We start from the raw sequence: 57,671 nt of genomic DNA, 5'->3' as shown, positions 1-57,671 counted from the left end.
CCTTGGGCTCGTCGAATTGTATATCGTGCACATCCTCGAACAGATGACGAAAGCGGACCGGCAAATCGGGGATGCGAAAGAGTCGATGTTCGAAGGGTTCGCGACCGTCGACTTGGAGTGCATCATGTCCCTGACCAATCATGAGATTTTCCATTTGAACGTGGCGTGGGAGCGTGTGCTCGGGTTTCCGCTCGAAGAACTCGAGAACATGGACTTCACGAGCCTGATTCATCCCGATGACGTCGAGAAGACGAATGAAGCGTTCGCCTTGCTCGAAGAAGGGAAGGATATCTTCCGTTTCGTCAACCGATACCGGACCATCGATGGAGACTATCGATCAATCGAGTGGCATTCAAAAGTCCAAGGCAACTATATTTACGCCGTCGCCAAAGACGTGACGGAACGCGTCCAACTCGAGGAAGAACTCGCCGAGCGGGACCGATTGCTCACGAAGCTGTCCGATCAAGTGCCCGGTGCCATCTATCAGTTCGAGCGGCGCCCGGACGGCAGCTTCCACTTCCCATTCTTTAGCCGAGGATTCGAGGTGCTGACCGGTATCACGTTCGAGGAGATGAAACAAGACCCGGGTCTCGTGTTCTCAAAAATCCATCCCGAAGATTATCCGAACGTGATGGCGAGCATTGAGACGTCGTACGAGAACTTGACGATTTGGGATGCGGAGTTTCGTGTCCTGACGCCCGACGGCCGGACGACGTGGATTTTAGGATCGTCGCGTCCAGAGAAGCTTGATGAAGGGCATGTCCTTTGGCACGGCTATATCGGTGACGTGACCGAGAAGAAGAAATACGAGATGGAAATCGAGTATTTGAGTTATCACGACCAGTTGACCGGGGTGAAGAATCGCCGTTACTTCGATGAGGCGCTCATCACGTACGACGAGCCGGACTATTATCCGCTCGCCTTGATCGTCGTCGACGTCAACGGGTTGAAGCTGACGAACGACGCGTTCGGTCATCTCGTCGGGGATCGCTTGTTGATCGAGGCGACGTTGACGCTCAAACGTGAGATTCGAGGAAAGGATACGGTCGCTCGAATCGGTGGGGATGAGTTTGTCATCATCATGCCGAATACGTCACTTGAAGAGGCGAACCGCTTGTCCGATCGCCTGAGCCAACTGTTCCTCGCCAAATCGATCGAAGGGCTGCCGATTTCGGCATCGTTCGGGGAAGCGGTAAAGGAAGATGACGCGCTCTCCATCGCGGAAGTGTTCAATTTGGCCGAGGACCGGATGTATCACCATAAAGTGTCTGAAAAACAAAGTCGGAGGCATTACTCGATTCAGCTCATCATGCGAACGCTTTATGAGAAAATCCCGCGAGAGGAAGCACATTCGCAACGCGTCGCCGAGCTGTCGCGGCAACTCGGACAGGCGATGGGCTTCACGAGTGCCGATGTGAACGAACTCGTCACGGCGGCGACACTGCATGATATCGGCAAGGTCGCGATCAGCAATGAGATTTTAGACAAGCCGGGCACGTTGACCGAGTCCGAATGGCGTGAAATCAAACGTCATCCCGAAGTGAGCTACAACATCTTGAGCACGGTGCCGGAGTATGGGCCACTGTCCGAAATCGTGCTCGCCCACCATGAACGATGGGACGGGAACGGTTATCCGAAAGGGATCAGCGGAGAGCAGATCCCGCTCGCGTCACGCATCATCTCGATTGCGGACACGTTCGACGTCATGATGACGGGACGCCCGTATCGGAAAGCGAAGACGCTCGACGAGGCGCTCGCGGTCATCGCAGAAGAAGCAGGCCGGCAGTTCGACCCGGAACTCGTCGAGGTGTTTTTCAAGAAAGTCGTGCCGACGTTACAGAGGTGATTGAAGCATTATAAAAAGGAGAGCCCGCGATGGCTCTCCTTTTTATGTGAGCGGCCGTTTCTTCAACGCCCAGGCGCTGAGGAGAAAGACAGCGAGCGCCATCCCGAGCATGATGAGGACGGATTGAAGTGGGAAATGGTCCTCGTACATTTGGGCGACCCCGTAATTGAACCAGTACGTCGGCAAGAAGCGTCCGACGACCTGGAGCGTATCAGGCAGCCATGTCAGACTGATGAAGGCGCCGCCGGTGATGGCAGCGGCCATCGTGATGGACGTCTGCCAAATATTCGCCTTCTCCCGGTTCGTCGCCAGGATGGCGATGAGCGACCCGATGGCGAGACAGACGAACAAATAGACGATGAACAACAGCGTGAGGACGGGTAGGTGCGCGAGTACGTCCTGTCGATAGAGGACAGCGCTGAAGGCGAGCAACATGAGCACGTAGAGCAGTCCGACCGCGCAAAACGACACGAACAGCGAACCGATGTAACGCCGGGGCGTGACCGGGGCCGCAAATAGGCGTGAATAAATCTTCTCGTCCCGATCGTCGGCGACGAACAACGGAATGAACTGAAGGAACGCCGACATCATGACGAACGACAAGAGGCCGAGGAACGCCTGCGTCCGCGCCGTCGTCGCCACGCTCTGTTGGAACGGCTCGCTCGAGAGGGTATAGCCGTTTTCCGTCTCACGTTCGGCGAGCTCGGTGAACCGTTCCTCGTCAAACTCACTTGCGATCAATAGTTGTCGCTCACGGGACAAGTGTGAATTGAGCGCTTGTTCAATCAACGCGGCATCACTCCCTTCGGTCGCACTGAACGACAATCGCGGCGTCTCGCCATCCAAGAGCGCCTCGCTGAATCCGTCCGGAATCACTAAGACGATGTCTTGTCCTTGTAGCAACGCCTCGTCGGTCTCATCCGTCTCAAGCGGTGTCACCGCTCCGAACCGTCCCGCCTCTTCAATCACGCGACCGGCGAGTGTTCCGCCGTCGCGGTCGAGAACACCAATCGAGGCGTTCAAGGTCGACGTCGAACTGAGGAACGACAGGATGAGGGCGAACCCGAACACGGAGACGAACGTGAACACCCACAGCCCTTTTTTCCGAAGCATACGCTTGGCGACATGTCTAAATAGCACCACGGCGGTTCACCCCTTTCCATAGCAGCAGGCTGATCCCGGCAAAGACGAACAGATGGATGGCGAGCCAACCGAGACTTTGCCAAAACACGGACGTGTCTCCGCCGCGCAAGAGCACCTGAAGCATCCCTTCCCGCATGAAAATCGGCATGAAAACGTACTTAGCCCACGGCACGACGCTCAGCGTCACTTGGTCGAAACCAGGGACATAGCCGCCAGAGAGAATCATGATGATGGCCACGAACCCGTTGACAATCGCGTCTTTCGTCGCGCGCGAGATACGGGGTAAGCTTGAGATGAAGAACCCGAACGCGGTGCCGTATAAAGCGAGGGCGAGCCAAGAGACGAACAATAGACTGAAGTGAACGTAGTCGAGCGAGAAGCTGCGATACACGAAGTGACTGAACCAAAACACGAGCACAAGTTGCAGGAAGATGAGCGTGTATCGGCTCAAGCTGCGGGCCAGGCGATATTCGATTCGTTTGACGGGAGCGGCTTGGATCCGAAGATAGCTCCCCGTCATCGGTTGCTCCTCACTGAGCATGCCCGTGATGTAGAACGCACCGAACAGCGCTGTCATGATGGAAATCGTGACGGTGAAATATTCGAGTGACGTCGGGGTCCGACCCGACAAGTCGACGCTCTCACTGTCGATGAACGTCGTGGGCTCGAACGGGGCGGAAACACCTGCCTCAGCGAGCATAATCTGCTGATTGGCGACGTCCGTATATTGCCGGAGAATGGCCTCGATGACGTCAAATTCGATTGTCGACGGTTCCTCGTAAAGCAGACGGACGTCGGGACCGTCCAAATGGAGGATGACGTCGGCGTCGCCATCGTTCACGCCGGTTTCCGCAGCGGCGATACTATCGTATGGGACGAGATTGATGAATGCTTTGATGTCGTCGTCGGCGAGGAACGTCTCGAGCGGCACCCGGTAATCATCCGTCGACTGTTCGACGTAGGCGACGTCTGTGACCGGGAGCGAGAAGTTGCTATTGAAGATGGCCGACAGCATCGTCCCGAGCCCGAAGATAAGAATGATTGGGAAGATGAGCATCCAAAACAAGGTCGAGCGGTCCCGCAGTTGCTGTTTGACATCATATTTGATGAACGTCCATAGTTTCATCGTCATCACTCCCTAAGTGTCTTACCGGTCAGCGCCAGGAAGACGGTATTCAAGGACGGACGGTCGACCGTGATTGAGGTGAAACGGACCCGCTCGTCATGGAGGACGTCGAGCAGCGGGGCGAGCGGGGTGTCTTTCTCGAGTGACACGTCGAGGAACGGTTCCTCGTAATCGACTTTCTTCACCCGCTCGAGTGATTCGAGTCGTTCCAAGAGGCCCGGAGTGAGGGCGTCGACTTTGATGCGGGCCGTCTCGAGCGTCATGACTTGATCTTTCAGCTCATCTTGCGTGCCCTCGGCGATAATTCGTCCCTCATCGACGATGGCGACACGGTCGCAGAGCATCTCGACTTCCTCCATATAGTGGGACGTATAGATGATCGTCGCCCCACGTCGATTCAACTCGCGGATATTCTCGAGGATGGTGTTGCGTGACTGCGGGTCGATGGCGACGGTCGGTTCATCCATAAAGATAAGTTCTGGTTCATGCACGATGCCGCAGGCGATGTTGAGACGACGAAGGAGCCCCCCGGACAGTTCCGGCGGACGTTTCTTTTGGTGCGCGGTGAGTTCGACGAAGTCGAGGGCGGCCACGGTCTTTTGTTTGGCCTCGGCCGGTTTGAACCCGTACAGCTCGGCGAAAAATTGAATGTTCTCGAACACCGTCAGCTGGTCGTACACGGAGACGTGCTGCGGCACGATGCCGACGCGCCGTTTGATCGTCAGTTCGTCCTTCGGCATCGCGTGGTCGAAGATTTTGATTGAACCGCTGTCGGCCGGATATAGGTTGAGCATGACCGAGATGGCGGTCGTCTTTCCGGCCCCGTTCGGTCCGAGCAAGCCGAACAGTTCACCGGCCTCGACGTGAAGTGAAAAGTCGTTCAAGGCAATTGTCTCACAGAACCGTTTCGTGACATGGTCGAGCGCGATGATAGACACGTGGACGCAACTCCTTTCAAATCAGGAACGTGAAAAAGCATACAATGTTTTGTTCCCGTTTGCAGGAACTTCCGAACCCAATGACGAATGAATTATAATAGTCGAATTATTCAGACAATTAATGGAAGTTGAAGTGAGGGATCGCGATGAAAGGGTGGCAGTTCAACAAAGAAGAATCGAGCGAGAAGTTTCCAGATGAGATGGCGTGGGCGTTGTTTTGTACGGTCGAGCCGAAACGGATGGACACGACACTCCCGTTTTATTACGACGAGTCGGTGTTCCGTTTCTCGAACGGGGCAGAGTCGTTCTACTTCAAAATCTCACCAAGTTATCACGAGTTCGAGGTGAACGTGAAAGACGCGACGGGGGAGTTGCTGTATTATCAGCTCCTCCGCACGGTCGGGAAAGTCGAGGTGCTCGAAGATCGGCGCGACCACGGCGAGCTATTGATCGTCATGAACGAGGATCGTAACCGCACGGTGACGACGATCGAGCTGACCGTCCGACCGCGTTTCCGGGTGCTCGTCAAAGAGCACTATGTTTGACTTTTTCTCACAGTGGTACATGAATTAGACATGATATCACGAGGAGGAGATTCACATGAAAGACGGACTTAACAAAAAAGTTGATGGCTTAATCGATAAGGCGGCAGGCAAAGCGAAAGAAGCGGTCGGCAAAGCGTCGGACAATCAATCGCTCAAACGTGAAGGACAAAAAGACCAAGTGAAAGGGACGGCCAAAGAGAAGACGGGCCAGGCCCAACAAAACCTTGAAAGCCTGAAAGACGAACGCCGCTAAAAAAACCGGGAAATCGCGATCAATGCGACTTCCCGGTTTTTCATTTCGTCAAAAAGACTTGGACGTGAATCGTCGACCCTTGTGCGTTCTTGGCGGCGCCGACACCAAGGTGGGTGAAGTTTCCGTTCAAGATGTTGGCGCGATGACCTGTCGAGTTCATCCAGGCACTGACGGCTTGCGTGGGGTCGCTCGACCCCATGTAGATGTTTTCACCCCAACCGCGATAGCTGACGTTATAGGCGTCGAGCGTATTCCCTGGGCTTCCGTTCTCACGGAGCTGGTGGGAGAACTGTCCCGTCCGTGCCATCTCGTCGGCCCGGACCTGGGCGACGCGGTTCGCCTCGCTCGACGCGGAGAGCGCTGACAAACCGGCCGCCTGGCGCTCTTCATTCGTCTCACCCAAGACGCCGCTCGCCGGTGCTTTGAACGTGATGTGCTTCGCCAAAATATAACCCGTCTTCGTCCCGACGCGCACTTTGTACCAACGTGTCGTGCCCGTGTATCGATACGAAATCGTCTCAAGCTTCATCCCTTGGCGCAGGAAAACGACGTTCGGCGAGGTCGTGAGCGGACGTGACTTCAAGTAGACGCTCGACGGGGCGACGTACGTTGTCTTCGTGAACGCGACTTCGGCTGTCGATAGCTTGACGTATGCGGCCGGAACGTATGCGTAGCCCGTACCCCATTGAATCTTGTACCATCGTGCCCCGTTCGTCGTGAATGACGTCCGGACCATCATCGTGCCATTCCGAACAAGTTTACCTACACTTGTCGCTGAGCTTGATGGTGTTTTCCGGATGTTGATTTGACTGATCCCCGTGACGTAAGCTTTCGTATTGACGGCCGTCTCACGATAAGACGCCTCGACCGACGTCGGATTGACGGTGAGCGGAGTCGGCGGAGTAAATGTGAACGCGGTCGCCAGGGCGGCAGCGAGCAAGACTGAGGCAGATTTTTTCAAATTGGGAAGCTCCTTTTTCGATCATATAACCATATAATATATTGAATAGGGCAAGAGTGGTTATTACCATTTGATTACAAAAAGAGGCAGACTCAAGTGATCCTACCTGCTCCTTATTTATACAACAAATACTCTTTCCGAATCGGCAAGAACGCATCGCGCTCGGCATCGACTTTCGTCATGATCGCCTCGAGCGACTCCCCGGCGAGGATCATATCTTTCACGTAGGCGTTCCCGGTCAGCTTCGTGATGAAGTCATTAGCGAGGAACTCGAACTCGTCTGGATACAGGTCGTGTGCCGTCTTGACCATGGCAATGCCGGTCTTGACCGCTTCGAACTTCGTCGGCTCTGTGACGTACACTTCGACGCCGTGCGACAGTTTGCCCGCGTTCTTCGAGAACGTTGGCGTGAACGAGGCAGCGCGGAACGTGACGCCCGGAAGTTCGAGTCCGTTCAACGTCTTGGCATAGTCATGCGCCTTCACGTACGGGGCGCCAATCAATTGGAACGGCTTCGTCGTGCCGCGTCCTTCCGACAGGTTCGTCCCTTCGAACAGACCGGTCGCCGGATAGACGTTGACCGTGTCCGTCGTCGGCATGTTCGGTGACGGCATGACGAACGGGAGTCCCGTATCCTCGTACAGCATCGAGCGCTTCCAACCCTTCATCTTGACGACTTCGAGGTCGGCTTGAATCTGATACTCCGAATTGAACAAGCGTGCGAGCTCACCGACGGTCATGCCATGCTTGAGCGGAATCGGATAGAGACCGATGAAGCTCGAATAGGCCGGGTCGAGTACAGGACCTTCGACGCGGAGGCCACCTTGCGGGTTCGGCCGGTCGAGGACGACGAACGGGATGTCATTCTCGGCTGCGGCTTCCATCGCATACGCCATCGTATAGATGTACGTATAGAAGCGCGTGCCGACGTCCTGAATGTCGAAGACGAGCACGTCGACGTCTTTGAGCATCTCGGCCGTCGGTTTTTTCGTCGCCCCATACAGACTATAGACGGGGAGTCCCGTCACTTCGTCGATATATGAACTGATTGTCGATCCGGCTTGCGCATCACCGCGGACACCGTGTTCTGGTCCGTACAGTGCCGTCAATTCGAAATCATCGGAGTTATGGAACAAGTCGACGATGCTCGTCATGTTAGCATCGATTCCGGTCGGATTCGTAATCAGTCCGACTCGTTTACCGGCCAAGATTTCAGGATTGGCCATCAACCGGTCGACCCCGAGCTCGACTTTCGATTTCTTCGGCTCTGACTTGGCATCGGCATCGAGCAACATGACAGATGACGTGACGAGCGTGAGGGCGGAGAGGCCGCCAATCCATTTCTTCATAACTATTCCTCCTTTATGAATGTAAGCGCTTTACTACTTATTGGAAAGTGTACCATTCTGTATTTTTAATTCAATATAAAGTTAATAAAATAGGAAATTTTATTTCTGAATTTGATTCGTTGTACCTAAAAAGCCACCGGATTTTTCCGATGGCTGGACGATTATCGTACGGCAAGTGCTTTCCATCCCGTCGCGCCCATGACAGAGCTGACTTGGCTTTTCGGGATGACGAGGCGACCGCGGTACGGGTCGTTGATGTAGAGGTTATTCTTGTCATAGCCCGTCGCGAGCATGACATGATAATTGACGAAACCGGTGAATTTTTTGTTCGAAGCGGTGTACCAATTGAAGTGACCGTATGGCTGTTTGAAGTCGACGCTCGCCCAGACGATGACCGGGTTGCCGAGTGAGAGTTCACGCTCAATTGAAGCTAATCCTTGGCCGGACAAGTCTTTCACAGGCCGGTATTTGCTCGAGAAGTTAATCATGCCTTTCGGATAAATCCCGTAGTTGCGATATTTGCTGAGCTTGCCTTTCGGATCGCCCGTGAACATGACGTTCGGGTCGACCCAGCGGTAGAGCCGATTCTCGTAGCGGGCGTTCCACATGCTTTTCGGCATCTCCCGATACAGCGTCTCGGCGCTGACGACGCGTCCTTTTTTCTCGAGTGCCATCTTGAGTGAGAAGAACTCGCAGCCGGAAGGATAGCCCATAGCAAATTGACGATAGAGCGGCACGCTCATCTTATAAGTGGAGAGCGGGTTGCTATAGGCGCCCCGGGCATCGAACGCGGCGTTGCCGATGCGTTTGTTCTTATACATGACGCCCGACGGATTGAAGAAATACCATTTGCTGTTTATTACTTGCCAATCTGTCTTCTTCGTCAAGGTCGGTGCAAAATATTCGTATTGCGTCGTATACTTCCAACCAGTCTCGCGGACGCCGGTCGAGTGGAAGTAGTAATAGCGAGTCCCGACTTTGTGTTTTCCTTGCAAACGATAGCCGTAGACGGGATGGAACCCGTACACTTTGCCGTCAATCGTCTGCAGACCGTAGCGACGTTTTCCGTCCGTCCCGAAATAGTAATAGCGAGAGGCGACTTTTTGGACGCCGGCCAACCGATAGCCGTACGTCTCATGGAAACCGTAAACGGTCGTCCCAATCTTTTTCAGCCCGTGCTGGCGTACACCGCTTGTACCGAAGTAGTAGTGGCGCGTGCCGATTTGTTGCCAGCCGGTCGCGACCTGTCCGTCTTTCAAGAGCAAGTATTTCTTGCCGTTAATCGTGTACATGCCCGACCGGATCGTTCCGTTTTCGAATATGTAATGCTTCACGCCGTTGACGGTTTGCCAACCGCTCAACCGTTTCCCTTCAAGAGAGAACAAGTAGCGTTTCCCGTCCACGGTCAAAAAGCCGGTCGCCATGACGCCGTTCGATTTGAAGTAATAGAGACCATCCGTGAGTTGTTGCCAGCCTTTCAGCTGCTTCCCGTCGGCGGCGAACAAGTAGGTCGCCCCGTCAATCGAATAGCGCCCGGTGACGAGCACGCCGTCCGTTTCAAAATAATATGTAGCGCCATCGATCGCTTGCCAACCGACGGCCATCGTCCCATCTGCTGCAAAATAATAGGTCTTGTTGTCAATCACTTCCCAGCCGGTCAGCACCGTGCCGTCTTCTGTCATATAGACCGTTCCCGTTGCGGTCGTTTGAAACCCGGCCGCGGCATGGACGTGGTCGTTACTGAGGATGATGCTCATACTGACGGCCAAACCGGCCACTACGTGACTCCACTTCATAGGCGTTCCTCCACAATCGAATTGAAAAATTGGTATTATTTTGTAAATTAAGTATACATGAGAAAAGCCGCCTTGACTCGACGGCTAAAGGACTATTTTGAGAAGGTGCTACATCAGGACGAACGGCTGATGAACAACAACCGTTTCGAGGCGACGAAGAGCGTCACGCCAATCAACAAGACACTACTGATGATCGGCCAAACGAGTAAACCCTCGCCCATGAGCACTTCGGCCGATAACGAGCCGAGCCGCCACGGCATCCAGTCCCACTCGAGCCACCCAATTAGGAGCGACATGATGAAGTGGAGGGCGAGCGTGATCACGAGGGCGACGAGGCCGCTCTCGAGCAACGCCGCGAACAAGAAGAAAATCGATAGCTGGACGACGAAATGGAGCATGAGCAGCCCGGTCGCGATCAAGAAATCGGTGACGTCGAACGAATCGAACAAGACGATTGTATAGTAGGCGGCGCTCAATTGGGCGAGGCCGATGGCGACGACGGCGAGTAGCGAATAATGTCCCCATTTGCTGAGCACGATGCGCGTGCCTGGAATCTTGAGCGACTTGAGCCAGGCGAGCGTGCCGAGCGACCGTTCGTGACTGAACGTATGCATGGCGGATAACAGCACGACGAGCAGGCCGATTTGTCGCAACTGTTCGCTCGCCGACATGAGCACTTCTTCTGGTGACGGGGTCGGAATTTCGATGACCGCCCCGTCCGGCAAGTTGCCGCCCGAGGCCAAGATGTCCGGGAGGAAATAAAGCGTGAGCGGTTGCATCGCCGCAAGCAACATCAAGGCGATTGGTACCCAGATGAGTCGCTTATTGCGCCATGACTCTTTCCATTCTTGTTTGAAGATGGCCAGTTTCATCAGGCGTTCACCTCCAAAAAGAGTGACTCGAGCGATGGATGCCCGACATGGAGCGATTGGAGTCTTAGACCGCGCTCCAGCAGCAGCTGCAGCAACGCTCGTTCCGTCACGTCTTTCGCGTCCGTCTCCAGTTCCCATGTCGTCCCGGAGCGGGTGACGTGGCTGACACCCGGGAGCGTTCGCCACTCATCCTCCGTCACGACGTCATTGAACAGACGGACTTGAATCGAGGACTTCGAGCCGAGTAAATCGGTCACGGTCCCTTCCATGAGCAGGCGACCTTGTCGGAGCAGGAGTACCCAGTCGCTCGCTTCCTCGGCATCGGGGAGCACGTGCGTCGAATAGAGAATCATCCGCTCTCGTTTCAAATCGCTTAAGAGGTCGAGTACTTCCCGGCGGCCGCGCGGGTCGAGCGCCGAGACGGGTTCATCGAGCAGTAACAGCTCCGGGTCATGCACGAGCGCCTGGGCGATGCCGAGCCGTTGCCGCATGCCGCCGGACAAGTGTGCCGCCGGTCGATCGACGGGCTCGAGTCCGACCCGTTTCAACAAATGGACCGGGTCGACATTCGTGACGCCGGTCAACTCGGCCGCATAGCGAATCGTCTCGACCGGTGTGAGCGATGGATAGAGCGCCGGTCGCTGTGGCAGATAGCCGATACGGATGGCGTCATGCCCGACGATCTGTCCGGACGTCGGTGTCGTCACGCGGGCAATCATATTGAGCAGTGTCGTCTTGCCGGCCCCGTTCTCACCGAGGAGCGAGGTACAACCGGGGCGGAGTGAGAAGCTGACGTCGTCGAGCGCGGTGAACGTGCCGAATCGTTTCGTCAGTTGAGTGACGTTCATCGCTTCGTCCGTCCCCATAGGAAGTAGACAATCGGCCCGAGAATGTTGATGAATAGGATGACGAGGAGCCATACCCATTTCGGTCCATTCGTTTCTTGCCGTTTGAGCAAATCAATCAAGGCGACGACGAGCAAGATGAGTTGCAACACGAGCAACGGCAAGAGGATGAGCAATAAATTTGAGTCATTGGCAATATCCAATTATGTTCCTCCTTCATAAATGAGTTCACTGTTCCATTCCACACATAGGACCTATTTCCTGTATGGAACAGAAAAAATCCCTTTCTCGGCTGAGAAAGGGTGACGATCATTTGACGATGATGACCGGGGCGAGAGCGCGTTTAGCAAGCTTATGGCTGACGCTGCCAAGCACGAACTCTTGGAACGTGTTCAGTCCGCGTGAACCGACGACGACGTACTCGTACGGCTGATGGTTCGCGTATTTGACGAGTTCGACGTCGGGTTCGCCGCGAAGTTCGATATATTCATATTCGAGCCCGGCCGCGACCACTTGGTCGAACAGGGGTTGTAACATCAATTTTCGCTTCGCTTCGAGATCGAGTTTTCCGGTCGAGTTGAGCGCGGCTTCTTTCGATTCTTTGGCGCTGACGACATGGACGATGTCGATCGATGCGTCTGATGCCTTGGCGAGCTGGATCGCTTTCTCAAGCGCTCGCTTCGAGTGGGCAGATCCGTCTGCCGCTAAAAATACCTTTCCCATAAAAACGTCCTCCTCTTTCACACAATCTACTTTTAGTATATGCGATTTTGTAGAGCCATGGATAAAAAAATGGGAGTGAACGCGATTGTCCACTCCTGTAGAGACCAAATCAATGGCCAGCGTTTGCTTCTTGTTGTTTCAAGTGAAGCGCGAGCGTATTGAGCAGTTTCTCTGAATCTTTGTTCAAGTTTAATAGTTCCGGCTCGATCCCGACTTCGCGATACTTGAAGACGACTTTATCGATGGCACCGATGGCCGAGTCGTCCCAAAGATGGGTGTTCGAGAAGTCGATCGTGACGTGTTTGACACCGGCTTCGGCGTCTTCGGTCACATCGAACTGATTGACGAACTCAGACGTCGAGGCGAAGAAGAGCTGACCGTTCACGATGTAACGAGCACGATCGGCGTCTACACTGCGATCGAGTTCGACTTTCGAGATTTTTGCGGCGAAGAGAATCGCTGCCGTCAAGATCCCGGCGAAGACACCGAGTGACAAGTCGTGGGTGACAACCGTGACGAGCACCGTCACGAGCATGACGACCGTATCTGATTTTTGAGCGGTGCGCATCGCCTTAAGCGAGCCCCAGTCAAACGTCGCGTACGAGACGAAGAACATGACACCGACGAGGGCGCCGACCGGGATGAGCATCAATACATCGCTCATCGTCATGATCATGATAAATAACGCGAGTCCGGCGACGAACGTCGACAGTCGGCCGCGAGCACCGGACGAGACGTTGATGACCGATTGACCGATCATCGCACACCCTGGCATCCCGCCGAAGAGACCGGCGATGATGTTGGCGATACCTTGTCCTTTTGATTCTCGGTTCTTGTTCGAATCCGTGCCCGTCATGTCATCGACGATTTGTGCCGTCAACAGCGATTCGATCAATCCGACGAAGGCGAGGGAGATCGAGTAGGGGAGGATGATCATCAACGTCTCAAACGTCAACGGGACGTTCGGGAATAAAAATTCCGGGAGCGTTGCTGAAATCGTACCCATGTCGCTAATGTTTTTCGTCTCGAGCCCGAGCGTGACCGCCAGAATCGTCATGACGACGATGGCGACGAGCGGTGCCGGGATGACTTTGTTGATGCGTGGGAACAAGAAGATGATGGCGAGCGATCCAATGACGAGCGCCCAGATAATCCAGCTCTCACCTTCAAAGTTCGTCAACTGTGCCTGGAAAATCAAAATCGCGAGCGCGTTGACGAAGCCGACCATGACGGCGCGCGGGATGAACTTCATCAAGCGGGCGATGCCGAAATAGCCGAGCGCAATTTGAATGATTCCGGCGAGAATCCCCGCGGCGAGTAAATATTGTAACCCGTAGTCGGCGACGAGCGAGACGATGACGAGCGCCATCGCCCCGGTCGCAGCCGAAATCATGGCCGGACGACCACCGGCAATCGAGATGACCATCGCGATGATGAATGACGCATATAACCCGACCATCGGATCGACTCCAGCGATGAGCGAGAACGCAATCGCCTCAGGGATGAGGGCGAGTGCGACGACGAAGCCGGCTAGGACGTCGGCCCGGACGTTGCCGAGCCAATCTTGTTTGATCGTATTCAATTTTTCCAAAAGAACACACCTCTCTATATATTTTTGACTTTGATCTCCGAGTCTCACGAAGATCAAACGCCGCATTATATGAAAGAAGTCGTTCGACCGACACATGTTTTCACAACGTGTTTCATCATACCGAACTTTTTATGAGAAGACAATTGCTCCGCATGAGAAACTATGGTATTTTCATAACGTAAAGGTTATATAACGGATTTGTTATACAGAGAAGGAGAATGACGATGCATACGGTAGATGATTTAAGTAAAGTGCTCAAAGTGCTCGCCGACCCGACCCGTTTGACGATGCTCAAGCAAATGCAGGCAGGGGAGCAGTGTGCCTGCAGTTTTGTCGACTGTTTTGACATTTCGCAACCGGCAATCAGCCGCCACTTGAAGATGATGCGGCAAGCAGGGCTCCTGTTAGAGCGCCGCGACAAGCAATGGATTCACTATCGGTTGAATGAGACGAGCCCGTTCTATGCGATCGTCGTCGAGTTGCTCGACAACATCGAGACGGTCGAGGCGAATTGTGACTGCGAAACGGACTGTGCGATTTGAGGAGGGAAGACGTTGAACATCACGAATGAAGCGATTGATGTCATGAAGGAAACAACGATAGAAGGAACAATCGGTTCGGTTCGAATCCGTACGGAAGCTGGATGCTGCGGACCGACGCTCGGTCTTGTCATCGCTACGCCAGAACGGACGGACATGATCACACACGTGGAGGGGCTTACTTTCGCCTTAGCAGCAGATGCCATTGATTTGGCGAAATGCGTCACGATTGACATCGAATCGACGGAGAATGAGGCAAGGCTCGTCTTACGTGGATTGAAACTGACTTGCTAAACAAATAGAGAACTATTGGAGGAACTCATTGTGCAGTGGATTGCTAGTTTGATTTTTTTGGTGACGCTCTTCCTCATCATCAAGCAACCGAAAGGCCTCGGCATCGGTTACTCGGCGATGGGGATGGCGGTCATCGCCTTACTCACCGGGGTCGTCAATTTGGACGACGTCGGTACCGTTTGGGGCATCATTTGGAACGCGACGTTCACATTTATCGCCATCATCATCATCTCGCTCATCTTGGACGAGATCGGATTTTTTGAATGGGCTGCCTTACATATGGCCCGCATCGCCAAAGGCGGCGGCGTGAAGCTGTTCGTCTATATCACGTTGCTCGGTGCGCTCGTCGCGGCGTTGTTCGCCAATGACGGAGCGGCGCTCATCTTGACACCAATCGTGCTCGCGATGGTGCGGGCGCTCAAGCTTCCGGACGCGGTCGTGTTAGCATACGTCATGGCGTCCGGGTTCATCGCCGATACAGCGAGTCTGCCGTTCGTCGTCTCGAACCTTGTCAACATCGTCTCGGCCGACTTCTTCGGCATCGGTTTCGCCGAATATGCGGCGCGGATGGTGTTCGTCAACGTATTCGCCGTAGCCGGAAGTTTGCTCGTCTTGTATTTGTATTTCAAAAAGGACATTCCGAAGCAATACGATTTATCGAAACTCGTCGAGCCGGCCTCGGTCATCAAAGACCATAAAATGTTCCGTTTGTCATGGGTCGTGCTCGCACTTCTCGTCATCGGATACTTCACGAGTGACGTCATCGGCATCCCGGTCTCGCTCGTCGCAGGCGTCATCTCGTTGTTCTTCCTCATCATGGCGAACCGTTCACCGGCCGTGCCGACCAGGTCCGTCCTACGCGGGGCGCCTTGGGCGATCGTCTTCTTCTCGCTCGGGATGTATATCGTCGTCTACGGTCTGCAAAACGCGGGACTGACGCAAGTGCTCGCCAACTTCATCGACTGGTTCGCCGTGAACGCCTTCAGCGCCACGTTCGGGATGGGCTTCTTGGCCGCCATCTTGTCATCGGTCATGAACAATATGCCGACCGTCATGATCGACGCGCTCGCCATCGATTTGACGAATACGACCGGTCAGATTCGGGAAGCGCTCATCTATGCGAACGTCATCGGTTCCGACCTTGGTCCGAAGATTACACCAATCGGGTCACTCGCGACGTTGCTTTGGCTCCATGTGCTCCGTACGAAAGGGCTTAAAATCGGTTGGGGTCAATACTTTAAAGTCGGAATCATCTTGACGATCCCGACGCTCGCCATCACGTTGCTCGGACTATATATCAGCCTACTACTTTAGTGAACTACTCACCACTTGCTTGCTTCGCAACCTGAAGTGGGAGCTTCTTGGGAAGACCGTGCTTCGACCAGCCACGGTTATTTGCCAAGCTCGTCGGGCAGTCCCTGCCCTGAGGTGTTCCGGTCGGCGAGACGCAGCAGGTTGAGGCTCGCGTTGACGTCGCGGTCGTGGTGTGCGCCGCATGCGCTGCATGTCCACTCGCGGATATGCAGGTCCTTCTTGCCGCCGTTCTCGCCGCAGCTCGAACAGACCTGGGTCGAGGCGAACCACGGGTCGGCATTGATCAGTGTCCGTCCATAGAACCTGCATTTATATTCGAGTTGCCGGACGAACTCGCCCCACCCGGCGTCCCCGATCGACTTTGCCAGGCGGCGGTCCTGCATCATCTCCCTCGTTCGGAGCGTCTCGACCACGACGACTTGGTTCTCGTCGACGATGCGTCGCGACAGCTTGTGGAGGAAGTCGTGCCGGCGGTTCCTGACCTGCTCGTGCTTCTTCGCGAGGATGAGCCTGGCCTTTTCGCGGTTCCTGCTGCCGGGCTTCTTGCGGGCGAGGGCGCGCTGCGCTTGTTTGAGCCGCGCCTCGGCCTTTCGCAGGTTGCGCGGGTTCGCAATCTTCTCCGTGACGAGATTGTCGTTCGTCATGGTGGCGAAGTGTTCCAACCCGAGGTCGATGCCGACCTTGTGCTCGGCCGGGATCCATGGCTCGTCGTCCTGCTCGACGAGGAGCGACACGAAGAACTTGCCCGTCCTCGTCATCGACACGGTCGCGGAGCGGATCTCGCCGTCGAAGTCGCGGTGCTGTGTGAACCGGATGAACCCGACCTTCGGCAGACGGACTTTTCCCGCCTCGATGCGGACCGTGCCGTGCTGGTTGTTCGTCGTGTAGGAGGCGCGCGATTTTCGTTTGGACTTGAACACCGGGAAGCCGGCCGTCCCGTCGAAGAACCTCGCGAACGCCGTGTCGAGGTGTAGCTTCGCGTTCGCGAGCGCGAGGCTGTCCGCCTCGCAAAGGAACGGGAACAGCGGCTTGTAGGAGGCCGGCGTCGGCGGCTTCCGCCTCGGCCCGCCGCTCGCCTTCGCCTCCTCGTGGATGGCGATGCGGTCCTCGAGCAGCTTGTTGTAGACGAAGCGGGCGCAGCCGATCGTCTTGACTAGGAACTCGGCCTGTGCCGGCGTCGGGTGGAGCCGGTATTTGTAGCCCTTCAGCATGTCCGTCCCTCCTTTTCCCGGTGTCAGAATGATGCTCGTCCCATTCCGATACCCGCGGAGGGGGCAAGGAAATCTGACGGAATCACGAACTTTTGTTCGTCGTTTCGTCACAGCGGTGGCCGAAGGTGTAAGGGACGGGCGATTCATCTCCCACCTACGCTGGGCTTCGCCCCAGACGCTTAGAGGAGGGAGAATTCTCGCCTAAATCAGTTAAGGAGTGTTTTTTATGAAATTGGTCATCATCGGTTCAGTCGCCGCCGGTACGTCGGTCGCGGCAAAAGCACGTCGTAACAATGAAGACGCACAGATTACGATTTACGATCGCGATTACGATATCTCGTACTCAGGTTGCGGCATCCCGTATTACGTCGGCGGCGAAGTCGAGTCACGCGACGATTTGACGCCTCGTGACGCGGCGTTCTTCAAAAAACGTTATCAACTTGACGTCATGACACGACATAACGTGACGGCAATCGATGCCGACGCAAAGACGGTCACGGTCGAGAACCTTGAGACGGGTGAATCGTTCACGGACAGCTATGATTCGTTAGTCCTCGCGACAGGTGCCTCGAGCATCATCCCGCCGATTCCGGGTGTCGATTCGGACAACGTGTTCCCAATCCGTAACATTCAGAATGCGGAAGCGACACGTAACTTCGTCGATGCGACGAACCCGAAACATGCAACGATCATCGGCGCCGGATTCATCGGTCTTGAGATGGCCGAGCAGCTCAAACTACGTGGCGTCGATGTCACCGTCATCGAGCGTTTCCCACAAGTGATGCCGCCGCTCGATAAGGACATGGCCTGCCGCGTCGAGGATCACCTCGAGAAGAACGGCATTGAACTCATGCTCGGTGAGACGGTGACGGAACTGGTCGGTGATGGTCACGTCGAACGCGTCGTCACGGAGAGCGGCAAGACGGTCGAAACGGACCTCGTCATTCTCTCCGTCGGTGTCCGTCCGAACACGGAACTGGCGAAGTCGATTGGTGTCACAATCGGGGAGACGGGCGCGATCGCCATCAACGAGCGCATGGAGACGAACGTGAAGAACGTCTATGCGGCTGGCGATGTCGCCGAAAGCTTCTCGCTCGTCACAGGCAAGCCGATTTGGCGTCCGCTCGGGTCGACGGCGAACAAGATGGGGCGCGCCCTCGGTGATTTAATCACAGGAGGCGACCTGGAACACCGTGGCATCCTCGGGACGGGCATTTTCAAAGTGTTCGGTCTCGCTGTCGCGCAGACCGGTCTGTCAGAACGGGAAGCTCGTGAACTTGGCTACGATATCGAAGTGCTTCATAACACGAAGCCGGACAAACCGGGTTATATGGGTGGGAAGGACATGACGATTAAAGCGATCGGTGACCGGGCGACACGCCAACTGCTCGGCGTTCAAATCGTCGGCTTCGAAGGTGTCGACAAGCGCATCGACGTGTTCGTCACGGCCATCACGTTCAAGGCGAAAGTCGATGACTTGTTCCATCTCGACCTCGCGTACGCCCCGCCGTTCTCGACGACGAAAGATCCGGTCATGTACACAGGCATGGCACTCGCGAACAGTATGAACCAATCGGCGCGTCTCATCACGCCGGGCGAGCTGCAGAAACGGATTGATGCAGGGGAGGACATGCAAATCATCGATACGCGCAAAGCCTCGCAGTTCGAGAAAGCGTGCGTCGACTGTGCCGTGAACGTACCGCTCGGCAATTTGCGCGAAGCCGCCAAGGACATGGACAAAGACAAGCCGACCGTCGTGTACTGCAACGGTGGGGTGACGGGGAACGCAGCGCAAAACGTGCTCCGTAACCTCGGATTCACTGACGTCTACAACTTGTCGGGTGGGAACAAAAACTATCAGTTGTTCAAGAAATATGGGAATTAATATGCGGCGGCCTGCATCATCAGGTCGCCTTTTTTGTGCCGTTTTGTCATCGCCTTCCAAAGTCACTCTCGAGATAGGAGTACTTCCCTATTGTTTAGAAAAAGATTGTATTTCGAAAAGGAAACGTTTACAATTTTTGTGTAAGCGTTTTCCTGAAATTATGCTACAAGGAGGGACCCACATGGTCAACAAACGATGGAAACAGGCATGGGCAGTTGTGCTAACGTTTGCACTAGTGTTCTCAATGTTTCCGATGTCATCGTCCGCTCTCGAGAAAGACAAGTCGACACTCGTCGTCGTGCACTATCAAGAGGCACCGGACAATCAAATGGATTGGAACTTATGGCTTTGGGCGAATAACCCAGATTATTTCCCGAACAAACCGTTCGCCTTCAATGGCGAAGACGACTTCGGAAAGGTGGCGGCCTACGAATTCCCGGTCGATGCACCAGAAAAGCTCGGTCTCATCGTCCGAACGGACAACTGGGAGAAAGATAAAGGGTCGGAGAACGACCGCTTCATCACGAGCGATATGATTAAAGACGGCGTTGCCGAAGTGTGGATCAAGTCAGGGGACTCGAAGATCTATACGTCGAACCCGGACGGGGAGACGGCAGCAACGGACGTGGATATGAAAGTTCATTACTTCCGTTACGACAATACATACACGGACTGGGGTCTTTGGACATGGCCAGACGGTGGAGACGGTCAAAGCATCAACTTTGATGAAACGGACGCATTCGGCGGTGTCGCGAACGTGAAGTTCGCCAACCCGGACGCGAAGAAGCTCATCGGACTCGTCACGAAAAAAGGCGAATGGGCCGAAAAAGATGGGCCAGACCGGTTCGCACTCAGCACGGCGAAAGAGATTTGGCTCGTCGAAGGAGATTCGACGATTTACTACTCAGAACCTGAAATCGATCGCTCACCGAAAATCATCTCATTCGAGGCGGACACGTTCCGCCAAGCGGAACTCACGCTCAACCGCGTCATCGATGACAAGTTCTTGAGCGAATTGACGGTCGAAGGCGCAACGGTCGAATCTCTCGAGAAGTCAGGCGACAAGTCGGTCACGGTCCGCTTCAAGGCCGACATCGACTTGGCGGCGGTCATCACGGCGAAGCACCCGACGTTCGGAGACAAAGTGCTCCAAGCGGGCGACGTGCTCCGGTCACCGGAGTTCGATGCGAAGTACGCCTATGACGGCAAGCTCGGTGTGACGTACAAACACTCAAAATCACAATTCGTCCTCTGGGCCCCGACGGCACAAGACGTGAAACTCGAACTATGGAACATGCCGAAAACGCGTCCAGCTTCGGATAAAGATTTGAAGAAGACGATTTCGATGAAGCGTGGCGAACGCGGGACATGGGTCGCGGACGTCCGCGGCGACTTGGACGGCATCGGTTACACGTACAACGTCAAGCACGCATCAGGCAGCGTCCGCGCGGTCGATCCGTACGCGACGGCGGTCGGTGTGAACGGGGACCAAGGGGTCGTCGTCGACTTGAACGAGACGAAACCGAAACGTTGGAACTCGATGAAGCCGAAATTGGCGAAACGAACAGATGCGATCATCTATGAGACGCACGTCCGCGACTTGTCGATTTTCGACGTCACGTCAGACAAGTACGACTCAGGCATCAAAAACAAAGGCAAATATCTCGGCGTCGTCGAGCCAGGCACACGCCTTCTCGTCAACGGCAAGAAAACGGCCACGAAGACGGGTCTCGACCATATAAAAGACCTTGGTGTCACGCATGTCCAGTTCATTCCGGTGTATGACTATAACACGGCTTCGGTCGATGAGACGAAACCGGATGCTTCGTACAACTGGGGCTATGACCCGAAAAACTATAACGCACCGGAAGGCTCGTATTCGACGAATCCGTATGACGCCAAAGTCCGGATTCGCGAGATGAAGCAAATGATTCAAGGGCTCCATGACAATAATTTGCGCGCCGTCATGGACGTCGTCTACAACCACATGTTCGATGCGCAGGCTTCGAACTTGCATAAGATCGTTCCAGGTTACTACTACCGTTACACAGCGGGCGGCGACTTCGCGAACGGAACAGGCGTCGGCAACGACACCGCGTCGGAACGCAAGATGATGCAGAAGCTCATCGTCGACTCGGTCGTCTATTGGGCGCAAGAGTACCATTGGGACGGGTTCCGTTTCGACCTCATGGGCATCCATGACGTCAAGACGATGAACCAAGTCCGTTCGGCGTTGAACAAAGTGGATCCTTCCATCCTCGTCTTCGGCGAAGGTTGGGACCTCAGCACGCCGCTCGACCCGGCGAAGAAAGCGAACCAGAAGAACGCATACAAGATGCCGGGCGTCGCGCACTTCAACGACAACATCCGCGACGGCTTGAAAGGCAGTGTCTTCATCGATTCGGACAACGGCTTCATCAATGGTAAAGCCGGCCTTGAGAACCGCATCAAGACAGGCATCGTCGGCGAAATCGATTACAGCGCCGACATTAAAGGCTTCACGAAAGAACCGACACAAGCAATCACGTACGTCGAGGCGCACGACAACCACACGCTCTGGGACAAGCTCGAACTCACGAACGCGAAAACGTCGGAAGCGACACGTACGAAAATGCACCGTCTCGCGTCAAGCATCCTCTTGACGAGCCAAGGGACAACGTTCATCCATGCCGGTCAAGAGTTCATGCGGACGAAAGAAGGCGACCACAACTCGTATAAATCGCCGGACCGCATCAACCAAATGGATTGGAAACGGGCTGCTGACCGCAAGGCGGACGTCCAGTACATGAAGGGCTTGATCGAAATGCGTAAAGACAACCCAGGTCTTCGCATGACAAAAGCAACAGACGTGAAGAAAAACTTGAAATTTTATAAAGCCGAAGCGAACGTCATCAGCTACTCGATCGATGACAAAGCGCCAGGCCAGAAGAAAGACTTGTTTGTCACGCACAACGCGAACGGTAAGACGGTCAAAGTGAAATTGCCGAGCGGGCAATGGAACCTCATCGTCGATGGGAAACAAGCGGGCACGAAGGCGATCAAACGCGTCTCGGGCACGGTCGATGTACCGGCCTACAGCTCGGTCGTCGTGAAACAACGTTAAGTAGTTCACCAGAGGTCAAACGACCTCTGGTTTTTTTTATATGTCCATCCGGTTCAATGTGCGATTCCGAAAAATCATTCCCATGCTTGTTAAATCGAACAGCCCGCACATCGTCCTGCTTTTTTATCGCGTCCGGGTAGAAAACGGGTGTGGTTTCCCTTAAGATGGGAGGGACAGAACGAAAGAGGAGATACATGAGATGGAGATTCAGGCAGCCCGACACTTTTTCTCACAACTAAAAGGCGATCAGACGGACCGGCTCGATGAGATTGCGAAAGAAATCGACCGTACGGGAACGTATACGCTCACGACCGACGAGTTGACCGAGGGCGCGAAACTCGCCTGGCGGAACTCAAACCGATGCATCGGCCGTCTGTTTTGGCAGACGCTCACCGTCCGGGATGCCCGCGGCGCGGAGACGTTCGACGATGTGTTCGAAGCACTCATCGACCACTTGCGTTACGCGACGAACGGCGGGAAAATCCGCTCGACGATGACGGTGCTCCCGAACGAGTTCCGTCTCTTGAACACGCAACTCATCCGGTATGCGGCATATGAGACAGAAGACGGCATCATCGGCGATCCACTGTCTTTGACGATGACGCGTCAGGCCGAACGGCTCGGTTGGAGCGGGACCAGGACTGCGTTTGACATCTTGCCGCTCCTGATCACGGATGGGAGTGACGTTCGGCTCTATGAATTGCCGGACGATGCGGTACTCGAGGTCGACATTCAGCACGAGGCGTACGACTTGTTCGGCGGACGGCCGATTAAATGGCACGCTGTTCCAGCCATCGCCGACATGGAACTGGAAATTGGTGGGCTGCGCTTCACCTCGGTCCCGTTCAACGGCTGGTATATGGAGACCGAGATTGGGGCGCGCAACTTGGCCGATACGGACCGTTATGACCTGTTGCCGCTCGTCGGCGCATCGCTCGGGCTCGACACGTCGAAAGAGCGGACGCTTTGGCGCGACCGGGCCCTCGTCGAATTGAACGTCGCCGTCTTGCAGTCGTTCGAACGGGCCGGCGTGACGATTGTCGACCACCATACGGCGGCGAAACAGTTCAAACGGTTCGAGAAGAACGAGCAGGACGCCGGGCGCGACGTGACCGGGCAATGGAGCTGGCTCATCCCACCGCTGTCTCCGGCCGCGACGCACGTGTTCCACCGCCACTATGATGACAAAATTGTGACGCCGAACTTGTTCGCGCGCTCGGGTTGTCCGTTTTCGGCGTTTCAAGCGAAGGCAAAAGAGGAATCTAAAGCCTAGAACCGAAACGAGAGGATGATGAACGTGGCAGTCCCAATTTGGAAACGTGCCGTCGCCAGTCAAATCGACCAACTCATTTTTCAAACACCAGCGAAACTTGTCGAGAAGACGATTCGGAAGAAGTTGTTTCCTGGAAAAGAAGTGAAACGTTACTATTTACCGACGCTCGTGACGATGGCCGGGGAAGTATACTTCCTGCTTAATAAAAATGGCCAAACAATCGGCGACCAGGTCGTCGGGATTAAAGTCGTCAGTCAAGACGGGCGCTCGCTCTCGCTCGAACAAGTCGTGAAGCGGACGCTATATAAAGACGTCGTCTATCCCGCCACGCTCGGTCTGCCGCTGTTAAAAGCGCTGCAACAGATCAAGTCGGGCAAGAACATGGAATTGCCGCATGATGAGTTTGCTCATACGAAACTGATTTCGACACGATGAGTCGAAGCCGAAGACAGCGCGACGACGAGTCGGGCTGTCTTTTTTCGTGCGAATGAGTCGGAAAGGAACGAATCCGGAAAATAAGGTATAATGAGAAAGGAAAAAATTGAACGACCATTGGAGGATTTTTGTTATGACCAAAATCGCATGGATTACCGATAGTATGGCCAATTTCTCGAAGGAAGAGGCGGCCCGTCTCGGTGTCGATATCGTCCCGATTCAACTGATTGTCGACGGCAGCGGCTATAGCGAAGTCGACTTGTCGCTCGAAGACTTGCACCGCTATATGATCGACCAAAAGAAAGAGGCGAAGACGTCACAGCCGATTTTCGGCGACTTCATCGCCCGCTATGAACGTTTGAAAGAAGAAGGATATGATTGCGCCATCGCCGTCCATTGCTCGAACGGCTTGAGTTCGACCGTGAAGAACTCGAGTGCAGCGGCCGAAGCGGCCGGCTTCAAAGTATATACGGTCGATTCGCACGCAGCGCTCGAGGCGCAGCAAGAACTCGTCCGTCTCGGTCTTGCCGCCGAAGCTGAAGGCAAGTCGGTCGAAGAGATTGTCGCCTTGCTCGAAGCGTGGCGCGATAAGAAGAACTTCTTCATGATTATCGGCAACATGGAAACGATGCGCCGCGGCGGCCGCGTCTCGTCAGGCGAGATGTTCCTCGCCAACATCCTCAACATCAAACCGATTATCACGCTCGATGAGACGGGGAAAGTCATCCCGTTCAAAAAAGCACGCTCGCTTAAAAAAGCATACGCCGAGATGGTGACCGAGCTCGAACGTCGCCACGCCGCGAACGGCATCCACAACAACCGCGTCTTCGTCCAAACGGCGCTCGCGCCGGAGATGCAAGACAATATCGTCGCGCTCATCCAAGCAAAATTGCCTGACATTGAAATCGTCAAGACGCGTTTCTGTCCGTCGATCGCGGTTCACGCAGGGTTTGAGACGGTCGGGATTCTCTGGCTCAACGCGTAACCGTAAAGGAGGGAGTTTGATGGAAGCTGTCACCACACTCACGGCGCTACAAGACCGGATTGCGGACTCGGACCAATTGCTCGTCTACGTCTCGCATCCGACCTGTAGCGTCTGCCACTCGCTCAAACCGCAAGTCGAAGAGATGTTGACGGAGTTCCCCGATATCGAGGCGATTGCCGTCGATTCGGATGAGGTACCGGAAATTGCCGGCGCCTACTCGATTTTCACCGTCCCGGTCGTCCTGTTTTTCCTCGACGGCAGAGAGACGCTCCGCCGGGCCCGGTTCGTCCCCATCGGCGAGCTGACCCATCAACTCGAGCGTCTCCAAGAGATGCGCGGTTGAATCCACAGACACTCGTCTGTGGATTTTTTTGGTTGTTTGCGTCGAGGACAGGGAATCAGGGGAGTAGCTGCGTCACTTGTTCGAATGAAGAAATGAGGAAACGCTGATGGAAATCATACGCCACTCCGAATGGGCGGACACGAAGCTCACGCTCCATCTCGTCTCGCAAATTCTTGGGAAAATAAAACTCGGCCTCGCCCCGCAAGAACCGCAATGGGCCCACGTCACGTTACCGCTCACCGTGAATGGATTTTCGACGGGACCGCTTTGGAGCGGGGAGACGTTGTTCGAGATTGACGTCGACGTCGCGGCTGGAATCATTACGGTGCACGTCGAGTCGAATCGAGCGATGTTTCCGCTTGAGGACGGAAAATCGCTCAAAACGTATTACATGGAAATCATCGGTACGCTTCAAGCGTCCGGCATCCGCCTTACCCTCAATCCGAAGACGCAGGAAATGCGAGAACTCAGATACTTGGACCGGGATGTGGCGCCGCTCGCTTACGATGCCGATGCCGCGCTGAAAGGGGTGCGGCTGTTCCAATATGCCGCGCGGGAACAAGCGAGGTTTCTCGCCCCGCTCCGATGCCGGAAAGTGAAACCGGCTTTGTTTTGGGGCACTTTCGACGTGTCGTCGATGATCGTCTACGGGAAGTTCGAGCCGTTCCCGGAAGACAAACTGATTGAGAAGACGGCGTTCGATGAGCACATGATCGAGTTCGGGTTTTGGCTCGGGGATGCGTCCGTCGACGTGCCGATGTTCTTTATCTTGCCGTATCCGTTTCAATACTCCGAGCTCGCCTCGGACCGGATTCAACCAGCGGACGCCTACTATGACGCCAACATGAGCGAATGTTTCTTGTCGCTCGAGAAGGTCGATCGGTCAAGTGACATCCAAGCGTTCTTCCGGACATCGTTAGACCTGTTGAGTGAACAGCTCGGTTGGGAAGGGTGCGCGCATTATTTCTTGCCGCTCGATATGCCGCCGCAACCAAAATAAGGGCCCACAGACGAAAGTCTGTGAGCCCTTGTTTTTATTCTGCTGCGACTTGTGGCACGAGGTAAATCAAGCCGAACGGGTTATGAAGCAAGTTGTCGATGGACGTCCGCTCGTCTTCACCCATCTCGACCGTGAACGTTTTGCCGTCCTCGAACGTGAAGCTGTCCCCGTCCCCGAACATCGATCCACCCGAAATGAGGTGGAAGTTGAACGAATGGACGACGTGAATCGCGTCTTCAATTTCGAGCGTGGCCGGTACGGCGACGTCGGCGTGACCGAACGCTTTCATGCCCCACGAGACATAGGCGTCTTCTTCTTCCGTGATGGCTGTGAGAAGCGAGTAGTCGAGGGCGAGGTCTTCTTCTTTCGACTCTTGCCATTCGTCTTTCGAGTAGGCGACCCCAGCCGTCTCGACCATGACGCCGAGTCCGCCGGCGTTCAAGATGGCATTGGCCGCACGGCGGGCCGCCGCGATGTCCGTCACGTCATTGACGTCGACGATCAAATAGACGATGTGCGTGTGGCGGGTAAGCCCTTTCGCGATTTTCGGCGTGAAACCGCCCGAGCTGGCATGAATCATCGCTTCGGCGAGAGCCGGGTCGCGCTCGACGACTTCGACCGTGAATGCTTTTCCGGTCTCATCTTCTAACAGCAGTAGGCCAGCCATCGTGTAGCCTTCGCTATGTAAACTGATTTGTTCGCTGACTGCCTCGGCCGATGACCAGTTTCCTGGAATGGCGAGCAATACTTGTGTACGGTTCATAAGAATCATCCTCTTCTTCAAATAGTCAGGCCCCTCACAGGGAGAGGCCTGGTCTCTTCTCTTATTATGCCCTATTTGGCGAAAAATTATTCTTGATACGTCTTCAATACTTCTTGGAGCGGAATCTGATCGATCTTGCGACGGCTGATGAACGTGCTTGCGAAGAAGAGGAGCGTCACCGCACCGAGTGTGTAAAGCAGATAAATCCACTCGAACTCGAGCGGCAAGACGAGTCCATAATCTTCCGCGAACACGACGACGATGACCCGCAAGATGACGAGGGCGATCGGGATGCTGAGCAGGGCCGAGATGAGCGCGTAGATGAAGTAGCTGTTGAGAATCATCGAGCGGACCTCGCGCCGGTCGTAGCCCATCACTTTCAAGAGCGAGATGACGTAATAATTTTTCTCGACCGTGAGTGCGGTCAAGACGAACAGGATGCTGAAGGCGATCAAGGCCGATCCGCCGATCATGACGTTCATCATCAAGTTCATGTACTCATTGATCGATTGGGACTGCTCAATCAGACCGCTTCGTGAGATGACCGTCGGATAGTCCGTCTCGTCCGGCCGTTCGGTCGCGTAAATCCCGTTGAACAAATCACGTGTCGTCCCGCCCGATAATTGTTCGCTGAGCGTTGCCCGAGGCAGGTAGACGACATCGCCCGCATATTCGTCGGCGATACCTCCGATCGGGTACGACAACGTCTCGTTGTCGAGTTCGATGTCAAGCGTGTCCCCGGTCTCGAGGCCGAGCTTCAAGGCGAGTGAGGCGTTGACGATGATCTCATCCGCTTTCGGTACCAGTTCGTTCCCGTCTTCGTCTTCGAGAGGGTAGAGTGTGTTCGTCGCATCGAGCCCTTTCAACGTGACAAGGTTGTCTTGAGCGAAGGCGAACGGGTAGGTGAGGAACGGCTCTTGTCCATCTTCGAGCACGGGTTGCGTCGTCGTGTACGCCTCATATTCATAGTCGGCCTCGTTCAACTCGCCGACCGTCATCCGGTCGACCGCCCCGTTCATCATGAGGGCGAAGACGATGAGGAGCGTCGAGAACAGGATACCGAAAAAGAAGATGATGAAGCTACCCGTGCTTTTGACGGCGTATAAATATTTGAATTTCGTCTTGCCGCGGGCGTTCCGGAGCAGACGGCTGACGATGCGGCTCAGTCGATTGAGTGAGGCGTTGTCTCGAGGCGACAGCAAAGCGAGAGCGCTCTCGCCCATGATTTTATAGATGACGGCTCCCGCCACGAGCGCGAAGAACAGGAGCGGGGCGAAGACGGCCGTGAGAAAGACGAGCGGGCTTTGGGCGATGGTGATGGACGGCAATAGATAGAAATCGAGGTACAGGTTTTTGAGCGGCTCGGCGAAGTAGAGCCCGAGGAAATAGCCGATGACGAGCATGAGCGTCGCGAACAACAAGATGAAGACTAGGTACGGGACCGCGATTTGGCGGCGGTTGTAGCCAATTGCTTTCAAGAGCCCGATTTGTCCGCGCTCGGCCTCGAGCATGTTCGAAATCAGGATGGCGACGATGATGACGGCAATCGAGACGATGAACAGGCTCAAGCCGAGCGCCATCGCTTTACCAGATGAGATCTCGCTATAGATGGCGCCGCTGCGCATGATGTTTTCCGTTTCCATGACCGAGATGACGAACGGGAGCTCGACGTCGGTCACGACCGTCCCGTCAGTGACACCGGCAAGGCGGAACGATTCGGTTCCAATCACCTCGTCGTAGGCGGCGTCCGTCATCAAAAGGAGTGTCTGCGTGCCGGGATCCAAATTGAAGAAGTTCTCATCAAACAGCGGGAGCGTGTAGTCAGGGAACAAGACGAATCCGCTCACCGTGAAAGGGGTACCGAGGTCGAGCGAATCACCGATTTCAATCCCGTTCTTCTCGGCGTATTTCGCATTGATGGCGATCTCATCGTTTTGCTCAGGCCGCTTGCCAGCCTCGAGATAAGACACGTTGATCGTGTCCGCTTCTTTCAAGACGAGTCCGCGGTGTTCGCTCGAGCCGAACGGGTAGGTCAATAGCTTCGAGGCGCGGAGCTCAAGCGTCGCGCCGTCCATCTCGCCCTCGACGGCGTCGATGCGTGCCGCGATCAAGTCATCGAACGCCGCCTCGTCGACACGTCGCAAGTCCGAGAGCGTGTAGCGGCCGGAGGCGATGAAGTCCGCCAACTCAGGCAAGGCCGCCTCTTCTTCCGTGACCCGGTTCAGCATCTCGACGGCAAAATCCTCTTGATTCGATGAGGCGAGATACTCCTCGGTCGGCACTTCGATGCCGCTGATGCCATAAAACATCATCGTATACGTGAGCGAGCTCATGACGATGATGACGGCGATGGCAAGGAGCTGCATCCATTTGCCAGCGAGCGTCTTCCATACGTTTTTATACAGCATCTGTCTCACCCCCAGTGGATGTCGCGAGCGGCTTTTCGGACCGGGTTGTGCGTATACTCCACGATCCGTCCCGAGTTCATTTTGATGACGTCATCGGCCATCTCACTGATGCCCGTGTTGTGCGTGATGACGACGATCGTCTTGTTGTACGTCTCGTTCAAGCGCTCGAGCAGTTCGAGCACCCGTTTTGAATTGTTTTCATCGAGCGAGCCCGTCGGTTCGTCGCAGAAGATGATGGACGGATTTTTGGCGAGACTCCGGGCGACCGAGACGCGTTGTTGCTCGCCGCCCGATAATTGGTACGGGTATTTGTCACGGGCAGCCGCTAACCCGACTTGATCCAACAACTTTTCGATTGGGAGCGGGTCGGTCGATAAATCGGCCCCGATTTGAACGTTCTCGTAGACGGTCAAGTTTTGGAGTAGATTATATTGTTGAAAGATGAAGCCGAGATGGTCGCGTCGAAACGCTGTCATCTGCTCGGACGATAAGTCCGTCAAGACGGTGTCACCGAACGTGATCGTCCCGGACGTCACCGTGTCGAGGCCACTGATGACGTTCAACAGCGTACTCTTGCCGCTCCCGCTCGGGCCGAGGATGACGACGAAGGCCCCGTCATTGATCGTCAAATCGATGTCTTTCAACGCCGCGGTCTCGACGTCCCCGGTCTTATAGATTTTATTGACGTGCTGAATGTGAATCATACCGATTCCTCCTTTGTCCGATGTTATCTTTTACCCGTTTCGAGCACATCGCGGACGGGAATATGTGAAACTTCATAGGATTTCAATTTTGAAAAAATAGTGAAACCGCTTCACCTGTGATAAAATAATATTACCAGGTACTAATATTGATTGAAGGAGAATCCTACTATGAAAATTGCTTATATTACGGACAGCACGGTCGTCCTTCCTGATTCGATTCAACACCACCCGGACATCCATATCGTTCCGCTCTACGTCGTCAAAGGCGACCAGCCGTATAAAGACGGGGTCGAGGTCGATGCCAAGACTGTGTACGAATGGATCGACGCAGGTGAACGCGTCTCGACGAGCCAACCGGCCATCGGCGACTTCGTCACTTTGTATGAGAGCATCAAAGATCAATATGATATGGGCATCGCCGTCCACTTGTCGTCGGACTTGAGCGGGACGTATTCGGCATCGGTTCAAGGTGCAGAGATTGCCGAGTTCAAACTGCTCGCCATCGACTCACGGGCCGGCATCTACACGATGGGGCTCATGCTCGAAGAGTTGATTGAACGCGTCGAGCGTGGGGATACACTCGAGGACGTCGAAGCGTATATGAAACAACGAGTCGAGGACGTCCACATCGAATTGATTTTGCAAAACTTGACGCAAATGCAAAAAGGCGGCCGGATCTCGAAGTCGAAAGCGCTCATCGGGAATATGTTGCAATTGAAGCCGGTGCTTCGCTTCGAAGACGGTCTTATCGTTCCGTATCAAACGGTTCGGACGTATAAGAAGGCGCAAGCCCAGTTGTTCGAAGCGCTCCGTCAAGTCATCGATTCGGGTGAGTGCACGGACGTCTCGATTTTCCACGGGAACGTGCCAGAACTGGCCGAGTCGTGGAAACGTGAACTCGGCGATAAAGCCAAAATTCGGGTCGACACACTCGCACCGCTCCTTGGGGCCCACACGGGGTCAGGCTCAATTGGTTTTTCGTTCTTAAAAGCAAAGTGATGACAGGATCGTGACGCGAGTCGCAATCTTTTTTTATTGTCACAACTTTCAAACAACGGCTGGAATCTTCCACCAAAACCCTTCATACTATGTAGGAATGATAAAGAAAAGGGGGGAGACGATGCGATTTCGGAAGTACCTCATCAGAAGCTGGTTCTCGTGGTCGCTCGTCTTCATGGGAATCCTCGCCTACATGTGGCTCGGCATCGGTACGTTTGATTGGTCGTTATTTTGGTTCATCTTCACGCTCGGCGCCCTGTTCGTCATGAACCCGCTCAAGCGGCGGCACCTTCACTTTACGTTCCATGAGATGTTCGTCTTCATGACGTTCTTCTTGTACGGCCTGTTGCCGGCCTTGTTGATGGGACAGCTCCTCTTACTCACGTTTCAGGCCCGGACGTTCACGAACAAAGTCGGACGTCGGCGTTTTTTGCATTTCTATCCGCTCAATACGTTGATCGAGGCGATGCTCCTCGTCTTGCCGGGGCTCGTCTATTTGCGGCTCGGCGGACAGATTGGACCGAACGTTCATCTGCTCGAACAAGGTACGGCGCTGATTGGCTTCTTTGCCGTCTTGTTCCTCGTCCTCGCCTTCAGTTTCCTGCTATCGCGGTTCCTGATTGGGGAACGGATCCCGCTCCCGATCATGTGGCGTTTGCTCCGTTTTGACTGGCTCGTCATCTCGCTCGAGCTGTTGTTCACGATGGTCGCCATCGAGGCGTTCCAACTGTTCGGATACACGGGGCTGATGGCGACGTTCCTCATCCTGTCGCTCCTCAAGATGGGATTATCGAAAGCGACGGAGACCGAAGAGACGCAGTCGAAGATCGATCAAGTCGAACGGTTGAAAGAGCAACTGTACCGCGTCGACAACGAGCAACTCCTCATCGAGAAGTTTTGGAACGGGCTCCGGGAAGTCGTCGAGCTCGAGCGCGGCTGGCTCCAAGTCAATCGGGACGAGCACCGGACGTTTTATGATATCAGCGGTCGTACGTCCACCCCCGTCGCCGACGCCTACACACTCGAACGGCACCGTGATGCGGAAGAACCATACTTTGTGTATGATTCGCTTCATGAGTGGCATCCCGACCTGCAGGCACATCAAACCGAGCTCCATCATTCGGCACTCGTCATCCAACCGGTGTCGAGCACGACGAACGCGGTCAGCTGTATGATCTCGACGACGGCGAACGGAGCTTACGACGGGGCGATCGCCGTCGAGCTCCATCGCCTGTTGAAGACACTGTCCTGGTCGCTCGAACGGATCGACGAACGGAACCGTCTCCAACATGAAAGTTTGACCGATCCGATGACGGGACTCCCGAACCAGCGGGCGCTCAAGCGGTGGACGAAAGAGCGGTTGAACGATGTCGCATCGTATCCGTTGTCGGTGTTCTTGGTCGACCTCGATCATTTCAAGGCGATCAACGACACGTACGGTCACGCGTTCGGGGATGAGGTGTTGATTGAGGCCGGCGTGTTGTTTACGCGTCTCATCCGGAGTGGGGACCTCGTCACCCGTTACGGCGGCGAAGAGTTCGTCTTCGTCTTCCCACGGATGGATGAGGCCGCGGCCATCGTGACGGGGGAGAAGATTCGTCAAGCGCTCCGCAACCATCCGTTCGGATCGGAAGGGATTCGCATCCAGGTGACGGCGAGCATCGGCATCGAGACGATCCACGAGTACGAGGATCTCGATACATTGCTCCGCCACGCCGACCGGGCCATGTACGTCGGTGCGAAATTCAATGGACGGGACCGGGTCGCCCATTACCGCGACACGTCGACGGAACGGATTCAATGATGAAGGAGAACACCGGCTCATCGGTGTTCTCCTTTTTTGTCTGATCAACATGAACGATGCTTGGGCCGATGAACGAATGTTAAATCGAATTCGATTCGCTCGTCCCTCGGCGCCCCGACTCTTGCAGGACAGCAATCCGACGGAGACCCAGCAGCGTAAGCGATGCGGCTCCGGGATTGCCTGCAGAAAGCGTGGGCGCCGAAAGGACGAGCGACAACGGTACACCTACAAAATAAAGGAGGACACCGGATACCCGGCGTCCTCCTTATGAATGAAAGATTATAATTTCTGATTGAAGATTTCTGACTCGACCGCGTGAATCGCCGCCGACCACGAGCCGTAACGATGAAGGATGGCTTTCGTGGATGGTTTGTTGTTTCGTTTTGCCCATTCGCGATACGCTTCAAAGGAAAGAGAGAAGCCCATCTCGTGAATCGCTTCACGGAGTGCGTTCGAGAGCTCGGATTTGGAATAGGTCACACTCGCTTCAAGTCCGGCCTCGGCACACGCATCGTGCCATGAGCCGAACGTCTTGACGATATGGTAATGGCTCGGTGCTTTCGGATGAAGCTTGCGCCATTCCTGATATTTTTTGAGCGTGATAATCGATCCCATGTCACGCGAGTAGAGGGCAAGCGTCTCGATGATATCTTCGCGCGTGTACTTCGGCATTTTATCCGGGAGGTCGACGGTCGCCTCTCCATGCCATTCGTAGCCGGCGATGGCGAGCGCCTCGGCCCATGACCCGAACTGTCGGATAATCGACTCGGGAGATGGCCAGCTTTGTTCCATCGCGAAGCGACGATACACAGAGCGACGTGGACGTTCCTTCAACAAGTCGCCGAGTAGACGGATACAGTGAATCATCCTCTGTTGTTCGGTGGACAAGTGGTGGGATTTAGTGGATAGCGTTTGACTCAATGATGGTTCCTCCTTCCATGGACTCATATCTGAACCGACAAAGATTACGAAATTGCTTCTACAATCATACTATCGGCCAGTTTTTACAATTTATAAGTGCATTTTTCAAGTTTTTCATACCAAATTTGAAACGGGATAGGTCTAAGGTCTGGTATGAAATTAGAAAAAATGGTAACAGTTCTATTACAAATTTAATAGTAAATGGGTTCAATTGTAAACAAAAAGTTTTATGGTGGCTGAAATGTCATATTCTGTACGAAAAAGTACCCAACTGGCCAATGGGGTCATCACCGTTGCACCAGTTGAGTACTCTTCTATAATAAATTTAATTTTCAGACTAATCAATGAAAGTTTTGAAAATAACGAATTTTCTTTGAAAGTGTGGTCAGTGGAATAGGCGGTCTGCTAAAATAATGGAATTGACGTAAAAAAGAAAAGAGGATATTATGATATGACAATATGGTTGTTCTACTTACTGCTCGGTTTGATTCAAGGCTTCACGGAGCCGATCCCAATCTCGTCAAGCGGTCACTTGGTCATCTTCCAAGAGCTGTTTGATATCCAATTACCGGGACTCTCGTTCGAGATTTTCGTGAACTTTGCCTCGCTACTCGCTGTCTTGACGATTTATCGCAAAGACGTCGTCCGTCTCATCGTGAGTCTATGGACGTTCTTATTTAAGAAAGATCGCAGCGACGAGACGATGATTGACGTCAAGTTCATCGGACTCTTGCTCGTCGCGACCGTCCCGGCCGGTTTGCTCGGTGTCTTGTTCGGTGATTGGATCGGGGAGACGCTCGGTGGAGTCGCCACGGTCGGTTACACGCTCATCTTGACCGGCCTCGCGCTCTGGTTCATCCGCAACATGCGCGGGAACAAAGGCGACGGCGGCATCACGCTCCGCGACGCGATTTTGATCGGTCTTGCTCAAGCGGTCGCCCTCATTCCAGGGATCAGCCGCTCCGGCGCCACGATCGTCATGGCGATGCTCCTCGGCATCAAGCAAGAGTCGGCCCTCCGCTTCTCGTTCTTCCTCTTCATCCCGGTCAGTCTCGGGACGATGATTTTAGATGGACCGGCGCTGTTCACGAATCCGGAAACGCGCGAACTGTTCGGACCGCTCATCTTGGCGTTCATCGCCTCGTATGCGCTCACGGCCATCTCGCTCAAATGGTTCCAACACATCATGGCAAAAGGCGAACTCAAATATTTCTCGTTCTATTGCTGGATCGTCGGTCTCCTCGTCGTCCTATTCTTGGCATGATTCTGAAGGCGCTGCTCAAACGAGCGGCGCCTTTTTGCGCATTTCGTTTTGCCATCGATTTATTTTTGCGCTAAAGTGGAATCGTACAAACAAATATTCCTTCGGGGTCGGGTGAAAGTCCCAACCGGCGGTGATAGGCGCGAGCCTTAAGTCCGTGACCCGGGCGCATGTGTGCGAACGGTGGATCTAGTGCGATTCTAGAGCCGACAGTATAGTCTGGATGGGAGAAGGAAACAGAACAGGTCCGCGCGACCTGTAGTTCGTCGTACGTTTTTCTGTAAAGAAAACGCTTATTTGGCTTGCCCAAATGACGACCGACACCTCCCACCGAGACCTTGAGGATCATTCCTTGAGGTCTTTTTGTTTGTGCGAAACAAGGAGGGAGATTATGAATCAGTACATGCAACAAGCCATCCAATTGGCCAAGTTCGCCTCATCGACCGGCATCAACCCGCGCGTCGGCGCCGTCGTCGTCAAGGACGGCCGGGTCGTCGGGTTCGGTGCCCACTTGAAGGCAGGAGAAGCGCACGCCGAGGTGCACGCCATCCGCATGGCCGGCGCTGCCGCGTACGGTGCGACGATTTACGTCACGCTCGAACCGTGCTCGCATCACGGCAAGACGCCACTGTGCGCCGATCTGCTCGTCGAGTCTGGCATCAAGCGTGCCGTCGTCGCGATGGAAGACCCGAACCCGCTCGTGTCAGGGCGCGGCATCGCCCGATTGAAAGCGGCCGGGATTGACGTCGAGGTCGGACTGCTCGAAAGCGAGGCGCGAGCGCTCAATACGGCGTTCTTGCGGTCGCTCGAGACGAGACGACCGTACGTCATCTTGAAGACGGCGACGAGCCTCGACGGCAAAGTCGCGCTCGATCACGGTGACAGCAAGTGGGTGACCGGGACAGTAGCGAGACGGGACGTCCATGAACTGCGGGCGACGGTCGACGCCGTTTTGACCGGTGTCGGCACCGTCCTCGCCGACGATCCGGCACTCACCGTCCGGCTCGACCGTGAGATGACACAACCGCTCCGAATCGTGCTCGACCGTGAGTTGCGTACGCCGCTCTCGAGTCAGCTCGTCCGAACGGCGACCGACGTACCGGTGCTTCTGTACACGACTTCGGACGACCAAACAAAACGTGACGCGCTGACAGCGAATGGCGTCGAAATCGCCGACTACACATCGCTCGAAGCTGTCCTGCAAGACGTCTACGCACGCGGCATCGGCCGCCTGCTCGTCGAAGCGGGACCGACACTCGTCACTTCACTCTTGGACGGACAGTTCGTCGACGAGTGGGTCATGTACCAGTCGCCACGCGTATTCGGCGGCAAGGGCGGTTTCTACCGCTCGCATCATGATGGGCCGCTCGATGCGGTCGAATGGTATGAGGTTCAATCGGTCGAGACGGTCGGCATCGATATCAAACTGATCATGCGAAAGGAGGAGTCCGATGTTCACGGGAATCGTTGAAGAGATTGGCAGTGTCAAGGCAGTGAAACGGAACGGTCCATCCCTGCGGCTCACGCTCGCCGGACAGGTCGTCCTCGAGGATGTGAAGCTCGGTGACAGCATCTCCGTCAACGGCATCTGTCTCACCGTGACGACGTTCGACCGCGACAGTTTCTCGGTCGACGTCATGCCGGAGACGCTCAAGGCGTCGAGTCTCGACGGGGTCCGCCCCGGTACGAGCGTCAACTTGGAGCGGGCCATGCCCGCGAACGGACGCTTCGGCGGCCATTTCGTCTCGGGTCACGTCGACGGGGTCGGACGCATCGTCAAAAAACGGTCGCTCGCGAACGCCGTCTATGTCGACATCAGCTGTGAGCCGTCGCTCCTCCGCTATATCGTCCCGAAAGGTTCGATTTCGGTCGACGGGACGAGCTTGACGGTGTTTGATGTCACCGAACGCGGATTCACGTTGTCGCTTATCCCGCATACGTACAGTGAGACGGTGCTCGGGATGAAACAGGCAGGAGACGCGGTCAATTTGGAATGTGACATGTTAGCTAAATATATGGAAAAACTCGTAAGTCAAAAACCGATGACGCTCGAATCGCTGGCGTCGCAAGGGTATGGAAAGGCGGGATGGTAATGTTCCACACGATTGAAGAAGCAGTCGAAGACTTGAAGATGGGACGACCGATTATCGTCGTCGACGATGAGGACCGTGAGAACGAAGGGGACTTCGTCGTGCTCGCGGATAAAATGACCGCAGAGACGATGAACTTCCTCATCACGGAAGGGAAAGGACTCGTCTGCGCCTCCCTCGCCGAAGAAGTGGCCGTCCGGCTCGACTTGCAGCCGATGGTCGCAAACAGCACCGATCCACACGGGACGGCGTTCACGGTCAGCGTCGATCACATCGATTCGACGACGGGCATCTCGGCGAGCGAACGGGCGCATACAGTGCGCGAACTCGCGAACATCAACGCCCGTCCGGCTGATTTTCAACGTCCGGGACATATCTTCCCGCTCATCGCGAAAAAAGGTGGCGTCTCGGTACGACGTGGACATACAGAAGCGTCGGTCGATTTGGCGCGACTCGCCGGAAGTGAACCGGTCGCCGTCATCTGTGAGATTATCCGCCCGGACGGCGAGATGGCCCGGGTGCCGGACCTTGAACGCGTCGCGGAAGCGCATGGTTTAAAGTTCATCACGATCGAGGCGCTCGTCCGCTATATGGAGACGGACCTCGCCAGTCGAGAGGCGGACGTCTCGCTCCCCTCGGTGAAAGGGGACTTCCGATTGATCGGGTATCGGAACGTCCTCGACCGGGAAGAGCACGTCGCACTCCTGAAAGGTGAACTCGAACATGCGCCGCTCGTCCGCATCCATTCCGAGTGTCTGACCGGCGACGTGTTCGGCTCCTATCGTTGCGATTGCGGGCCACAACTCGACACAGCGATGGCGAAAGTGGAAGCCGAAGGCGGTGTCATCTTGTACATGCGACAAGAAGGGCGCGGCATCGGTCTGCTCAACAAGTTGAAGGCGTACGAACTACAAGAACAAGGGCTTGATACGGTCGAGGCGAACGTCGCGCTCGGTCTGCACGCCGATTTACGCGATTACCGGGTCAGCGCGGCGATGCTTCGTGACCTCGGGATCACGAAAGTCCGGCTCATGACGAACAACCCGGAAAAAGTCGACGCCTTGGAAGCGTGCGGGATCACGGTCATCGAACGTGTCCCGATTATCGTCGGCGCCCATGCGGCGAACGAGAAGTACCGAATGACGAAACAACAAAAAATGAACCACTTTGGAGGAGAAGAATCATGATGCATACATTTGAAGGAAACTTGGTCGGAAAAGGCTTGAAAGTCGGAATCGTCGTCGGACGGTTCAATGATCTCATCACGATGCGCTTGCTGGACGGGGCGAAAGATGCGCTCAAGCGCCACGGCGTCGAACAAGATGACGTCGAGATCGCATTCGTCCCGGGAGCGTTCGAACTCCCCCTCGTCGCCAAAAAGATGGCGATGAGCAAGAAATATGACGCCGTCATCACACTCGGTGCCGTCATCCGCGGGGCGACGCCGCACTTCGACTACGTCTGCAGCGAAGCGGCGAAAGGTGTCGCCCAAGCAAGTTATCAGTCAGAAGTGCCGGTCATCTTCGGTGTCTTGACGACCGAGACGATTGAGCAGGCCATCGAGCGCGCCGGTACGAAAGCCGGAAATAAAGGGTGGGAAGCAGCGACGGCGGCCATCGAGATGGCGAACTTGATGCGCGCGTTTTAATAGTATGGAGGAGAGCGAACCGGCTCTCCTTTTTTTTTGTCGTTAGCAACGCGTGTGTCCCGGGAAAAGAATAAGGTGAAAAGGGGGCGACGGTGATGTGGGAATGGGTGGCTCAACTGAGCCCGGCCATGCAGGCACTGCTCGGGACGATGTTCACGTGGGGGATGACCGCGCTTGGGGCGACCATCGTCTATATGACGAAGTCGATCAACGCGCGGTTGATGGACAGTATGCTCGGGTTTGCCGGCGGGGTCATGATCGCCGCTAGTTTTTGGTCACTCCTTGCGCCAGCCATCGAGATGGCGGAGCAAGACGCGATGCCGGCTTTGTTGCCGACCACCGTCGGCTTTTTAGCGGGCGGTCTGTTTTTGGCGGTCGTCGATAAACTGATCCCGCACGTGCATCCGACATCTCCGATTGAGGACGCGGAAGGTATCCGCCCGCAAAAACGAAAGCGGAGCACGTTGCTCGTCTTGGCGATCACGCTGCACAACATTCCGGAAGGACTGGCCGTCGGCGTCGCCTTCGGGGCGGTCGCGGCCGATTTCCCGTCCGCTTCGCTGACGGGTGCCATCGCGTTGGCCATCGGGATCGGCATTCAAAACTTTCCGGAAGGGGCTGCCGTGTCGCTTCCGCTCAGGCGGGACGGCCTCTCTCGACGCCGCAGCTTTTTCTACGGCCAGTTATCGGGTATGGTCGAACCGGTGGCCGCGCTTGTCGGGGTATGGGCCGTGCTCGTCATGGAGCCGCTGTTGCCGTTCGCGTTAAGCTTTGCCGCCGGGGCGATGATTTTCGTCGTCGTCGAAGAGGTCATCCCGGGGTCGCAAGAGAACGGACATAAAGACATGGCGTCGATGGCGCTCATGCTCGGCTTCACGATCATGATGATGTTGGACGTGGCGTTAGGATAAGCCACAGCAAAGGAGCGGTGACATGCGCGTCACCGCTCCTTTTTTCAGGTCAACGCCAGAACGACGTGTGACCGGCCTTATCCTCGATATTGAACGCGATGATGTCACGAAGCAAGTCGTAGTCGACGGTTTGGTCCCACTTGATGCGGAACAGCTGCTTCGTCTGCGTGTAGCCCGACTCCTGGATGCGCGCCTTGAACACCTCGAGCGGGACGGACTCCGGGGCGACGGCGAAATGCGCTTTGGACACACTGAAGGCGATGATGAACGTCCCGTGATCGGTGAACATCGGCTGATTCCAGGCGATGCGCTCCTCGAGGTTGGAGAACGTCTTCCGGACCCAGACGAATACGTCGTCCAGCTTGGCCCGGCGTTCCGGGTCGTCAATCGTGGCTAAAAAATCGTCAAACGTCTCCATGGGGAAACCTCCTTTGTTGAAAGAAAGCCCGACTCCAATGAGCCGGGCTGATGGATTAAAACGTCTCAGACGTCGTTTTTGCTTGCATGTGGAGCTGGATGTAATCCGGTCCGCCTGCTTTTGAGTCTGTGCCTGACATGTTGAATCCGCCGAACGGCTGATAGCCGACGATGGCGCCTGTGCAGCCACGGTTGAAATACAAGTTGCCGACGTGGAAGTTCTGACGCGCGTACTCTTGGTTTGAGCGGTCACGCGTGAGGACGGCACCCGTCAAGCCGTATTCCGTGTTGTTGGCGATGTCGATCGCTTCTTTGAAATCTTTCGCTTTCGTGAAGGCGACGATCGGTCCAAAGATCTCTTCTTGCATGAGACGTGCTTTCGGTGCGACGTCGGCGACGACCGTCGGCTCGACGAAGTAGCCTGTCGAGTCGTCCGCTTTTCCGCCGGCGACGATCTTGCCTTCTTCTTTGGCGACATCGAAGTATGACGTGATCTTCTTGAACGCGGCCGCATCGATGACCGGTCCCATGAAGTGTTCGTTCTGCTCGGTGTTGCCGACCGAGAGTTCGTTCGTCAATTCGACGACGCGATCGAGCACCGTGTCATACACGCTGTCGACGATGACGGCACGTGAACAAGCCGAACATTTTTGACCTGAGAAACCGAATGCCGATTTGACGATCGATTGGGCCGCGAGTTCGAGGTCCGCTGATTCGTCGACGACGATCGTGTCTTTTCCGCCCATCTCAGCGATGACACGTTTGAGCCAGATTTGGCCGTCGTTCAATTTCGAGGCGCGCTCGTTGATGCGCAAGCCCACGTCACGTGAGCCTGTGAAGCTGATGAAGCGTGTCTTCGGATGGTCGACGAGGTAGTCACCGACTTCAGCGCCTGGTCCCGGGATGAAGTTGAGGACACCTTCCGGCAAGCCTGCTTCTTCCATGACCTCGACGAATTTCGCAGCGACGATCGGTGTCGTCGAAGCTGGTTTCAAGAGGATCGTGTTACCGGCGACGATGGCCGCGACGGCCGTCCCTGCCATGATCGCGAACGGGAAGTTCCAAGGGCTGATGACGATCCCGACCCCGAGTGGGATGTAGTCATAGCGGTTGTATTCGCCCGGACGGCTCTCGACTTTTTTACCTGGTTTGAGTTCGAGCATTTGACGTGCGTAGTACTCCATGAAGTCGATCGCTTCCGCTGTATCCGCGTCTGCTTCGTTCCACGGCTTGCCTGCCTCTTTGACGAGGTAGGCCGAGAACTCGTGCTTGCGTTTGCGGACGATGTTCGCCGCTTTGAACAAGACGTCGGCACGGACGGCCGGGTCGACGTGACGCCATGAGTCGAACGCAGTGAGCGCTTCTTGCATCGCACGCTCCGCGAGCTCTTGGTTCGCTTTCGAGACGTGTCCGATGACTTCTTCTTTGTTAGCTGGGTTGTAAGACGTGATTTTGCTTTCCGTCGTAACTTTTTCCCCACCGATTACGAGCGGATAGTCTTTCCCAAGCTCACCGTTCACTTTCTCGATTGCCGCTTGGATGGCTGCGGCGTTCTCTTTGTTTGTAAAGTCTGTGAATGGTTCATGTTTGTATGGAATCATTCTCGTTCCCCCTTAAAAAGTGATCAAGCAGTTAAGCGCTTACGTCTGTATTGTATCGAAAATCTTGGTGAAATCCTAGTGAAACAATTTTCCAGAAAAGCTTGTCGTTTTCGCTCGAAATCGAGTCGTGGTAGGATGAGGGTACAGGACGACTTGCGAAGGGAATGATTGAATGAACAAGTGGATGATGCCGCTCGCGCTGACCGTGTTGCTCGCGGGATGCGGGACGGCGGACGAAACGCCGACGGAAGAGGCGGCCGAAGAGACGAAAACGCCGCTCCCGGAAGCGGTCGAGACCTTGTATACGTCATACCAACAAGCGCTCGAAAACGGTGATGCGGCGGCACTCAAAGCCATCGACTATGCGGGCGAGTTGACCGCCATCCCGGCAACGGGCGCGAAGACGCGCGAGCTCACACCAGGCGATATGTACGAGAGCTGGGTGAACGAGGACGGGGACGTCGCTTTCATCGTCCACGAGATGGAAGACGCGGATGGCAACGAACTGCCGAACCGGCTCTCGAAAGTCGCCATCAAAGAAGGGGAGGACTGGAAACTCGTCGTCACACCGGCCTTGCTCCCGGCCGACGTGATCGGAGAAGTCGGAGTCATGCTGACGGGCATCGAGGCGAACGAGTACGGGGTGAATCCGGAAGCGAACGCCCGTCTCGCCGACGTGCCGGAAGATGAAGCCGGTCCGATTTATGACCGAGTGAACGCCCAAACCGACTATATGGCGCTCGAAGCCGACAATAACGTCTTCTTGCTCATGTCCGAGACACTCACCGTACCAGAGAATCAAGATACGATGACCGACTACTTCGAGGCGTACCGGACGTGGTATACCGACAACGAGGCGGAGCTCCAAAAAGCAGCCGCGACAGAAGACCCGGTCGAGTATCTCGAAGTGCTCGAACCGCTCAAACAAAAATTAGAACAAGCGATTGACGGTTATGACGAGAACCTCGTCGACCCGTCGTTCGGATAAGGAGGAAGCAATATGTTAGCACCGACATTCACATTACCGAACCAAAACGGGGACATGATCTCGCTCGAGGACTATCGTGGTCAGAAAGTCGTCCTTTATTTCTACCCGAAGGACGCGACGCCGGGCTGCACGACCGAGGCGTGTGATTTCCGTGACGCGACACCGAGATTGAACGGGGCCGTCGTCCTCGGCATCTCGGCCGATAGCCAGAAGAAGCACCAAAACTTCATCGCCAAACATGAGCTGCCGTTCGATTTGCTCGTTGACGACACGCATGAGGTGTCGGAGCTATACGGCGTTTGGCAATTGAAAAAGAATTACGGGAAAGAGTACTATGGCATCGTCCGTTCGACGTTCCTCATCAACGAGGACGGCTATATCGAACAGGAATGGCGCAGTGTGAAAGTGAACGGACACGTCGACGAGGTCGTCGCGGCGCTCACGACATGAAACGAGACGGCTTCCAAAACGGGGGCCGTTTTTTTGTGCGCCTCGCATTACAATTTTATTTCAAATACTAAATTCAGAATCAGGATAAGATAAAGCGCAAAAGTGGTATATTACAAAAATATTACACGACACCGGACCGGATTAATGCCTTGTCAACTTGACGAAGTTGAGAATGTTCTGAAAAATATGAAGGGACGGTGAACACCAGATTTACATAGGGGGCAGAGTAGCATGGAGCAATTTGAAGCGGTCTTGACGAGTCTATCGAATCTCGTCTGGGGACCACATTTGTTGATTCTATTGATTGGGACCGGGATTTACTTGACGTTCCGGCTCGGCTTTATCCAAGTGACACGTCTCGGTGTCGGTTTGAAAGAAGCGTTCATCCCGAAACAGCAGACGGACGCAGAGGTCGCGAAACAGAAGCGGCAGCGCGGGGATATCTCACATTTCCAAGCACTCATGACGGCGCTCGCGGCCACGGTCGGGACCGGCAACATGGTCGGTGTCGCGACGGCGGTCGTCCTTGGGGGACCGGGCGCCATCGTCTGGATGTGGCTCTCCGGTTTCATCGGAATGGCGACGAAGTACGCCGAGGCGATTCTCGCCGTCAAATATCGTGTCGTCGATGAGCGGGGCGAGATTGCCGGCGGGCCGATGTATTATTTGGAGCACGGATTGAAGAAAAAATGGCTCGGTATGACGTTCGCCTTGTTCGCTGCGATTGCCGCGTTCGGTATCGGTAACGGCGTCCAAACGAACTCGATCAGTATGGCGCTCAATACGTCATTCGGAATTCCGATGCTCGTGACGGGTATCGTGCTCATGGTACTTACAGGATTCGTCATCCTCGGTGGCGTCAAATCAATCGGGAAAGTCGTCAGTGTGTTCGTACCGGTCATGATTATCGGTTATGTCGGGGGCGGACTCGTTATCCTCGTCATGAACTTCGAGTTGATTCCGTCGGCATTCGCGACCATCTTCTCGAGCACGTTCAGTGCGGAGGCCATCGGCGGCGGGGCGCTCGGTGCGGCCATCCGTTACGGAGTTGCCCGAGGCGTGTTCTCGAACGAGGCGGGTCTCGGTTCGGCGCCGATCGCAGCTGCTGCCGCGAAGACCGATTTCCCGGGACGGCAAGCGCTCGTCTCGATGACGCAAGTATTGATCGATACGCTCATCGTCTGTTCGATCACCGGATTGACGATCGTCATGAGCGGTCAATATACGGGCGGGCTCCAAGGTATCGAGTTGACGCAAGCGTCATTCGCTTACTTCCTCGGCCCGATTGGGGAACTCATCGTCACGATCTCGCTCGTCTTTTTCGCTTTCTCGACGGTCATCGGCTGGTGCTATTACGGCGAACGGTCGGTCTATTATCTGCTCGGGGAGAAAGCGATCGTTCCGTATCGGATGATGTATATCCTCGTCGCTGGACTTGGTGCGATGACGACGAACTTGAATCTGATTTGGGCGATCTCGGACGTCTTCAACGGACTGATGGCGATCCCGAACTTGATTGGTCTCTTGTTCTTGTCGGGTGTCGTCGTCGCCGAGACGAAGCGCTTCGAATTGGAACGGAAAAAAGAATTGCGGCAAGCGGCCGCCTAATCAAAAGGAAGCATCCTCATGCGAGGACGCTTCCTTTTTTCATACTTTGAATTGACCGATCAATTCGTTCAACTCATCCATTTTTTGTTGGGACATCTCGGTGGCCCGGTTCAACTCACTGAACCGGTCGACGGACATCGTCACTTTCTCGGCGATTTCTTGTGTGCCGAGCGCCCCGTTGTTGACCGTGACGGCGACATCTTGGATGACCCCGATCATGTTCGACGTCAACTGTTCGAGTTCGACGGCGGCATCGGCGAATTCTGATGCGGTCGTCTCGAATCGGCCGGCGTCCTCACTGTAATGCTCGGCCGCTTCCTCAAGCTGATCATAGTCTTTCAACACGTTCGTATCGAGGAAACCGAGCATCTCGCTCGACGTGTCGTTCAAATGGTCGACGGAGTGGAGCACGGTCGTCGAGATGGCTTGAATCCGTTCGACGGTCGTCCGGCTCGTCTCCGCCAGTTTCCGAATCTCATCGGCGACGACGGCGAACCCGCGTCCCGCTTCACCGGCCCGAGCGGCTTCGATCGAGGCGTTCAAGGACAGGAGATTCGTCTGGGCGGCGATGTCGAGGATGTCATTCGTGAGTGTCGCGATTTCCCGGACGGCTTTGGCGTCCTGCATCGCTTTCTCTAAATTGACACGTGTCGATGACAGGACACTGAGTGCGGACGCTTTCGCCTCGACGGCATGGTCACGCAGGGCGACGGCACGGGCATCGACTTGTGCGGCCTCGGCTTTTCGCTCGGCGGCCATCGTCACGATATGGTGGAGCGTCCGTTCCATGTCGGAGGCCGACGCGTTCATCTCTTGTGCACTCGCGGCCGTCTGTTGCATGCCGGCTGTCAAGTCCTCTGTCGTCGCGGCGGTCGTCGTCATGTACGTATCAAGCGCTTTCAATTCGTCGTACATGTGAGCGGATTGTTCGGTCACCCCGCGTGACACACCGTTCACTTGAAGGATCAATTGACGGAGGTTGGCGAGGAATTGGTTGAAGTCGCGGGCGAGTCCCGAGAACTCGTCGCGTCGCTTCACTGGGATGGCGGTCGTCAAATCGCCTTGACTCGTGGCGAGTTCGCGCATCTTCAGTTTGAACTCGTTGAGCGGTTCGAAGATCGAGCGGAAGATGAATACCATCATCAATACTGTAAAGACGACAGCCGCAGCCATGATGACCATGAGTGTGAACTGGACTTGCTCGAACAGCGCCGCACCGGATTCCGTGTCAGACCGAATCGCGTCGCGGTTCAAGTTGACGAGCAGACCGAGCGTGTTCGAGAGGGCGTCGGCGGCAGGTGTCGCCGTGTCCCGGATATAGGCATCGGCTGCGGCTTGACCGTCCGTGTTCGAGATGCGGACGAGCTCCTCGATATTCGTTTTAAATGTCGTCCATTGGTCCGTCGCTTGATCGAACAGATCCTGGTCGGCTTTCGTGATGATGGTCGACTCATAACCGCTCATCTGTTGCTCGAGAATCGTGATGCCCGTGTCGAGGTTCGTTTCGACATTTTGCTTCGTCACCTCGTCTTCGACCAAGGCGTGACGCATCATCTGTTGGCGAATCTCAAGCAGCTGTTTATCGACTTGATGAATTTGGTCCATCCCCGGCACCCACGAGATGTTCATATCTTGCTGGGCGGCCTTGGACGCGTTCAATGCATAGAATGAGTAGCCGCTCACCCCGAGCAACAACACGAGCAAGACGGTGAAGGCGACGATCAGTTTGTTACGGATTGACATAGGGATCCTCCTCAAAAAAAAGAATGCTTCTTTCTAAGCATAATGAGATTGAGGGACGGGCCGAATAGGGGTTTTGGGAAACGAGTCAATAGTGTAGGCAGATTCCCTAACTTTTCAAAAAAGACATTAAGATTGGCGAGATGGGATTTTCTTTTTTGTCTTTTAAAAAAGTGGTATGATAATGGACGATGTATTGAAAACTGTTGGAGGTGGAACCTTTGGCTCGAATCACAGAAGCTGAAGTTCGGCACGTCGCCGGACTCGCCCGACTTGCGATCACAGAAGATGAAGTGACGCACTTCACGGAGCAATTGACAAAAATCCTCGAGTTCGCTGAGCAACTCGATGAACTCGATACGACGGGCGTCATCCCGACGACCCATGCCCTAGATTTGAAAAACGTACTACGCAAAGACGAGGTTCGTCCTTCACTTCCACGCGAGGAAGTCGAACGGATGGCACCTGATTGGGAAAACGGCCAAGTTCGTGTCCCAGCGGTCTTTGAATAAGGAGGCCCTTCATGAGTTTATTTGATCACGGTGTAGCCAAGCTGCATACGCTTATAAAAGAAGGCGAAGTCACGGTATCCGACCTCGTCAAAGAATCATTTGACCGCATCGAGGCGACCGACGAGAAAATCGGTGCCTTCTTGACGCTCAACGAAGACGCGTTCGAACAAGCGAAACGGATGGACGAGCTCGCCAAGACCTCGGACAACCCGCTCTTCGGTTTGCCGATCGGCGTCAAAGACAACATCGTCACGAAAGGGACACGCACGACGTGTGCCTCGAAGTTCCTCGAGAACTTTGTCCCGGCACATGACGCGACGGTCGTCGAGCGTCTCCATGACGCCGGTGCCGTCACAATCGGGAAGTTGAACATGGACGAGTTCGCGATGGGTTCATCAAACGAGAACTCGGCGTTCAAAGTCGTCCGTAACCCGTGGGACCCAACGCGCGTACCAGGCGGTTCGTCAGGCGGTTCAGCGGCAACGGTCGCGGCCGGCCAAGTCCTGTTTAGCCTCGGCTCGGATACGGGTGGCTCGATTCGTCAACCGGCGGCCTATTGTGGCGTCGTCGGGATGAAACCGACGTACGGTCTCGTCTCACGTTACGGCCTCGTCGCATTCGCCTCGTCGCTCGACCAAATCGGTCCGCTCACACGTACGGTCGAAGATAACGCCTACTTGTTGAACGCGATTGCCGGTCATTGCGACATGGACTCGACGTCAGCAACGGTCGACCTTCCGGATTACACGAAATCGCTTCACGGCGACATCAAAGGCATGAAGCTCGCGCTTCCAAAAGAGTTCATGGCCGAAGGCGTGTCAGACGGTGTCCGTAAACAGATTGAAGAAGCGGTCGAGACGCTTAAGTCGCTCGGTGCGACGGTCGAGACGGTCTCGCTCCCGACGGTGAAATATGCGCTCCCGACATACTACTTGCTCGCGTCATCGGAAGCGTCTTCGAACCTCGCCCGGTTTGACGGCATCCGTTACGGACGCCGCGCCGAGGCCGATGCGCTCGAAGAAGTGTTCACGTATTCGCGCGAACAAGGTTTCGGGGAAGAAGTGAAACGCCGCATCATGCTCGGGACGTACGCACTCAGCTCGGGTTATTACGATGCGTTCTACAAAAAGTCACAACAGGTCCGCACGCTCATGAAGCAAGACTTTGCGAACGTATTCGCCGACTACGATGCAATCATCGGACCGACTGCGCCGACGGTCGCGTTCAAACTCGGTGACCAGCTCGAAGACCCACTCACGATGTATGCCAACGATATTATGACGATTCCGGTCAACTTGGCGGGCATCCCGGCCATCTCGGTACCGGCCGGCTTGTCAGAAGGCCTCCCGGTCGGTTTACAGATCATCGGGAATCATTTCAGTGAACCAACACTCTACCGCGTGGCCCATGCTTTTGAACAAGCAAACGGCGGTTTCAAGATGCCACAGCTCTAAGGAGGACGTACGATGAACTTTGAAACGATCATCGGGATCGAGGTGCACGCCGAGCTGAGCACGAAGTCGAAGATTTGGTGTGGCTGCTCGCGCACATACGGTGCCGAAACGAATACACAGACGTGTCCGATTTGTCTCGGACACCCGGGCGTCTTGCCTAAATTGAACGAAGAGGCGGTCAATCTCGCCATTAAGGCCGCGATGGCACTCAACTGCGAAATCGCGACCGATACGAAATTCGACCGCAAGAACTATTTCTATCCAGATACGCCGAAAGCGTATCAAATCTCGCAGTTCGACCAGCCGATCGGTTTCAACGGCCATGTCGACGTTGAAGTCGACGGTGAGATGAAACGGTTCCGCATCGAACGCGTCCATCTCGAGGAAGATGCCGGGAAGATGAACCACACGGGCGAGAAACACTCGGTCGTCGACTTCAACCGGACCGGGTCACCCCTCATCGAGATCGTCAGTGAGGCTGACATGCGCTCACCGAAAGACGCCGTCGCCTACCTCGAGCGCTTGAAAGAAGTGCTCTCGTTCGCGGGCGTCTCGGACGTCAAGATGGAAGAAGGGTCGCTTCGTTGCGACTGTAACATCTCGGTCCGTCCGTTCGGTCAAGAGCCGTTCGGCACGAAGACGGAGCTCAAAAACTTGAACTCGTTCTCGAACGTCTTGAAGGCGCTCGAGTATGAGGAAGAGCGTCACCGCAAACTCCTCATCACGGGCGGCGTCATGCGTCAAGAGACGCTCCGTTTTGATGAGGCGGCGAAGAAGACGATCCTCATGCGTGTCAAAGAAGGAGCGGCCGATTACCGCTACTTCCCAGAGCCGGACCTCGTCCGTCTCGAGATCGATGAGGAATGGAAAGAACGCATCCGCGCCACGCTTCCGGAACTTCCGGTCGCACGTCGCGAACGTTATATGAACAACTACGGCTTGTCGGCTTATGACGCCAAGGCGCTCACGTCGACGCGGGAGTTCTCGGACTTCTTCGAAGCGACGACTGCGGCCGGTGCCGAACCGAAAGCGGCCGCGAACTGGCTCATGGGCGAAGTGCTCGGTCACTTGAACAAATCGGACGATACGATCGAGACGATGAAATTGACGCCGAGCTCGCTTGCGGAGTTGATTCGTTTGATTGGAGAAGGTACAATTTCTTCGAAGATCGCCAAACGCGTGTTCACAGCCATGATCGAAGAAGGCGCCGAGCCGAAGGCGTACGTCGAAGCGAACGGTCTCGCCCAAATCTCGGACGAGAACTTGCTCCGCGGTTACATCCTCGACTTGTTCGAAGCGCATCCGCAGATGATTGAAGACTTTAAGAACGGGAAAGACCGTGCCAAAGGCTTTATCATCGGGCAGATCATGAAGCAGACGAAAGGGATGGCGAACCCGGCACTCCTCGATGGCTTGTTCCACGAAGAGATCGCCAAACGCTAAACAAGCGGCGAGGCACTTGTGTCTCGCTTTTCGCTCGACTTGAGCATGGGGAGAGAACATTATGCAACGAAAACGCGCACGGGTCATCTATAACCCGACATCTGGAAAAGAAGTGATCAAACGGGAACTCCCGTACATTTTGAACCGCCTCGAGGATGCGGGTTATGAGACGTCGACGTACGCGACGAAAGCGATTGGCGACGCGACGCTCGAGGCCGTTCGGGCGGCGGAGGCCGAGTTCGACTTGATTATCGCGGCCGGTGGGGACGGGACGCTGAACGAGGTCATCTCGGGACTCGCCCCGCTCGACACGCGTCCAACGATCGGACTCATCCCGGTGGGTACGACGAACGACTTCGCTCGGGCGATGCGAATCCCGCTCAACGTTGTCGGCGCCCTCGACGTCATCTGTGACGGTTTCGAGATGCCGGTCGACCTCGGTGAGATTGAAGGGGAGAAAGGCGACATCCATTACTTCATCAATATCGCCGGCGGAGGCATCATGACGGAGCTGTCGTATGAGGTCCCTTCGAAACTGAAGACGGCGCTCGGCCAGCTCGCCTATTACGTCAAAGGGATGGAGAAGCTTCCACTCATCAAGCCGACGTATATCGAGCTCGAACACGACGAGGGCACGTTCAGCGGCGAGGTCATGATTTTCCTCACGTCGAACTCGAACTCGGTCGGTGGCTTTGAGAAGATCTCACCGCACGCGTCATTGAACGACGGACTGTTCGACTTGTTCATCTTGCGCAAGTGTAACTTGTTCGAGTTCATCCACGTCGTCCGCTTGCTGCTCCGTGGCGAACATTTGTCGAGTCCGCTCGTCGAGCACGTCAAGACGGGACGCGTCAAGATGAAGACGGCGACGGAACCGATGAGTCTCAACATCGACGGCGAGTACGGCGGCGAATGCACGGGCGAGATGCGGAACTTGTTCCGTCACTTGACGGTGCTCGCGCCGAACGCGCGCATCCGTGAGATGGAAGACTTGAACGCCCAGTATGAACGCGAACAGATGATCAAACAGCTGTTCAACGTGTCAAACGAGAAAGCAGAATGAGTCGGCTCGGCGTGGCGCACACGCCGAGCTTTTCGTTCGCTTGGAACGGGTATGAACCAATACACACTATTTTTTGAATCGGGAAAGGAGAGACTCATGTTACCAGTCCAAAAAAATGACCGTCTCGACGTCCACATCCACGACCTCACACACGAAGGCGCGGGTGTGGCACGGGTCGACGGTTACACGTTGTTCGTCCCGAACGCACTTCCGGGAGAGACCGTGGAGATTGTCGTGACGAAGACGAACAAACAGTACGGGTTCGCCCGCTTGATCGATGTGAAAGAAGCGAGCGCGGACCGCGTCGAGCCACCGTGCCCGATTTTCTATCAGTGCGGGGGCTGTCAGCTCCAACACTTCAGCTACGACGGCCAGCTCCGCCAAAAACGGGACCGTGTCGTCGATGCGTTGAAACGACTCGGTCAGTTCGACGTGCCCGTCCACGAGACGATCGGCATGCCGGAACCATGGCGTTACCGCAACAAGGCACAAGTGCCGTTCAAAGACGAGGCCGGTCGCCTCGTCGCCGGTTTCTATCGTCCACGTTCGCACGATATCGTCGAGATGAAGGAATGTCTCATCCAAGACGAGCGCAACGATGAGGCCGTCCAAGTCGTCCGTGACGTGCTCGCGGCGCACGGTGTGCCGGCATACGATGAGAAGACCGGGCGCGGCGTCATCCGCCACGTCATGGCCCGTTACGGCTACCATTCGGGTGAATTGATGATCGTCCTCATCACGAAGACGACAAAAATCAAAGGCGTGAATGAGATTGTCGCCGACATCTTGAAACGTCTGCCGGACGTGACGTCAATCATGCAAAACGTCAACCCGGACAAGACGAACGTCATCTTAGGGTCGACGAACAAACTGCTCTACGGACACGAGACGATTGAGGATAAAATCGGTGGACTGACGTTCACGATTTCCCCGCACTCGTTCTTCCAAGTCAACCCGGTCCAGACGGAGAAGCTATACGGCAAGGCGCTCGAATACGCGCAACTCACCGGAACGGAACAAGTCGTCGACGCCTATTGCGGCATCGGGACGATCAGTCTGTTCCTCGCCCGGAAAGCGGCGCACGTGTACGGCGTCGAAGTCGTACCGGAAGCGATTGAGGACGCGAAACAGAACGCGCTCGTCAACGAAATCGACAACGTGACATACGCGTGTGGAGCGGCAGAAAATGTGTTGCCAAAGTGGAAGCAGGATGGCATCAATCCTGACGTCATCGTCGTCGATCCACCACGTAAAGGCTGTGCCGAGTCGTTCCTTGAGACGATGGTCGAGATGGCACCGAAGCGGATCGTCTACGTGTCATGCAATGTCGCGACGCAGGCACGCGATATGCGTTATCTTGCGGACCGTGGCTACAAATTAGTCGAAGTCACACCAGTCGACATGTTCCCGCATACGGCGCATGTGGAGACGGTGGCGTGGTTGGAGAAAAGTAGTTAAGGGGGACACTTATATGGCAGACAAAGGTGAGAATTTAGTTTCAGAATACTTTAGTCATTTAGGATTAGACGCTAGAAAAATTAGTGAGGAAGAAGTAAAAACACCGGACTTTGAAGTTTACAATAAAGATGGTAAACTCCTATTTTATGCTGAAGAAAAAACTATTGACGAAAGTGACTTCTTAAACGATGCAAAGTCAGGGGAAGTTATCTGTGTTCCTGATTCATCATTTAATACTTTGCAAAAAAAGTTTCGAACATCCGTACAGCAGTTTAGGAGTGTCAATGAACACCATCTTATACCAAATGTATTAGTGTTCGTGAATCAGAGTACGGATGTTAATTTTAATGATTTAATAATTGCTCTTACTGGAAAAGGTATTGATACAGATGGTGAACTCGTAGCCATTAGACCAGTTGGTAGAGTCAAAGCTGATCATCAATTTGTTGATTTATGTTTATGGTTTGATAAAGATGAACTAACAAACGGCGCTTACGTATCATGTCACACGCGACATACAGAATTCTTAGAAAATATTAATTTTGTCGAAATAGATTAGTTTTAAAGAAAGGAATAAAGTGTTATGAAAGAAAACTTCTGGCGCGACCTGCCGCGTCCATTCTTTATACTTGCCCCGATGGAAGACGTGACCGATGTCGTCTTCCGCCACGTCGTCGCCCATGCCGGACGCCCGGACGTGTTCTTCACCGAGTTCGCCAACTCGGACAGCTACTGTCATCCGGAAGGGAAAGGCAGCCTGCGTGGACGTTTGACGTTCACCGAGGACGAACAGCCGATGGTCGCCCACATTTGGGGTGACAACCCGGATTACTTCCGTGAGATGAGCATCGGCATGGCCGAGATGGGCTATAAAGGCCTCGACATCAATATGGGTTGCCCGGTCCCGAACGTGGCCAAGCGTGGGAAAGGGAGCGGACTCATCCTCCGTCCTGACGTCGCAGCCGAACTCATTCAAGCGGCGAAAGCGGGCGGCATCCCAGTCAGCGTCAAGACGCGTCTCGGTTTCGCGAAGCTCGACGAGTGGCGCGACTGGTTGACGCATCTCTTGAAGCAAGACATCGCCAACTTGTCGATTCACTTGCGGACACGCAACGAGATGAGTAAAGTCGATGCGCACTGGGAGATGATTCCGGATATCGTCAAACTGCGTGATGAGATTGCACCGGATACGCTCATCACGATCAACGGCGACATCCTTGACCGTCAAATGGGATTAGAACTCGTCGAGAAATATGGCGTCGACGGCGTCATGATTGGCCGTGGGATTTTCAAGAACCCGTTCGCGTTCGAGAAAGAGCCGCGTGAGCATTCGATGGAAGAGTACCTCGACTTGCTTCGTCTCCAACTCGATTTGCAAGACAAGTTCCAAGAAGAGGTGCCGCGTTCGATTTCGAACTTGCACCGCTTCTTCAAGATTTACGTGAAAGGGTTCCGCGGGGCGAGTGACCTCCGTGTGAAGCTCATGGACACGAAATCGACAGACGAAGTGCGGGCCCATCTTGACGCGTTCGTTGAGAATTATCATAAAGAAGAAGCGGCGCTTGCCGAGGCGGCGTCGACAGTCGAATAAGGAATGATGGGATTCAGCAGATGCTGGGTCCCTTTCTTATGTGGCGATAGTGAATCGAAACTTTTGATCCACTTGGTTCGTAAGAAAGGATGGGAGGGATGAACATGAACGAGTGGCGCGAATCAGCAGTCGGTCTTGGCCTTGTGTTTGGAACGGCTGGCGGGCTGATCATCTCATTATTATTCGATTTTCCGTCCATGTATGGCATCGTCATCGGTTCGATTATCGGCTATTGGATTGGGCTCTTCATCTCTATCCGTGCGATGAAACGATAACGACCCATTATTAAAACAGGAGGAGCGTTTCAATATGAGTGAATTCCAATTTATTACGAGCAATCACCCACTGAAAGAAGTCGAAAATCCGTATATCGAGTTCTTATCGATCAACGAGGCCATCAAAAAAGGCGTCGTGTTGCCTGACATGCTTACAGACGACGAAGACCTTGACCGTGATGAAAAGATTTTGATGAACGTCGAGTCAGAAGAGCAGCTTGATGAAATCGAAATTAAGCGAGACCTATACTATGACGTGGCGAACGTCGAGGCTTATTCTTCAAAACCGCACGTCGTGGAGTTGCGCTGGCGTTATACGGATGCGAGAGCCGAACAGCTCGTCGAGTATATAACCGATCACTTGAAGACGGCGGATGAAGTCGAGATTTGGAAAGTGTGGGTCGATGAACAGACGGAGCCGAGCGTTCAATCCATCAAGCTCGACGCGTTAACGATTGATGCGCTACGGTTTTTAGGTGCAGACGGATTCGAACGACCACAGTGCCTTCGTGTGACAATATCCTAATCTGAGCGTGACCGACGTCTGGCCATCCCGAACGAGATGTCTCGTTCGGGATTTTTGTTTTGTCTCCTCACTTGAAAAAGACTGCTATATTATGAAGAGAAGAGTCAGGAGGGAATCAGATGCACATTTTAATCGTTGAAGACGACCGGACAATCGCCTCCGGTCTCCAATATTCGCTCGAACAAGAACAATTCACGACGACGTTGTGCCAGAACGCGACCGACGCGACACGTGTGATTGAACAACAGTTACATACGATCGACCTGTGTCTATTCGACTTGTCGTTGCCGGACGGGAGCGGCTATGACTTATGTCGGCTCGTGAAGCAAAAACAGGATACGCCCGTCATCTTTTTGACGGCGTTCGATGATGAAGTGAACGTCGTCATGGGACTCGATATGGGAGCGGACGATTACATCACGAAACCGTTCCGGGTCCGTGAACTTATCTCGCGGATTCATTCGGTGTTGCGCCGCTACCATAAACAGGTCAGCTCGCCCGTTTTGACAATCGGGTCGGTCGAAATCAACACGCAAGACGCGAAAGTCAAAAAAGATGGAAGCGAGATCCTGTTGACAGCGCTCGAGTATCGTTTACTGCTCATCTTCGGGAAACATACGGGCCAAGTGTTATCACGGACCCAGCTGCTCGACCAGATTTGGGACATGGGCGGGGATTTCGTGAATGACAATACGTTGACCGTCTACATCAAACGGTTACGCGAGAAGCTCGAGGATGACCCGCAGCGGCCGACGTTGATTAAGACGGTTCGCGGGATTGGCTATAAGGTGGAACGCTGATATGTTGCGCAATCGAGAAATCCGTATCTATTTAGTCAGTCTGTTGCTGCTGATTGGGGTGGCTTCTATCGTCGCAGCTTTGTTCCTATCGATCGAGGCCGTCATTCTCGTCCTCCTTTTGTCGGTTGCGTTCTTGATCGTGACATATCGGTTCACGGCGTGGCGCTATCGGGAGATCGATCAGCTGTCGAGCTACCTGCAAGAAATCAGCAACGGTAACTATAAACTCGATGTCCGCGACAATCGTGAAGGCGAGCTCAGTCTATTGAAGAGCCAAATCTATAAAGTGACGAAGATGCTGTCCGAGCAAGGGACGCATCTCGAAGAAGACAAGCAGAAGCTGACGGATGCTATCTCCGACATCTCCCATCAGCTGAAGACCCCGCTCACCTCGATGACCGTCATGGCGGATTTGCTCAGTGACCCACGGCTGTCAGATGACAAGCGGCAAGAGTTCACGCATAACGTGCAGGTGCAGCTCGAGCGGATGGAGTGGCTCGTCTCGTCACTGCTCAAGCTGTCTAAAATCGATGCCGGGACGATTCAGTTCAAACGGGAACCGGTGTCCGTCCCCGCACTCGTTCAAGCCGTGACGGAACCGATGCTCGTGCCGATTGATATTAAAATGCAACGGCTTCAGATCGCGGGTGAGGATGATGTCATGTTCGAAGGCGACTTGAAGTGGACGACCGAGGCGCTCATCAACATCTTAAAGAATTGCGTCGAACATTCACCGGAACAAGGCGAGCTGTTCATCGATTACAGCGAGAACACACTGTACACGGAAATCGTCATTCGCGACACGGGGAGCGGCATCCCCAAGCAAGACATCCCGTATATTTTCCAACGTTTTTATAAGGGTATGAATGCGAGTGACGACAGCGTCGGCATCGGGCTCGCCATGGCCCACAGCATCATCACAAGCCAACAAGGTGAACTGACCGTACGTAGTGAACGCGGAGCTGGGACTGCGTTTCAAATTCGATTCTACAAAGCAATCGTCTAAGTGACGAAACAGTCACTTTCGAGTCACGGACGTGTCACACTCGCTCGGTACACTCAAAGTAGATCAAGTACTGGAGGGTGCAACCATGAATATATTAGAAGTGCAAAATTTATCAAAAGTATACGGGAAAGACGAGATGGAAGTGCGGGCGCTCGATGACGTGTCGTTCACGGTCAAAAAAGGCGAGTTCGTCTGTATCGTCGGACCGTCGGGCTCGGGAAAGTCGACGTTGTTACATTTGCTCGGCGGTGTCGACGTGCCGACGAGTGGACAGGTGTTGATCGACAACACGGATATTTATAAATTGGACGAGACGCAGCTCGCCATCTTCCGTCGCCGTCAAATCGGTTTGATTTATCAGTTTTACAACTTGATTCCGATCTTGACGGTCGAGGAGAACATTACGTTGCCGATGTTGTTGGACGAACAAAAAGTCGACGCCGCCCATTTGGAGCGCATCATCGGCATCCTTGGACTGTCGAACCGGTTGACGCATCTGCCGAACCAACTGTCTGGCGGGCAGCAACAACGCGTCTCCATCGGTCGGGCGCTCATCAGCAACCCGGCCATCATCTTGGCCGATGAGCCGACGGGGAACTTGGACAGTCAAAACAGTGAAGAGATCATGAGCCTCCTGAAACTGTTCAACAAGAAGTTCAATCAGACGCTCATCATCATCACGCACGACGAACGAATCGCCTTGCAGGCCGACCGGATCATCTCGATCGAGGATGGGAAGATTGCGAAGAACGAGGTCGTCCGCTCATGAACATCATCAATAAAATGACGCTTCGCCACTTGCGTGAAAACAAGCGGCGCTCGCTCGTCACCATCATCGGGGTCATCATCTCGGTGGCGAT

The 57,671-nt window shown here is 54.8% G+C and carries 56 protein-coding genes and 1 riboswitch (2 of these 57 cut by a window edge); of the genes, 37 read left to right on the top strand and 19 right to left on the bottom strand.

Annotated elements, in window-relative coordinates; all coding sequences use genetic code 11:
* Positions 1 to 1,846: the 3' portion of an HD domain-containing phosphohydrolase gene (locus KNP74_RS04080; protein WP_371816312.1), read on the top strand. Its footprint begins 839 nt before the window's first position; the window shows 1,846 of its 2,685 coding nt (coding positions 840-2,685); its start codon lies beyond the left edge, outside the window; it ends in the stop codon at positions 1,844 to 1,846.
* 42 nt (positions 1,847 to 1,888) lie between these two features.
* On the opposite strand, the gene KNP74_RS04075 is transcribed toward KNP74_RS04080, so the two are convergent.
* From KNP74_RS04075 to KNP74_RS04065, 3 genes are read right to left on the bottom strand one after another with little or no spacing between them, the layout of a single operon-like run.
* Positions 1,889 to 2,989 (bottom strand): ABC transporter permease, encoded by a 1,101-nt coding sequence (locus KNP74_RS04075; protein WP_214763475.1) that lies wholly within the window; start codon positions 2,987 to 2,989, stop codon positions 1,889 to 1,891.
* On the bottom strand, positions 2,976 to 4,115 hold the full coding sequence (locus KNP74_RS04070; protein WP_251130072.1) for an ABC transporter permease: 1,140 nt from the start codon (positions 4,113 to 4,115) through the stop codon (positions 2,976 to 2,978). The genes KNP74_RS04075 and KNP74_RS04070 overlap by 14 nt, the downstream gene beginning before the upstream one ends.
* 5 nt (positions 4,116 to 4,120) lie before the next feature.
* Positions 4,121 to 5,053 (bottom strand): ABC transporter ATP-binding protein, encoded by a 933-nt coding sequence (locus tag KNP74_RS04065; RefSeq protein WP_214763473.1) that lies wholly within the window; start codon positions 5,051 to 5,053, stop codon positions 4,121 to 4,123.
* A gap of 146 nt (positions 5,054 to 5,199) precedes the next feature.
* Between KNP74_RS04065 and KNP74_RS04060 the strand changes: the two genes are divergently transcribed.
* Together KNP74_RS04060 and KNP74_RS04055 are read left to right on the top strand one after the other, a co-directional pair.
* On the top strand, positions 5,200 to 5,598 hold the full coding sequence (locus KNP74_RS04060) for a hypothetical protein (RefSeq protein WP_214763472.1): 399 nt from the start codon (positions 5,200 to 5,202) through the stop codon (positions 5,596 to 5,598).
* A gap of 55 nt (positions 5,599 to 5,653) precedes the next feature.
* A complete protein-coding gene (locus KNP74_RS04055; protein WP_034778818.1) occupies positions 5,654 to 5,851 on the top strand; it encodes a CsbD family protein in 198 nt (65 codons plus the stop codon).
* A gap of 40 nt (positions 5,852 to 5,891) precedes the next feature.
* On the opposite strand, the gene KNP74_RS04050 is transcribed toward KNP74_RS04055, so the two are convergent.
* The 8 genes from KNP74_RS04050 to KNP74_RS04015 all read right to left on the bottom strand — a co-directional run bounded on the left by KNP74_RS04050 (position 5,892) and on the right by KNP74_RS04015 (position 13,988).
* Positions 5,892 to 6,812, bottom strand: a complete 921-nt coding sequence (locus KNP74_RS04050) for a CAP domain-containing protein (RefSeq protein WP_214763471.1) — start codon at positions 6,810 to 6,812, stop codon at positions 5,892 to 5,894.
* 113 nt (positions 6,813 to 6,925) lie between these two features.
* Positions 6,926 to 8,161 carry a DUF1343 domain-containing protein gene (locus tag KNP74_RS04045; protein ID WP_214763470.1) on the bottom strand — a complete coding sequence of 412 codons (1,236 nt, stop codon included), beginning with the start codon at positions 8,159 to 8,161 and terminating at the stop codon, positions 6,926 to 6,928.
* A 161-nt stretch (positions 8,162 to 8,322) separates the two neighbouring features.
* Positions 8,323 to 9,957: a C39 family peptidase gene (locus KNP74_RS04040; RefSeq protein WP_214763468.1), complete on the bottom strand. Its 1,635-nt coding sequence runs from the start codon at positions 9,955 to 9,957 to the stop codon at positions 8,323 to 8,325.
* Positions 9,958 to 10,070: 113 nt separating this feature from the next.
* Positions 10,071 to 10,829, bottom strand: coding sequence for an ABC transporter permease (locus tag KNP74_RS04035; protein WP_214763467.1), 759 nt, complete (start codon positions 10,827 to 10,829; stop codon positions 10,071 to 10,073).
* Positions 10,829 to 11,677 (bottom strand): ABC transporter ATP-binding protein, encoded by an 849-nt coding sequence (locus KNP74_RS04030; protein WP_131471867.1) that lies wholly within the window; start codon positions 11,675 to 11,677, stop codon positions 10,829 to 10,831. Before KNP74_RS04030 ends, KNP74_RS04035 begins: the two co-directional genes overlap by 1 nt.
* Entirely contained in the window at positions 11,674 to 11,877 is a 204-nt protein-coding gene (locus tag KNP74_RS04025; RefSeq protein ID WP_084592848.1) for a PLD nuclease N-terminal domain-containing protein, read from the bottom strand. The genes KNP74_RS04030 and KNP74_RS04025 overlap by 4 nt, the downstream gene beginning before the upstream one ends.
* A 106-nt stretch (positions 11,878 to 11,983) precedes the next feature.
* Positions 11,984 to 12,397 (bottom strand): universal stress protein, encoded by a 414-nt coding sequence (locus KNP74_RS04020; RefSeq protein ID WP_058764343.1) that lies wholly within the window; start codon positions 12,395 to 12,397, stop codon positions 11,984 to 11,986.
* Positions 12,398 to 12,506: 109 nt separating this feature from the next.
* Positions 12,507 to 13,988 carry a SulP family inorganic anion transporter gene (locus KNP74_RS04015; RefSeq protein ID WP_214763465.1) on the bottom strand — a complete coding sequence of 494 codons (1,482 nt, stop codon included), beginning with the start codon at positions 13,986 to 13,988 and terminating at the stop codon, positions 12,507 to 12,509.
* A 224-nt stretch (positions 13,989 to 14,212) separates the two neighbouring features.
* Between KNP74_RS04015 and KNP74_RS04010 the strand changes: the two genes are divergently transcribed.
* Genes KNP74_RS04010 through KNP74_RS04000 form a run of 3 tightly spaced genes read left to right on the top strand, consistent with a single transcriptional unit; the run spans position 14,213 to position 16,135 of the window.
* On the top strand, positions 14,213 to 14,530 hold the full coding sequence (locus KNP74_RS04010) for an ArsR/SmtB family transcription factor (RefSeq protein WP_214710911.1): 318 nt from the start codon (positions 14,213 to 14,215) through the stop codon (positions 14,528 to 14,530).
* Positions 14,531 to 14,542: 12 nt separating this feature from the next.
* A complete protein-coding gene (locus KNP74_RS04005; protein WP_214763464.1) occupies positions 14,543 to 14,821 on the top strand; it encodes a Fe-S cluster assembly protein HesB in 279 nt (92 codons plus the stop codon).
* A 30-nt stretch (positions 14,822 to 14,851) separates the two neighbouring features.
* Positions 14,852 to 16,135 carry an arsenic transporter gene (locus KNP74_RS04000; RefSeq protein WP_214763463.1) on the top strand — a complete coding sequence of 428 codons (1,284 nt, stop codon included), beginning with the start codon at positions 14,852 to 14,854 and terminating at the stop codon, positions 16,133 to 16,135.
* Positions 16,136 to 16,212: 77 nt separating this feature from the next.
* On the opposite strand, the gene KNP74_RS03995 is transcribed toward KNP74_RS04000, so the two are convergent.
* A complete protein-coding gene (locus tag KNP74_RS03995; protein WP_214763462.1) occupies positions 16,213 to 17,346 on the bottom strand; it encodes an RNA-guided endonuclease TnpB family protein in 1,134 nt (377 codons plus the stop codon).
* A gap of 226 nt (positions 17,347 to 17,572) precedes the next feature.
* Between KNP74_RS03995 and KNP74_RS03990 the strand changes: the two genes are divergently transcribed.
* From KNP74_RS03990 to KNP74_RS03960, 7 genes are all read left to right on the top strand, one after another.
* Complete coding sequence (locus KNP74_RS03990; protein ID WP_214763460.1) at positions 17,573 to 19,231, top strand: FAD-dependent oxidoreductase; 1,659 nt, start codon at positions 17,573 to 17,575, stop codon at positions 19,229 to 19,231.
* Between the two features lie 181 nt (positions 19,232 to 19,412).
* The gene (gene pulA / locus KNP74_RS03985) at positions 19,413 to 22,334 is read left to right on the top strand and encodes a type I pullulanase (protein WP_251130071.1); all 2,922 of its coding nucleotides are present in this window, start codon (positions 19,413 to 19,415) and stop codon (positions 22,332 to 22,334) included.
* A 199-nt stretch (positions 22,335 to 22,533) separates the two neighbouring features.
* Positions 22,534 to 23,607, top strand: a complete 1,074-nt coding sequence (locus tag KNP74_RS03980; protein WP_214763458.1) for a nitric oxide synthase oxygenase — start codon at positions 22,534 to 22,536, stop codon at positions 23,605 to 23,607.
* A gap of 18 nt (positions 23,608 to 23,625) precedes the next feature.
* Positions 23,626 to 24,042, top strand: a complete 417-nt coding sequence (locus KNP74_RS03975; protein ID WP_240731302.1) for an RDD family protein — start codon at positions 23,626 to 23,628, stop codon at positions 24,040 to 24,042.
* A 133-nt stretch (positions 24,043 to 24,175) separates the two neighbouring features.
* Complete coding sequence (locus KNP74_RS03970; RefSeq protein WP_138858978.1) at positions 24,176 to 25,027, top strand: DegV family protein; 852 nt, start codon at positions 24,176 to 24,178, stop codon at positions 25,025 to 25,027.
* A 19-nt stretch (positions 25,028 to 25,046) separates the two neighbouring features.
* Entirely contained in the window at positions 25,047 to 25,370 is a 324-nt protein-coding gene (locus KNP74_RS03965) for a thioredoxin family protein (protein ID WP_138858979.1), read from the top strand.
* 106 nt (positions 25,371 to 25,476) lie between these two features.
* On the top strand, positions 25,477 to 26,370 hold the full coding sequence (locus tag KNP74_RS03960; protein WP_214763457.1) for a DUF5996 family protein: 894 nt from the start codon (positions 25,477 to 25,479) through the stop codon (positions 26,368 to 26,370).
* Between the two features lie 34 nt (positions 26,371 to 26,404).
* On the opposite strand, the gene KNP74_RS03955 is transcribed toward KNP74_RS03960, so the two are convergent.
* From KNP74_RS03955 to KNP74_RS03945, 3 genes are all read right to left on the bottom strand, one after another.
* A complete protein-coding gene (locus tag KNP74_RS03955; protein ID WP_138858981.1) occupies positions 26,405 to 27,133 on the bottom strand; it encodes a DUF4261 domain-containing protein in 729 nt (242 codons plus the stop codon).
* Positions 27,134 to 27,219: 86 nt separating this feature from the next.
* Entirely contained in the window at positions 27,220 to 29,541 is a 2,322-nt protein-coding gene (locus tag KNP74_RS03950; RefSeq protein ID WP_214763455.1) for an ABC transporter permease, read from the bottom strand.
* Positions 29,542 to 29,546: 5 nt separating this feature from the next.
* Positions 29,547 to 30,245 carry an ABC transporter ATP-binding protein gene (locus KNP74_RS03945; RefSeq protein WP_214763454.1) on the bottom strand — a complete coding sequence of 233 codons (699 nt, stop codon included), beginning with the start codon at positions 30,243 to 30,245 and terminating at the stop codon, positions 29,547 to 29,549.
* A 168-nt stretch (positions 30,246 to 30,413) separates the two neighbouring features.
* On the opposite strand from KNP74_RS03945, the gene KNP74_RS03940 reads away from it, so the two are divergent.
* A complete protein-coding gene (locus tag KNP74_RS03940; protein WP_214754012.1) occupies positions 30,414 to 31,244 on the top strand; it encodes a DegV family protein in 831 nt (276 codons plus the stop codon).
* A gap of 121 nt (positions 31,245 to 31,365) precedes the next feature.
* Positions 31,366 to 33,048, top strand: coding sequence for a GGDEF domain-containing protein (locus KNP74_RS03935; RefSeq protein ID WP_214763453.1), 1,683 nt, complete (start codon positions 31,366 to 31,368; stop codon positions 33,046 to 33,048).
* Positions 33,049 to 33,327: 279 nt separating this feature from the next.
* Here the strand turns inward: KNP74_RS03935 and KNP74_RS03930 are convergent, their stop codons facing one another.
* The gene (locus tag KNP74_RS03930) at positions 33,328 to 33,969 is read right to left on the bottom strand and encodes a homing endonuclease associated repeat-containing protein (RefSeq protein ID WP_233004553.1); all 642 of its coding nucleotides are present in this window, start codon (positions 33,967 to 33,969) and stop codon (positions 33,328 to 33,330) included.
* Between the two features lie 451 nt (positions 33,970 to 34,420).
* Between KNP74_RS03930 and KNP74_RS03925 the strand changes: the two genes are divergently transcribed.
* The 6 genes from KNP74_RS03925 to KNP74_RS03900 all read left to right on the top strand — a co-directional run bounded on the left by KNP74_RS03925 (position 34,421) and on the right by KNP74_RS03900 (position 39,879).
* Positions 34,421 to 35,233 carry an undecaprenyl-diphosphate phosphatase gene (locus KNP74_RS03925; RefSeq protein ID WP_214763452.1) on the top strand — a complete coding sequence of 271 codons (813 nt, stop codon included), beginning with the start codon at positions 34,421 to 34,423 and terminating at the stop codon, positions 35,231 to 35,233.
* Between the two features lie 93 nt (positions 35,234 to 35,326).
* A riboswitch (FMN riboswitch) is annotated at positions 35,327 to 35,469 on the top strand.
* Between the two features lie 152 nt (positions 35,470 to 35,621).
* Positions 35,622 to 36,701 (top strand): bifunctional diaminohydroxyphosphoribosylaminopyrimidine deaminase/5-amino-6-(5-phosphoribosylamino)uracil reductase RibD, encoded by a 1,080-nt coding sequence (gene ribD / locus KNP74_RS03920; RefSeq protein ID WP_214763451.1) that lies wholly within the window; start codon positions 35,622 to 35,624, stop codon positions 36,699 to 36,701.
* Positions 36,682 to 37,323 (top strand): riboflavin synthase, encoded by a 642-nt coding sequence (gene ribE / locus KNP74_RS03915; RefSeq protein ID WP_214710930.1) that lies wholly within the window; start codon positions 36,682 to 36,684, stop codon positions 37,321 to 37,323. The genes ribD and ribE overlap by 20 nt, the downstream gene beginning before the upstream one ends.
* Complete coding sequence (gene ribB, locus KNP74_RS03910) at positions 37,323 to 38,507, top strand: 3,4-dihydroxy-2-butanone-4-phosphate synthase (protein WP_214710931.1); 1,185 nt, start codon at positions 37,323 to 37,325, stop codon at positions 38,505 to 38,507. The genes ribE and ribB overlap by 1 nt, the downstream gene beginning before the upstream one ends.
* On the top strand, positions 38,504 to 38,968 hold the full coding sequence (gene ribH, locus KNP74_RS03905) for a 6,7-dimethyl-8-ribityllumazine synthase (RefSeq protein WP_034778766.1): 465 nt from the start codon (positions 38,504 to 38,506) through the stop codon (positions 38,966 to 38,968). Before ribB ends, ribH begins: the two co-directional genes overlap by 4 nt.
* Before the next feature lie 95 nt (positions 38,969 to 39,063).
* Positions 39,064 to 39,879: a ZIP family metal transporter gene (locus KNP74_RS03900; protein WP_214763450.1), complete on the top strand. Its 816-nt coding sequence runs from the start codon at positions 39,064 to 39,066 to the stop codon at positions 39,877 to 39,879.
* Between the two features lie 49 nt (positions 39,880 to 39,928).
* Here KNP74_RS03900 and KNP74_RS03895 read toward each other — a convergent pair whose 3' ends face one another.
* Both KNP74_RS03895 and pruA read right to left on the bottom strand, forming a co-directional pair.
* Positions 39,929 to 40,297, bottom strand: coding sequence for an iron chaperone (locus tag KNP74_RS03895; RefSeq protein ID WP_214763448.1), 369 nt, complete (start codon positions 40,295 to 40,297; stop codon positions 39,929 to 39,931).
* 55 nt (positions 40,298 to 40,352) lie between these two features.
* Positions 40,353 to 41,897, bottom strand: a complete 1,545-nt coding sequence (pruA, locus tag KNP74_RS03890) for an L-glutamate gamma-semialdehyde dehydrogenase (protein ID WP_214763447.1) — start codon at positions 41,895 to 41,897, stop codon at positions 40,353 to 40,355.
* Positions 41,898 to 42,069: 172 nt separating this feature from the next.
* Between pruA and KNP74_RS03885 the strand changes: the two genes are divergently transcribed.
* The 3 genes from KNP74_RS03885 to KNP74_RS03875 all read left to right on the top strand — a co-directional run bounded on the left by KNP74_RS03885 (position 42,070) and on the right by KNP74_RS03875 (position 44,943).
* Complete coding sequence (locus tag KNP74_RS03885) at positions 42,070 to 42,885, top strand: nuclear transport factor 2 family protein (protein WP_214763445.1); 816 nt, start codon at positions 42,070 to 42,072, stop codon at positions 42,883 to 42,885.
* A 12-nt stretch (positions 42,886 to 42,897) separates the two neighbouring features.
* On the top strand, positions 42,898 to 43,335 hold the full coding sequence (gene bcp, locus KNP74_RS03880; RefSeq protein WP_021066484.1) for a thioredoxin-dependent thiol peroxidase: 438 nt from the start codon (positions 42,898 to 42,900) through the stop codon (positions 43,333 to 43,335).
* Positions 43,336 to 43,566: 231 nt separating this feature from the next.
* A complete protein-coding gene (locus KNP74_RS03875) occupies positions 43,567 to 44,943 on the top strand; it encodes an alanine/glycine:cation symporter family protein (protein ID WP_138858992.1) in 1,377 nt (458 codons plus the stop codon).
* A 39-nt stretch (positions 44,944 to 44,982) separates the two neighbouring features.
* On the opposite strand, the gene KNP74_RS03870 is transcribed toward KNP74_RS03875, so the two are convergent.
* Positions 44,983 to 46,686: a methyl-accepting chemotaxis protein gene (locus tag KNP74_RS03870; RefSeq protein ID WP_214763444.1), complete on the bottom strand. Its 1,704-nt coding sequence runs from the start codon at positions 46,684 to 46,686 to the stop codon at positions 44,983 to 44,985.
* Between the two features lie 218 nt (positions 46,687 to 46,904).
* Here KNP74_RS03870 and gatC point away from each other — a divergent pair, with 218 nt between their 5' ends.
* From gatC to KNP74_RS03805, 13 genes are all read left to right on the top strand, one after another.
* On the top strand, positions 46,905 to 47,195 hold the full coding sequence (gatC, locus tag KNP74_RS03865) for an Asp-tRNA(Asn)/Glu-tRNA(Gln) amidotransferase subunit GatC (protein WP_021066487.1): 291 nt from the start codon (positions 46,905 to 46,907) through the stop codon (positions 47,193 to 47,195).
* Positions 47,196 to 47,206: 11 nt separating this feature from the next.
* Positions 47,207 to 48,649 (top strand): Asp-tRNA(Asn)/Glu-tRNA(Gln) amidotransferase subunit GatA, encoded by a 1,443-nt coding sequence (gene gatA, locus KNP74_RS03860; RefSeq protein WP_021066488.1) that lies wholly within the window; start codon positions 47,207 to 47,209, stop codon positions 48,647 to 48,649.
* 12 nt (positions 48,650 to 48,661) lie between these two features.
* The gene (gene gatB / locus KNP74_RS03855) at positions 48,662 to 50,092 is read left to right on the top strand and encodes an Asp-tRNA(Asn)/Glu-tRNA(Gln) amidotransferase subunit GatB (RefSeq protein WP_214707020.1); all 1,431 of its coding nucleotides are present in this window, start codon (positions 48,662 to 48,664) and stop codon (positions 50,090 to 50,092) included.
* 61 nt (positions 50,093 to 50,153) lie between these two features.
* A complete protein-coding gene (locus tag KNP74_RS03850; RefSeq protein WP_214763443.1) occupies positions 50,154 to 51,155 on the top strand; it encodes a diacylglycerol kinase in 1,002 nt (333 codons plus the stop codon).
* Between the two features lie 96 nt (positions 51,156 to 51,251).
* Positions 51,252 to 52,613, top strand: a complete 1,362-nt coding sequence (gene rlmD, locus KNP74_RS03845) for a 23S rRNA (uracil(1939)-C(5))-methyltransferase RlmD (protein WP_214763442.1) — start codon at positions 51,252 to 51,254, stop codon at positions 52,611 to 52,613.
* 13 nt (positions 52,614 to 52,626) lie between these two features.
* Positions 52,627 to 53,172, top strand: coding sequence for a hypothetical protein (locus KNP74_RS03840; RefSeq protein ID WP_214763440.1), 546 nt, complete (start codon positions 52,627 to 52,629; stop codon positions 53,170 to 53,172).
* 24 nt (positions 53,173 to 53,196) lie between these two features.
* Complete coding sequence (locus KNP74_RS03835; RefSeq protein ID WP_021066497.1) at positions 53,197 to 54,204, top strand: tRNA dihydrouridine synthase; 1,008 nt, start codon at positions 53,197 to 53,199, stop codon at positions 54,202 to 54,204.
* Positions 54,205 to 54,308: 104 nt separating this feature from the next.
* The gene (locus KNP74_RS03830) at positions 54,309 to 54,479 is read left to right on the top strand and encodes a hypothetical protein (protein WP_214763439.1); all 171 of its coding nucleotides are present in this window, start codon (positions 54,309 to 54,311) and stop codon (positions 54,477 to 54,479) included.
* 34 nt (positions 54,480 to 54,513) lie between these two features.
* Complete coding sequence (locus KNP74_RS03825) at positions 54,514 to 55,005, top strand: hypothetical protein (protein WP_214763438.1); 492 nt, start codon at positions 54,514 to 54,516, stop codon at positions 55,003 to 55,005.
* A 119-nt stretch (positions 55,006 to 55,124) separates the two neighbouring features.
* Positions 55,125 to 55,805: a response regulator transcription factor gene (locus KNP74_RS03820; protein ID WP_214763436.1), complete on the top strand. Its 681-nt coding sequence runs from the start codon at positions 55,125 to 55,127 to the stop codon at positions 55,803 to 55,805.
* Position 55,806: 1 nt separating this feature from the next.
* The gene (locus KNP74_RS03815; RefSeq protein WP_214763435.1) at positions 55,807 to 56,811 is read left to right on the top strand and encodes a sensor histidine kinase; all 1,005 of its coding nucleotides are present in this window, start codon (positions 55,807 to 55,809) and stop codon (positions 56,809 to 56,811) included.
* 85 nt (positions 56,812 to 56,896) lie between these two features.
* The gene (locus tag KNP74_RS03810) at positions 56,897 to 57,580 is read left to right on the top strand and encodes an ABC transporter ATP-binding protein (protein WP_029594966.1); all 684 of its coding nucleotides are present in this window, start codon (positions 56,897 to 56,899) and stop codon (positions 57,578 to 57,580) included.
* On the top strand, positions 57,577 to 57,671 hold the 5' portion of the coding sequence (locus KNP74_RS03805; protein ID WP_214763434.1) for an ABC transporter permease. It continues 2,476 nt past the right edge of the window; the window shows 95 of its 2,571 coding nt (coding positions 1-95); the start codon lies at positions 57,577 to 57,579; its stop codon lies beyond the right edge, outside the window. The genes KNP74_RS03810 and KNP74_RS03805 overlap by 4 nt, the downstream gene beginning before the upstream one ends.

The sequence above is a fragment of the Exiguobacterium sp. s141 genome, assembly GCF_018618085.1.
GTDB lineage: Bacteria > Bacillota > Bacilli > Exiguobacteriales > Exiguobacteriaceae > Exiguobacterium > Exiguobacterium mexicanum_A.
The sequence above is the reverse complement of the archived record's forward strand: the minus strand, read 5'-3'. Positions and strand labels throughout refer to the sequence as shown.

Bases quoted from the DNA above. Each gene is read 5' to 3' on its own strand.
- KNP74_RS03950 (WP_214763455.1), bottom strand. From the start codon at position 29,541: ATGCTGTATAAAAACGTATGGAAGACGCTCGCTGGCAAATGGATGCAG.
- KNP74_RS03900 (WP_214763450.1), top strand. From the start codon at position 39,064: ATGTGGGAATGGGTGGCTCAACTGAGCCCGGCCATGCAGGCACTGCTC.
- KNP74_RS03995 (WP_214763462.1), bottom strand. From the start codon at position 17,346: ATGCTGAAGGGCTACAAATACCGGCTCCACCCGACGCCGGCACAGGCC.
- KNP74_RS04060 (WP_214763472.1), top strand. From the start codon at position 5,200: ATGAAAGGGTGGCAGTTCAACAAAGAAGAATCGAGCGAGAAGTTTCCA.
- gatB (WP_214707020.1), top strand. From the start codon at position 48,662: ATGAACTTTGAAACGATCATCGGGATCGAGGTGCACGCCGAGCTGAGC.
- KNP74_RS04045 (WP_214763470.1), bottom strand. From the start codon at position 8,161: ATGAAGAAATGGATTGGCGGCCTCTCCGCCCTCACGCTCGTCACGTCA.
- KNP74_RS03885 (WP_214763445.1), top strand. From the start codon at position 42,070: ATGAACAAGTGGATGATGCCGCTCGCGCTGACCGTGTTGCTCGCGGGA.
- KNP74_RS03830 (WP_214763439.1), top strand. From the start codon at position 54,309: ATGAACGAGTGGCGCGAATCAGCAGTCGGTCTTGGCCTTGTGTTTGGA.
- KNP74_RS03835 (WP_021066497.1), top strand. From the start codon at position 53,197: ATGAAAGAAAACTTCTGGCGCGACCTGCCGCGTCCATTCTTTATACTT.
- KNP74_RS03935 (WP_214763453.1), top strand. From the start codon at position 31,366: ATGCGATTTCGGAAGTACCTCATCAGAAGCTGGTTCTCGTGGTCGCTC.
- ribH (WP_034778766.1), top strand. From the start codon at position 38,504: ATGATGCATACATTTGAAGGAAACTTGGTCGGAAAAGGCTTGAAAGTC.
- gatA (WP_021066488.1), top strand. From the start codon at position 47,207: ATGAGTTTATTTGATCACGGTGTAGCCAAGCTGCATACGCTTATAAAA.
- rlmD (WP_214763442.1), top strand. From the start codon at position 51,252: ATGTTACCAGTCCAAAAAAATGACCGTCTCGACGTCCACATCCACGAC.
- KNP74_RS03810 (WP_029594966.1), top strand. From the start codon at position 56,897: ATGAATATATTAGAAGTGCAAAATTTATCAAAAGTATACGGGAAAGAC.
- KNP74_RS03955 (WP_138858981.1), bottom strand. From the start codon at position 27,133: ATGAACCGTACACAAGTATTGCTCGCCATTCCAGGAAACTGGTCATCG.
- KNP74_RS04010 (WP_214710911.1), top strand. From the start codon at position 14,213: ATGCATACGGTAGATGATTTAAGTAAAGTGCTCAAAGTGCTCGCCGAC.
- KNP74_RS03875 (WP_138858992.1), top strand. From the start codon at position 43,567: ATGGAGCAATTTGAAGCGGTCTTGACGAGTCTATCGAATCTCGTCTGG.
- KNP74_RS03990 (WP_214763460.1), top strand. From the start codon at position 17,573: ATGAAATTGGTCATCATCGGTTCAGTCGCCGCCGGTACGTCGGTCGCG.
- KNP74_RS03970 (WP_138858978.1), top strand. From the start codon at position 24,176: ATGACCAAAATCGCATGGATTACCGATAGTATGGCCAATTTCTCGAAG.
- KNP74_RS04020 (WP_058764343.1), bottom strand. From the start codon at position 12,397: ATGGGAAAGGTATTTTTAGCGGCAGACGGATCTGCCCACTCGAAGCGA.
- KNP74_RS04070 (WP_251130072.1), bottom strand. From the start codon at position 4,115: ATGAAACTATGGACGTTCATCAAATATGATGTCAAACAGCAACTGCGG.
- KNP74_RS03940 (WP_214754012.1), top strand. From the start codon at position 30,414: ATGAAAATTGCTTATATTACGGACAGCACGGTCGTCCTTCCTGATTCG.
- KNP74_RS04040 (WP_214763468.1), bottom strand. From the start codon at position 9,957: ATGAAGTGGAGTCACGTAGTGGCCGGTTTGGCCGTCAGTATGAGCATC.
- KNP74_RS03965 (WP_138858979.1), top strand. From the start codon at position 25,047: ATGGAAGCTGTCACCACACTCACGGCGCTACAAGACCGGATTGCGGAC.
- KNP74_RS04030 (WP_131471867.1), bottom strand. From the start codon at position 11,677: ATGAACGTCACTCAACTGACGAAACGATTCGGCACGTTCACCGCGCTC.
- KNP74_RS03975 (WP_240731302.1), top strand. From the start codon at position 23,626: ATGAACGTGGCAGTCCCAATTTGGAAACGTGCCGTCGCCAGTCAAATC.
- KNP74_RS03945 (WP_214763454.1), bottom strand. From the start codon at position 30,245: ATGATTCACATTCAGCACGTCAATAAAATCTATAAGACCGGGGACGTC.
- KNP74_RS03825 (WP_214763438.1), top strand. From the start codon at position 54,514: ATGAGTGAATTCCAATTTATTACGAGCAATCACCCACTGAAAGAAGTC.
- ribD (WP_214763451.1), top strand. From the start codon at position 35,622: ATGAATCAGTACATGCAACAAGCCATCCAATTGGCCAAGTTCGCCTCA.
- KNP74_RS04035 (WP_214763467.1), bottom strand. From the start codon at position 10,829: ATGAAACTGGCCATCTTCAAACAAGAATGGAAAGAGTCATGGCGCAAT.
- bcp (WP_021066484.1), top strand. From the start codon at position 42,898: ATGTTAGCACCGACATTCACATTACCGAACCAAAACGGGGACATGATC.
- ribE (WP_214710930.1), top strand. From the start codon at position 36,682: ATGTTCACGGGAATCGTTGAAGAGATTGGCAGTGTCAAGGCAGTGAAA.
- KNP74_RS03840 (WP_214763440.1), top strand. From the start codon at position 52,627: ATGGCAGACAAAGGTGAGAATTTAGTTTCAGAATACTTTAGTCATTTA.
- KNP74_RS03815 (WP_214763435.1), top strand. From the start codon at position 55,807: ATGTTGCGCAATCGAGAAATCCGTATCTATTTAGTCAGTCTGTTGCTG.
- KNP74_RS03980 (WP_214763458.1), top strand. From the start codon at position 22,534: ATGGAGATTCAGGCAGCCCGACACTTTTTCTCACAACTAAAAGGCGAT.
- KNP74_RS03960 (WP_214763457.1), top strand. From the start codon at position 25,477: ATGGAAATCATACGCCACTCCGAATGGGCGGACACGAAGCTCACGCTC.
- pulA (WP_251130071.1), top strand. From the start codon at position 19,413: ATGGTCAACAAACGATGGAAACAGGCATGGGCAGTTGTGCTAACGTTT.
- KNP74_RS03850 (WP_214763443.1), top strand. From the start codon at position 50,154: ATGCAACGAAAACGCGCACGGGTCATCTATAACCCGACATCTGGAAAA.
- KNP74_RS03820 (WP_214763436.1), top strand. From the start codon at position 55,125: ATGCACATTTTAATCGTTGAAGACGACCGGACAATCGCCTCCGGTCTC.
- KNP74_RS04055 (WP_034778818.1), top strand. From the start codon at position 5,654: ATGAAAGACGGACTTAACAAAAAAGTTGATGGCTTAATCGATAAGGCG.
- ribB (WP_214710931.1), top strand. From the start codon at position 37,323: ATGTTCCACACGATTGAAGAAGCAGTCGAAGACTTGAAGATGGGACGA.
- pruA (WP_214763447.1), bottom strand. From the start codon at position 41,897: ATGATTCCATACAAACATGAACCATTCACAGACTTTACAAACAAAGAG.
- KNP74_RS03895 (WP_214763448.1), bottom strand. From the start codon at position 40,297: ATGGAGACGTTTGACGATTTTTTAGCCACGATTGACGACCCGGAACGC.
- KNP74_RS03870 (WP_214763444.1), bottom strand. From the start codon at position 46,686: ATGTCAATCCGTAACAAACTGATCGTCGCCTTCACCGTCTTGCTCGTG.
- KNP74_RS03925 (WP_214763452.1), top strand. From the start codon at position 34,421: ATGACAATATGGTTGTTCTACTTACTGCTCGGTTTGATTCAAGGCTTC.